43 protein-coding genes and 1 tRNA gene are annotated in these 55,578 nt (G+C 62.8%); 19 read left to right on the plus strand and 25 right to left on the minus strand.

Annotated elements, in window-relative coordinates:
• Positions 1–684: 684 nt before the first annotated feature.
• A tRNA-Ala gene (locus tag AAAX35_RS07865) sits at positions 685–760 on the minus strand.
• A gap of 532 nt (positions 761–1,292) precedes the next feature.
• Here AAAX35_RS07865 and AAAX35_RS07870 point away from each other — a divergent pair.
• The gene (locus tag AAAX35_RS07870) at positions 1,293–1,991 is read left to right on the plus strand and encodes a hypothetical protein (protein ID WP_349117262.1); all 699 of its coding nucleotides are present in this window, start codon (positions 1,293–1,295) and stop codon (positions 1,989–1,991) included.
• Between the two features lie 168 nt (positions 1,992–2,159).
• On the opposite strand, the gene AAAX35_RS07875 is transcribed toward AAAX35_RS07870, so the two are convergent.
• Positions 2,160–2,801, minus strand: coding sequence for a thiamine diphosphokinase (locus AAAX35_RS07875; RefSeq protein ID WP_349117263.1), 642 nt, complete (start codon positions 2,799–2,801; stop codon positions 2,160–2,162).
• 9 nt (positions 2,802–2,810) lie between these two features.
• Entirely contained in the window at positions 2,811–3,500 is a 690-nt protein-coding gene (locus AAAX35_RS07880) for an HAD family phosphatase (protein WP_349117264.1), read from the minus strand.
• Between the two features lie 331 nt (positions 3,501–3,831).
• Between AAAX35_RS07880 and glgB the strand changes: the two genes are divergently transcribed.
• From glgB to AAAX35_RS07915, 7 genes are all read left to right on the plus strand, one after another.
• Complete coding sequence (gene glgB / locus AAAX35_RS07885) at positions 3,832–6,093, plus strand: 1,4-alpha-glucan branching protein GlgB (RefSeq protein ID WP_349117265.1); 2,262 nt, start codon at positions 3,832–3,834, stop codon at positions 6,091–6,093.
• A 94-nt stretch (positions 6,094–6,187) separates the two neighbouring features.
• Entirely contained in the window at positions 6,188–8,614 is a 2,427-nt protein-coding gene (locus tag AAAX35_RS07890; protein ID WP_349117266.1) for a glycogen/starch/alpha-glucan phosphorylase, read from the plus strand.
• A 107-nt stretch (positions 8,615–8,721) separates the two neighbouring features.
• Positions 8,722–9,870: a glucose-1-phosphate adenylyltransferase gene (locus AAAX35_RS07895; RefSeq protein ID WP_006233920.1), complete on the plus strand. Its 1,149-nt coding sequence runs from the start codon at positions 8,722–8,724 to the stop codon at positions 9,868–9,870.
• 4 nt (positions 9,871–9,874) lie between these two features.
• Positions 9,875–11,002 carry a glucose-1-phosphate adenylyltransferase subunit GlgD gene (gene glgD, locus AAAX35_RS07900; RefSeq protein ID WP_055310615.1) on the plus strand — a complete coding sequence of 376 codons (1,128 nt, stop codon included), beginning with the start codon at positions 9,875–9,877 and terminating at the stop codon, positions 11,000–11,002.
• 90 nt (positions 11,003–11,092) lie between these two features.
• Positions 11,093–13,297, plus strand: a complete 2,205-nt coding sequence (gene glgA, locus AAAX35_RS07905) for a glycogen synthase GlgA (protein ID WP_349117267.1) — start codon at positions 11,093–11,095, stop codon at positions 13,295–13,297.
• Positions 13,298–13,514: 217 nt separating this feature from the next.
• Positions 13,515–16,811 carry a 4-alpha-glucanotransferase gene (locus AAAX35_RS07910; protein ID WP_349117268.1) on the plus strand — a complete coding sequence of 1,099 codons (3,297 nt, stop codon included), beginning with the start codon at positions 13,515–13,517 and terminating at the stop codon, positions 16,809–16,811.
• 89 nt (positions 16,812–16,900) lie between these two features.
• Positions 16,901–17,137, plus strand: coding sequence for an FmdB family zinc ribbon protein (locus AAAX35_RS07915; protein WP_055310612.1), 237 nt, complete (start codon positions 16,901–16,903; stop codon positions 17,135–17,137).
• Between the two features lie 140 nt (positions 17,138–17,277).
• Here AAAX35_RS07915 and AAAX35_RS07920 read toward each other — a convergent pair whose 3' ends face one another.
• From AAAX35_RS07920 to gltX, 5 genes are all read right to left on the minus strand, one after another.
• A complete protein-coding gene (locus tag AAAX35_RS07920) occupies positions 17,278–18,678 on the minus strand; it encodes a transcription antitermination factor NusB (protein WP_055310611.1) in 1,401 nt (466 codons plus the stop codon).
• Positions 18,675–19,595 carry a methionyl-tRNA formyltransferase gene (gene fmt, locus AAAX35_RS07925; RefSeq protein WP_349117269.1) on the minus strand — a complete coding sequence of 307 codons (921 nt, stop codon included), beginning with the start codon at positions 19,593–19,595 and terminating at the stop codon, positions 18,675–18,677. The genes AAAX35_RS07920 and fmt overlap by 4 nt, the downstream gene beginning before the upstream one ends.
• Before the next feature lie 321 nt (positions 19,596–19,916).
• Positions 19,917–20,453, minus strand: a complete 537-nt coding sequence (gene def, locus AAAX35_RS07930) for a peptide deformylase (RefSeq protein ID WP_022094969.1) — start codon at positions 20,451–20,453, stop codon at positions 19,917–19,919.
• A gap of 18 nt (positions 20,454–20,471) precedes the next feature.
• Complete coding sequence (gene priA, locus AAAX35_RS07935; RefSeq protein WP_349117270.1) at positions 20,472–22,925, minus strand: primosomal protein N'; 2,454 nt, start codon at positions 22,923–22,925, stop codon at positions 20,472–20,474.
• An 88-nt stretch (positions 22,926–23,013) separates the two neighbouring features.
• Positions 23,014–24,489 carry a glutamate--tRNA ligase gene (gene gltX / locus AAAX35_RS07940; protein WP_055310608.1) on the minus strand — a complete coding sequence of 492 codons (1,476 nt, stop codon included), beginning with the start codon at positions 24,487–24,489 and terminating at the stop codon, positions 23,014–23,016.
• Between the two features lie 283 nt (positions 24,490–24,772).
• Between gltX and metK the strand changes: the two genes are divergently transcribed.
• From metK to AAAX35_RS07970, 6 genes are all read left to right on the plus strand, one after another.
• Positions 24,773–26,053: a methionine adenosyltransferase gene (gene metK / locus AAAX35_RS07945; protein WP_349117271.1), complete on the plus strand. Its 1,281-nt coding sequence runs from the start codon at positions 24,773–24,775 to the stop codon at positions 26,051–26,053.
• 311 nt (positions 26,054–26,364) lie between these two features.
• Positions 26,365–27,972 (plus strand): L-serine ammonia-lyase, iron-sulfur-dependent, subunit alpha, encoded by a 1,608-nt coding sequence (sdaAA, locus tag AAAX35_RS07950; protein ID WP_343000813.1) that lies wholly within the window; start codon positions 26,365–26,367, stop codon positions 27,970–27,972.
• Positions 27,973–28,121: 149 nt separating this feature from the next.
• On the plus strand, positions 28,122–29,855 hold the full coding sequence (locus AAAX35_RS07955) for a L,D-transpeptidase (RefSeq protein WP_349117272.1): 1,734 nt from the start codon (positions 28,122–28,124) through the stop codon (positions 29,853–29,855).
• Positions 29,856–29,987: 132 nt separating this feature from the next.
• Entirely contained in the window at positions 29,988–31,424 is a 1,437-nt protein-coding gene (locus AAAX35_RS07960) for an efflux RND transporter periplasmic adaptor subunit (RefSeq protein ID WP_349117273.1), read from the plus strand.
• On the plus strand, positions 31,424–32,197 hold the full coding sequence (locus tag AAAX35_RS07965) for an ABC transporter ATP-binding protein (RefSeq protein ID WP_138340805.1): 774 nt from the start codon (positions 31,424–31,426) through the stop codon (positions 32,195–32,197). Before AAAX35_RS07960 ends, AAAX35_RS07965 begins: the two co-directional genes overlap by 1 nt.
• Positions 32,194–33,408, plus strand: coding sequence for an ABC transporter permease (locus AAAX35_RS07970; protein WP_196031305.1), 1,215 nt, complete (start codon positions 32,194–32,196; stop codon positions 33,406–33,408). The genes AAAX35_RS07965 and AAAX35_RS07970 overlap by 4 nt, the downstream gene beginning before the upstream one ends.
• 210 nt (positions 33,409–33,618) lie before the next feature.
• Here the strand turns inward: AAAX35_RS07970 and cobK are convergent, their stop codons facing one another.
• The 17 genes from cobK to cobM are packed head-to-tail and all read right to left on the minus strand — an operon-like array spanning position 33,619 to position 49,467.
• Positions 33,619–34,392 carry a precorrin-6A reductase gene (gene cobK / locus AAAX35_RS07975; protein ID WP_349117274.1) on the minus strand — a complete coding sequence of 258 codons (774 nt, stop codon included), beginning with the start codon at positions 34,390–34,392 and terminating at the stop codon, positions 33,619–33,621.
• Entirely contained in the window at positions 34,389–35,030 is a 642-nt protein-coding gene (locus tag AAAX35_RS07980) for a precorrin-8X methylmutase (RefSeq protein WP_015538672.1), read from the minus strand. The genes cobK and AAAX35_RS07980 overlap by 4 nt, the downstream gene beginning before the upstream one ends.
• The gene (locus AAAX35_RS07985) at positions 35,031–35,546 is read right to left on the minus strand and encodes a cob(I)yrinic acid a,c-diamide adenosyltransferase (protein WP_349117275.1); all 516 of its coding nucleotides are present in this window, start codon (positions 35,544–35,546) and stop codon (positions 35,031–35,033) included.
• Positions 35,543–37,042, minus strand: a complete 1,500-nt coding sequence (locus AAAX35_RS07990) for a cobyric acid synthase (RefSeq protein ID WP_349117276.1) — start codon at positions 37,040–37,042, stop codon at positions 35,543–35,545. Before AAAX35_RS07990 ends, AAAX35_RS07985 begins: the two co-directional genes overlap by 4 nt.
• A complete protein-coding gene (locus tag AAAX35_RS07995) occupies positions 37,035–38,258 on the minus strand; it encodes a histidinol-phosphate transaminase (RefSeq protein WP_349117277.1) in 1,224 nt (407 codons plus the stop codon). The genes AAAX35_RS07990 and AAAX35_RS07995 overlap by 8 nt, the downstream gene beginning before the upstream one ends.
• Positions 38,255–39,229 (minus strand): adenosylcobinamide-phosphate synthase CbiB, encoded by a 975-nt coding sequence (gene cbiB, locus AAAX35_RS08000; RefSeq protein ID WP_349117293.1) that lies wholly within the window; start codon positions 39,227–39,229, stop codon positions 38,255–38,257. The genes AAAX35_RS07995 and cbiB overlap by 4 nt, the downstream gene beginning before the upstream one ends.
• Positions 39,229–40,185 carry a histidine phosphatase family protein gene (locus AAAX35_RS08005; protein WP_349117278.1) on the minus strand — a complete coding sequence of 319 codons (957 nt, stop codon included), beginning with the start codon at positions 40,183–40,185 and terminating at the stop codon, positions 39,229–39,231. The genes cbiB and AAAX35_RS08005 overlap by 1 nt, the downstream gene beginning before the upstream one ends.
• 41 nt (positions 40,186–40,226) lie before the next feature.
• Positions 40,227–40,994 (minus strand): adenosylcobinamide-GDP ribazoletransferase, encoded by a 768-nt coding sequence (locus tag AAAX35_RS08010; RefSeq protein ID WP_349117279.1) that lies wholly within the window; start codon positions 40,992–40,994, stop codon positions 40,227–40,229.
• On the minus strand, positions 40,991–41,539 hold the full coding sequence (locus AAAX35_RS08015) for a bifunctional adenosylcobinamide kinase/adenosylcobinamide-phosphate guanylyltransferase (RefSeq protein WP_349117280.1): 549 nt from the start codon (positions 41,537–41,539) through the stop codon (positions 40,991–40,993). The genes AAAX35_RS08010 and AAAX35_RS08015 overlap by 4 nt, the downstream gene beginning before the upstream one ends.
• Positions 41,536–42,678: a nicotinate-nucleotide--dimethylbenzimidazole phosphoribosyltransferase gene (locus AAAX35_RS08020; protein ID WP_349117281.1), complete on the minus strand. Its 1,143-nt coding sequence runs from the start codon at positions 42,676–42,678 to the stop codon at positions 41,536–41,538. The genes AAAX35_RS08015 and AAAX35_RS08020 overlap by 4 nt, the downstream gene beginning before the upstream one ends.
• Positions 42,671–44,053 carry a cobyrinate a,c-diamide synthase gene (locus AAAX35_RS08025; protein ID WP_349117282.1) on the minus strand — a complete coding sequence of 461 codons (1,383 nt, stop codon included), beginning with the start codon at positions 44,051–44,053 and terminating at the stop codon, positions 42,671–42,673. Before AAAX35_RS08025 ends, AAAX35_RS08020 begins: the two co-directional genes overlap by 8 nt.
• Positions 44,050–45,399: a precorrin-6y C5,15-methyltransferase (decarboxylating) subunit CbiE gene (gene cbiE / locus AAAX35_RS08030; RefSeq protein ID WP_349117283.1), complete on the minus strand. Its 1,350-nt coding sequence runs from the start codon at positions 45,397–45,399 to the stop codon at positions 44,050–44,052. The genes AAAX35_RS08025 and cbiE overlap by 4 nt, the downstream gene beginning before the upstream one ends.
• On the minus strand, positions 45,387–46,130 hold the full coding sequence (gene cobJ / locus AAAX35_RS08035; RefSeq protein ID WP_349117284.1) for a precorrin-3B C(17)-methyltransferase: 744 nt from the start codon (positions 46,128–46,130) through the stop codon (positions 45,387–45,389). Before cobJ ends, cbiE begins: the two co-directional genes overlap by 13 nt.
• Positions 46,130–47,263, minus strand: coding sequence for a cobalamin biosynthesis protein (locus AAAX35_RS08040; RefSeq protein WP_349117285.1), 1,134 nt, complete (start codon positions 47,261–47,263; stop codon positions 46,130–46,132). The genes cobJ and AAAX35_RS08040 overlap by 1 nt, the downstream gene beginning before the upstream one ends.
• Positions 47,264–47,497: a hypothetical protein gene (locus tag AAAX35_RS08045; RefSeq protein WP_349117286.1), complete on the minus strand. Its 234-nt coding sequence runs from the start codon at positions 47,495–47,497 to the stop codon at positions 47,264–47,266.
• Positions 47,490–48,674 (minus strand): cobalt-precorrin-5B (C(1))-methyltransferase CbiD, encoded by a 1,185-nt coding sequence (gene cbiD, locus AAAX35_RS08050; protein ID WP_349117287.1) that lies wholly within the window; start codon positions 48,672–48,674, stop codon positions 47,490–47,492. The genes AAAX35_RS08045 and cbiD overlap by 8 nt, the downstream gene beginning before the upstream one ends.
• A 1-nt stretch (position 48,675) precedes the next feature.
• Entirely contained in the window at positions 48,676–49,467 is a 792-nt protein-coding gene (cobM, locus tag AAAX35_RS08055; RefSeq protein WP_349117288.1) for a precorrin-4 C(11)-methyltransferase, read from the minus strand.
• 458 nt (positions 49,468–49,925) lie between these two features.
• Between cobM and AAAX35_RS08060 the strand changes: the two genes are divergently transcribed.
• The 5 genes from AAAX35_RS08060 (at position 49,926) to AAAX35_RS08080 (ending at position 55,487) form a co-directional block, all read left to right on the plus strand.
• Positions 49,926–50,852, plus strand: coding sequence for a sirohydrochlorin cobaltochelatase (locus AAAX35_RS08060; RefSeq protein ID WP_349117289.1), 927 nt, complete (start codon positions 49,926–49,928; stop codon positions 50,850–50,852).
• Positions 50,853–50,997: 145 nt separating this feature from the next.
• On the plus strand, positions 50,998–51,531 hold the full coding sequence (locus tag AAAX35_RS08065; RefSeq protein ID WP_349117290.1) for a hypothetical protein: 534 nt from the start codon (positions 50,998–51,000) through the stop codon (positions 51,529–51,531).
• 4 nt (positions 51,532–51,535) lie between these two features.
• A complete protein-coding gene (locus AAAX35_RS08070) occupies positions 51,536–53,107 on the plus strand; it encodes an ABC transporter substrate-binding protein (protein ID WP_349117291.1) in 1,572 nt (523 codons plus the stop codon).
• Between the two features lie 22 nt (positions 53,108–53,129).
• Positions 53,130–54,152, plus strand: a complete 1,023-nt coding sequence (locus AAAX35_RS08075; protein ID WP_316365778.1) for an iron ABC transporter permease — start codon at positions 53,130–53,132, stop codon at positions 54,150–54,152.
• Entirely contained in the window at positions 54,153–55,487 is a 1,335-nt protein-coding gene (locus AAAX35_RS08080) for an ABC transporter ATP-binding protein (protein WP_349117292.1), read from the plus strand.
• Positions 55,488–55,578: the final 91 nt, after the last annotated feature.

A 55,578-nucleotide genomic window follows, 5' to 3' on the forward strand; every position in this document is an offset into this window, starting at 1 on the left:
CATTTCCCCGGACAGGACCACCTTTGCCGCCGAGACCTTGAACTGCCTGTCGTATCGCTTTCTTCTTTGGGTCATCTTGAACACCTTTCGCTCTTAACTAGGTGTCCAATTCATCATACCCACTCCACCAGTCAAGCGGGTACAAAACTGGACCGCACGCAAACAGCTGTAGGACTGCTACGCTTTGACACGCAACCTATTAAATGCATCTTGGAATTACATCAATGCAAATAAATAACGTCGCATGACATCTATATTGGAGCTCGTGGTGTATCTGGCACCGCCGTTACGGCCGGATGCTGATCGACCCTGCACCTTGCGACTTGCTGGAGCCGTAAGCACAGTTGAACCCATGTAACGGTAAGTATCCTAGCACAAGCTGGTAACGAAACTGATTAGGGCAGTACTGGACAACATTTCGTTCATTTAGCGTTTTCAAGGGGGCTGTTTTGCGATGTTGTTCACATTGATGCAGGTTATTAAGGTAGTGGCGGTGATTAGGGGCGTTCCTGAAGCCCAAATGGAACGGCGATCTACACTGATAATCGCGTTTGTGTAACAAACTATGTACAGACATATGAAATAAATTGTGCAACTTTTTGTTGGCGTAGGAGGGGTTTACGGCGCAAGGTATTTTGGCATGAAAAAAGGCCTTCGGAATACCGAAGGCCTTTGCATTCACGATGGTGGAGACGAGGGGAATCGAACCCCTGACCTCTTGACTGCCAGTCAAGCGCTCTCCCAGCTGAGCTACGCCCCCGTGACGAGGAGATACTATAGGGGAATGTTTTGCTTGATGCAAGGGGGAATTTTGATTGATTGTCTTATCTTACGGTTTTTCCTGGGATGGGACTGAATTAGCTATTTTTGGCGGGTATGAAAATAACTTGTTGGGTTTATTAGTTATCTGGTTGAAGAAAGTCTCCTACCATTTTATTAAGCCAATGGTTGGATTTAAAGCGGAGCAACTCATTGAAGTTGTAAAATCTCTGGTTGAAAACGTCTTTGCCAGGGAGGACCGACCACGGCCGAGAAGTTCGCGTTCGACTACGTGAACGAGATTTTGGGTATCGTCAACTACGTGCGCGAAGTGCTACGCCCCGCCTACACTACTGGGATTGCCGTGCCTCATCTCGATCGCATCATCGCGAGCACGGCCTGACGATTGGCCCGCGCATCGACGTCCCGGGGCCGCTCTTCGTGACCGAGCGCGACCGAAACGACGAGATGGTGGATGAGTTCATCGAACCGAGGACAGGTCTGAGAAACGACACAGAAACGGGCGATGTGTTATGAGCATGACAGCAATTGCCGATTGGGAGCCCATGCCCTCTACGTGTTTAAAATGCAGCGACAACGAATACGGGTTCCCTACCGTCGTCTGCCGTACGCCCAGCAGACTTGTTGAAGAGTGCGAAAAAGCCTTCGACGCAGGGCTGCTGCTCGCCGCTTTGACTCTCGTAGTGACCATCCCAGACGTATGCGCAAACATCGACGGGACGGATTACCGAAAATGGTGCAAGGAGTACCTGGGGCTCCCGAATGATGGGAGAAAAATGACCAATGCGCGCAAGGGCGAGAAGCGCCCAGATGAGATAAAAGAGGGGTTTGAGACGATAGAGAATCGAGGCATCTTTACGGCATCGGATCTCTATCAGCTTCGCTGCGCGGTGATCCATGCGGGGTCGTCGGTCATCGAGGGAAGGGGCGAAGCGTATAGCCCCTACAAAGCCATCGGGGTTTGCGTACAGGGCGATGCGCGCGGGATAATCGCGAGTTATGGGCATAAAGGAATCGGCCATGGAAGCCAACAGGACTGCGAGTTCGATTGCGTCGTCAAGCTTGAAGGGCTCATCTCTCTCATAGCAAAGGGTGTGTGGAAATTCGTCGAGGAAAACCCCGAGCGCGATCGAGAATACTCAACGGGGAAAGGACTTTCCCGCCAAGGCGTGGTGGACTTCAGGCCTTTAATCAAAAAGCAAAGTTGTTAAGCATGTGGTTAAATTTGTATACGAGCGGGTTGTTAGATAAGTGGTTGGATTAAACAGAATCCCGTTTGCGGAAACCAAACAATCGTTTAATAACTTCCACCCACTTATTTTCATACCCTTTTTTGCGTTCCCAAAATTAGCCATTTCAGCCCCGTCATGATAAAACCCTCACGCCAGCAAATAACCGATCGCAACACCTTGATGGACTTGGATCCTGGCCGTACCCCTAACGACATTGGAGATGCCGGTGTCAGCCAGTAGTCCCAGGGGGCTGTGATCTAGCTCCCACTCGAGGCCGTGCTCGCTTACCTCGGTGTTGGGGGCTATGGCGATGATGGAGAACGTCTTGCCCTCGGCGCCCTCGATGGTCCACGACTCACCCGCGTGAAGGACGCGGGCGACCACATTGTCCTCGGCAATCCAGACAGGGGCATCCTCATAGCCTGCAAGCAGCCCCAGTACGGAAAGCGCCATGTCCGGACGGCCGCCCGTAGCGCAGGTCGCAACCAATTCGGCACCCGGCCAGCGACGGCGAACGGAATCGAGCGCCAGCGCCAGATCGGTATAGTCCTTGTAGGGGTCGTGGCGCTCAACTTCAAAGTCGGTGGCGGCATCGACCATCGCACGACCCGCATCGCTCACCGTGTCGGCATCCCCCACATAAACGTCACAGCCCAGGCCGGCACCTAGAAGGGCATCCAGGCCGCGGTCCACGGCGACAACGTGGTCGCACTCCCCTGCAAGCCTACGCAACAGATCCGCACTCGCCACCACGGGCGAGCCGCAGACCACCAATACTTTGCAAGCCACGGTCCTCGCCTATCCCTCAAACGAAAGCACGCGGGCCAGGTCAAGCTCCTCGTAGCTGTCGATAAAGATATCGCAGTTGGCGCGCACCTCATCGCGCTTCATGCGACCGTGCGGGTCATAAATACCCACGCGCTTAAAGCCTGCAGTGCCAGAGCTCTTTAGGCCAAAGACGGCGTCCTCAAACACCCATGCGCGCTCAAACTTGTTCCCATGGCGCTCCTCCAGGCGACGCAACGCCAGCTCGTACACGTCGGGGAATTGCTTGGAGCGCCCCGCCTCGCCCGTCGTGGTAATAAATTCCATATAGCGATCAAGGCCAGCACCCGCAAGCGCGGACTGCACCAGCTCGGCCGGCGTGGACGTAGCCACGCACATTGCAATGCCCGCCGCCTTCGCCTGCTTTAAAAATGCCAAGAGTCCCTCGCGTGGCGGCACCTTGGAGTAGCCATCGATCAGAATCTCGCCCAGCTCGCGATACAGCTCCTCTCCATTCGTACCAATGCCCCACGTGTCGTGGTAGGCCTGGCACTCATCCTCCAGCGACAAATGCTCAAACTGGGCAAAATCGTCGACCGTCACGTCGACACCGTGCCGGTGCAATAACTCGGGCTGGGCATAAGCCCAAACGGGGGTGCTATTTACCAGCGTGCCGTCGCAATCGAAAATAAAAGCAACCTTGGGAGCGGCGGTATGGGACATATACGAACCTTTCGATATCAAATGGTAAACATCCTGCTAAAAACGTTTTACCAAACGTCAGCCAAACAATTTTGAAACCCAAATTGGTAAAACTGTCAAGAGTTTTACCACGTCAAATCTGCCAGTGGTATAAACATGTCGCTTACCGATTAAACGCCCCCGCAAATCTGCTTTCGTCCATAAAACTAACGCACAGGTGTTATCGTAGTTTCTGCCGAAAGTTCCACCGAGCACGCGAGGTGGAACGAATCACAGAAACTTCGCCGTCCCTTCGATTCGTGCAGCCTTGGACCTTTCGCATCTAGTCACCAAGGCAACACGCTGCCGCGTCATGATGGGATCAAACGTGAGCGATACAAAGCTAAAGCCAACGGCTAAAAAGCCCGCAACCCGCAAACCGGCTCCGCACGCACCGGAGCTCTCCAAGGACGATGTCTATCTGTTTGGCATTGGCACGTGGGAGCGCAGCTGGGAAAAGATGGGCGCGCATCCCGACACGCAGCAGCGCACGCGCGGCTGGCGTTTTTGCGTTTGGGCGCCCGACGTTAAGAGCGTCCACGTCATTGGCGAATTTAACGACTGGGATGAGCAAGCCAACCCGTTGGTGCCCGTGCATACGAGCGCTATCTGGGAAGGCTTTATTCCTGGCGCCGAGCAAGGCCAGCTCTATAAATATCTCATCGAGACCAACGAGGGCGAAAAGCTCTACAAGGCCGATCCGTACGCCTTTAAGGCCGAGTGCCCTCCGGGAACGGCGAGCGTGCTGTGGACCCTCGATGGCTACCAGTGGAACGACGCCGCGTGGCTCAAGCGCCGCGCCGGCCACAACCATATGTCGCAGCCGCTCAACATCTACGAGGTGCATATTGGCTCGTGGAAGCGCCACGGCGACGCGCCACAGGGCGAGCCGGACGAGTACGGCAACTACCCCGGTCCCATGGACCCCTTCCCCGCGCAACGCGGCGAGTTCTACACCTACGACGACCTGTCGGTGGAGCTCGTGGACTACGTGCGTGACATGGGCTACACGCATATCGAGGTCATGCCACTTATGGAGCACCCCTTCGATGGCTCCTGGGGCTACCAGACGACCGGTTACTATGCCGCCACGTCGCGTTACGGCAACCCGCAGCAGCTCATGCACTTTATCGATGCGTGCCACGAGGCGGGCATCGGCGTGATCATGGACTGGGTGCCCGGCGGTTTTTGCGCCGACTCCCATGGCCTTGCCACCTTTAACGGTCACATGCTGTTTGAGCACGAGATTCACCCCAACTGGGGCACACACAAGTTTGACTTTGCCCGCGGCGAGGTCCGCTCTTTCCTGGTCTCCAACGTGCTGTATTGGCTCGAGAACTTCCACGTGGACGGCATTCGCATGGACGGCGTGTCCAGTATGCTGTACCTCAACTTTGGCATCGATGATCCCGGCCAAAAGAAGTTCAACAAGTACGGTACCGAGGAGGACCTGGACGCCAGCGCGTTCATTCGCCAGGTCAACTGCGCCGTGGAGGCGCACTACCCCGACGTGATGATGATGGCCGAGGAGTCCACCGCGTGGCCGCTCGTGACCTATCCGCCGCAGGACGGCGGCCTGGGCTTCCACTACAAGTGGGACATGGGCTGGATGAACGACACCCTGCACTACATGCAGACCGATTTTCCGTGGCGCCCCGGCAACCACGGGCTGCTCACGTTCTCCATCATGTACGCCTTTACCGAGAACTTTATTTGCCCGCTGAGCCACGACGAGGTCGTGCACGGCAAATGCTCGCTGATCGGCCGCATGCCGGGCGACTGGTGGCGCCAGTTCGCCGGCCTGCGCACGCTGGCTTTCTACCAGATGACGCACCCCGGTGCCAAGCTCAACTTTATGGGCAACGAGATCGGCCAGTTTATTGAGTGGCGCTACTACGAGTCCATTCAGTGGTTCCTGACCGAGGAGTACGAGACCCACCGTCATCATCAGGCGTTCATTAAGGCGCTCAACCACTTGTACACCGCCGAGCCCGCCCTATACGAGCGCGGCTACACCGACGACGGCTTTACCTGGATCGACGCGGACAACTCCAAGCAGTCCATCGTGAGTTTTGTGCGTCAGGGCGAGGACGTCGATGACGATCTGGTGATTCTGATCAACTTTGACCCGGCGAGCTACGAGAGCTTCCGCGTGGGCGTGCCGCGCGAGGGTGATTGGGAGGTCATCTTCGATTCCGACCGTCCCGAGTTCGGTGGCAGCGGATACGCCGGTGAGGAGCCCTATACCTGCTCGAGCGAGCCCTATCCCTGGAACGGGCAGATGGACTCCATCGAAATGAAGGTGCCTGGCCTGGCAGGCGTGGTACTTAAGCGCCGCGGTCCCAGCAGCTATAAGCCGCCCGTGGTCGAGAAGCCCAAAAAGGCGACGCGCAAGCGCACGTCCTCGGTAAAGCCCAAGACAGCGGCTGCTAAGAAGGCTCCGGCTAAGGCGAAGGCTGCCAAGCCCGCTGCCAAGGCTTCGGCCAAGTCCACCACGACCAAGAAGGCAGCCACCAAAAAGGCTGCTCCCAAGGCTAAGGCAGCTGCTGTTAAGGCTCCTGCCAAGAAAGCGTAACAAAGGCGTTACCACTGTAATTTCCCGCCCCGTGGGGGCGTAGGATACATGTCATAACCGTTCCGGGAGAAACATCCCCGGGGGAAAGGAACGTATGAATAAGATCTTCGACAACAAGCAGGAGTTTACCGAGCTCTATCGCGATGCCGTCATGAGCATTAGCGGCAAGAGCATCGAGGCCGCCAGCGACCTCGACCGCTTTAACGCCCTGGCCAAGCTCGTGGCCGAGAAGGCCCGCACCGTTGCCACCAAGAGCGACGCCCGCGCCACCGCCGAGGGCAAGAAGCGCGTGTACTACTTCTCGATCGAGTTTTTGATCGGCCGCCTGCTCGACAACTACCTGCTTAACTTTGGCGTGCGCGACATGGTCGCCGAGGCGCTTGACGACATGGGCTTTGACCTGTCCGTTATCGAGAACCAGGAGCCCGATCCGGCACTGGGCAACGGTGGCCTGGGCCGTCTGGCCGCATGCTTCCTGGATTCCATGGCAGCCGAGGGCATTGCCGGCTACGGCAACGGCATGCGCTACCGCTACGGCCTGTTTAAGCAGGAGATCGTCAACGGCAGCCAGGTCGAGGCTACCGACGAGTGGCTCACCCACGGCTATCCCTGGGAGGTCCGTCGTCAGGACAAGGCCGTGACCATTAAATTTGGTGGTCACGTTGAGGGCTTTGAGGAGAACGGCCGCACGTTCTACCGCACGGTGGACACGCAGGATATCCTGGCCGTCCCTTATGACATCCCCGTCGTGGGCTATGCCGGCGAGACCGTCAACAAGCTGCGCGTATGGGCCGCCGAGCCGGTCGAAGAGCATTTCGATCTGGAGGCCTTCAACCGCGGCGACTACGCCCTGGCCGATGCCGAGCGCGCCGAGGCCGAGGCTATCAGCGCCATCCTCTACCCCAACGACGCCGGCGAGCACGGCCGTCTGCTGCGCCTAAAGCAGGAGTACCTGTTTGTTTCGGCCGGCATCTACAGCCTGCTCGACACCTTTGAGAAGGAACACGGCGCCAACTGGGAGCTGCTGCCGCAGTTTGTAGCCATCCATACCAACGATACCCACCCCGCCATGTGCGGCCCCGAGCTCATGCGTATCCTCATCGACGAGAAGAAGCTCGAGTGGGACGACGCCTGGAACATCGTGACGAAGGTCGTGAGCTACACCAACCACACCATCCTGCCCGAGGCTCTGGAGAAATGGCCCATCGGCACGTTCTCCAAGCTGCTCCCCCGCGTGTACCAGATCATCGACGAGATCAGCCGTCGTTGGCACGAGTCGTTCGACACCACGCAGGAGGGCTGGCAGGAGCGTCTGCGCCAGACCGCCATTCTGTGGGACGGCGAGATTCGCATGGCCAACCTGTCCGTGATCTGCAGCCACAGCGTCAACGGCGTGGCCAAGATCCACTCCGACATCATCAAGAACATCGTGCTCAAGGACTTCTATGCCCTGACGCCCGAGAAGTTCAACAACAAGACCAACGGCATCTCGCACCGTCGCTTCTTTGCCGAGGCCAACCCCACCTATGCCAAACTCGTGACCGAGGCCATTGGCGATGGCTGGCTCAAGGACGCCTTTGAGCTGGAGAAACTCAAGGAGTTTAAGGACGACACCGAGTTCCTGAAGGCCGTGGGTGCCTCCAAGCGCGCCAACAAGGAGCGCTTGGCCGCCTACGTTAAGGCCGAGACCGGTCTGGTTATTGACCCCAACACCGTCTTCGATGTTCAGGTGAAGCGCTTCCACGCCTACAAGCGCCAGCTCATGAACATCATGAAGGTGATGGACATCTACAACCGTCGCATCGCCGATCCCAACTTCCACGTAACGCCGACGACCTTCATCTTTAGCGGCAAGGCTGCCTCGAGCTACACCTTTGCCAAGGAGACCATCCGCCTCATTAACTCCGTGGCCGATGTCATCAACAACGACCCCCGCGTGAACGAGGTCATGAAGGTCTGCTTTATCCCCAACTTCCGTGTGAGCAACGCCCAGCTCATCTACCCCGCCGCCGAGATCTCGGAGCAGATCTCCACGGCCGGCAAGGAGGCCTCGGGCACGTCAAACATGAAGCTCATGATGAATGGCGCCATTACGCTGGGCACCCTCGACGGCGCCAACATCGAGATCGCCGACCTGGCCGGTCGCGAGAACGAGGCCATCTTTGGCCTGACCGCCCCCGAGGTCGAGCAGCTCTGGGCATCCAACAGCTACTTTGCGTGGGATACCCTCAACGGCGACCGCGAGCGTCTGGGCCGCGTGATGGACGAGCTCAAGGACAACACGTTTGCGGGTCTTTCGGGCAACTTCGAGAGCATCTACAACGAGCTCATGAACAACAACGACCCAGACCTGGTCATGGCCGATTTCCGCAGCTACGTGGATGCGTGGGAGAAGCTCACGAACAGCTACGGCGACCAGGAGACCTGGAACCGCAAGGCGCTGCTTAACACCGCCTCGAGCGGCTGGTTCTCGAGCGACCGCACCATTCGCGAGTACCGCGACGAGATCTGGCACGCTTAAAGGCCGCGAGCTCCCCTATGCCAGCACGGCATTACTCGACGGGCGCGACCGAGCGTCGCGTCCGTCGCTAATGGGTTTAGGAACATCGATGACAGAAGGAGAAATCGATGAGTAAGAAAGAATGCATCGCGATGCTCCTCGCAGGAGGACAGGGCAGCCGATTGGGGGCACTCACCCAAAAGATCGCTAAGCCGGCGGTTAGCTTTGGTGGCAAGTTCCGCATTATCGACTTTTCGCTCTCCAACTGCTCCAACTCGGGCATCGACACGGTGGGTGTTCTGACGCAGTATCGCCCCTACCTGCTGCATGCCTATGTGGGCTCCGGCGAGGCGTGGGATCTTGACAGCCGCGACGGCGGCGTGTCGATCCTGCCGCCGTACGAGACGCAGACCGGCGGCGCCTGGTATGCGGGCACGGCCGACGCCATTACGCAGAACCTCGACTACATCAAGGCCAACGACCCCAAGTACGTCCTGATTCTTTCGGGCGATCACCTGTATCGCATGGACTACCGCAAGATGCTCAAGACGCACATTGAGAACAACGCCGACCTCACGGTAAGCGTTATGCCCGTGCCGTGGGAGGAGGCCAGCCGCTTTGGCATCCTGACCACCGACCCCGAGGACGGCCGCATCACCAAGTTCACCGAGAAGCCCGATAAGCCCGATTCGAATCTCGCGTCCATGGGCATCTACATCTTCTCGGCCGACGTGCTGATCGAGGCGCTCGAGGAGGACGCTCTGGACCAGCGCTCGAGCCACGACTTTGGCAAGGACATCATCCCCAAGCTGCTCGGCGAGGGCAAGCGCCTGTACAGCTACGAGTTCCACGGCTTTTGGAAGGACGTCGGCACCATCGCCAGCTTCCACGAGACCTCGATGGACCTGCTTGGCAACAACCCCGAGTTCGATCTGTTTGACAAGCACTTCCCCATCATGTCCAACATCACCACGCGTCCGCCGCACTACATTGGCCCGGATGGTCGCCTGGACGACTGCCTGGTCTCCAACGGCTGCAAGATCTACGGTACCGCTCGCCACTCGATCCTTTCGACCGATGTCATCATCGAGGAGCGCGCCGTGGTCGAGGACTCCGTGCTGCTGCCGGGTGCGCACGTTAAGAGCGGCGCGCACATCTGCCGCGCTATTTTGGGCGAGAACTCCACGGTCGAAGAGGGCGTGAAGCTCGGCTCTGTCGATACCACCAAGGATACGGCCGTCGTTGGAAATGACGTCGTTATCGGGAAGGGGGAATGATCCGATGATCAATCGCAAGGCCATCGGTTATATCACCGCTAACTACTCTTCGACCTACGGCAGCGTGCTGCTCAAGGACCGCCCCATCGCGTCCGTTCCTTTTTTGGGCCGCTACCGCCTGATCGACTTCCCGCTGTCCAACATGATGAATGCCGGCATCAAGACCGTCGGCGTCGTCATGCCGGGAAACTACCGCTCGCTGATCGACCATGTGGGCTCGGGCAAGGACTGGGGCCTGGACCGCAAGAAGGGCGGCCTGTTCATGGTGCCCGGCAACGCGTATGGCACCACCAAGGGCGGCATGCGCTTCCTGCTGCGCGACATCATCTCCAACAAGACGCTGTTCCAGCGCTCGGACAAGCCCTATGTTGTGATGATGGGCACCAACATCATCTTCAATATGGACCTCAACACCATCATCGACGCGCACGAGAACTCCGGTGCCCAGATGACCGTGGTGTACTGCAAGGCCACGCGCAACGTCGATGACGAGACCAAGCTGCAGATCAACGAGAACGGCCGTCTGACGGGCGTGAGCGCCGGCGTCGTGTACGGCGACAACGCCTCTATGGACTGCTGCATCGTCAACCGCGAGACGCTGCTCGAGATCATCGACCACTACCAGGCCGCCGACTATCTGGACCTGCTCGAGGCGCTCCAGGGCGACTTTGGCAACATCGACGTGTGCAGCTACGAGTACAAGGGCGAGGTCGTGGGCGTGTTTAGCGAGAAGTCGCTGTATCGCCGCAGCATGGACCTGCTCGACCAGACCGTGGCCGACCAGCTCTTTGACCCCGAGCGCCCGATCCTGACCAAGGCCCACGACGTGCCGCCTTCGCGCTACGCGACCGGCAGCCACGCGTGCAACTCGATCATCTCGGCCGGCTGCATCATCAAGGGCACCGTGCGCAACTCGATCCTGTCGCGCGGCGTTGTGGTTGAGGAAGGCGCCTCGGTGACCAACTCGATTATCAACCAGAGCTGCATCATCAAGAGCGGCGCCCGCGTTGAGAACGCCATCCTGGACAAGAACAACGTGGTTCCCACCAACACCGAGCTTCGCGGCACGCCCGAGAACATCCTGGTGCTGGGCAAGGCTCCGTTAACTTCCGACACCACCATCGTACGTTAACGTTGGTACCGCAACATCGCTCGTAACATGTAGAATAGCCGCCCGGTTAGCGCCAGGCGGCTATTCTCGAATTACAACATGGGAGACAATATGGCTGATTCCAGCAAAAAGATGCAGATCGTGTTTGCCTCGGCCGAGTGCGCACCGTTTGTGAAGACCGGTGGCCTGGGCGACGTGGCGGGCTCGCTGCCTGCGGCGCTTGTGCGCGCCGGCGCTGAAGTCATCGTGATGGTGCCCAAGTACGCCACCATCAAGGACGAGTACAAGGCGCAGATGGAGCACTTCTCCGACTTTTACGTGAGCCTGGGCTGGCGCAATGAGTACTGCGGACTCGAGAAGCTCGAGCACGACGGCGTCACCTATATGTTCATAGACAACGAGCGCTACTTTGCGCGCGACTATCCGTACGGCTTCTTTGACGACGGCGAGCGTTTTGCGTTCTTCTCCAAGGCTATCACCGAGAGCCTGCAGCACCTGCCGGCCGGCTTTGAGTGCGACATCCTGCACTGCAACGACTGGCAGACGGCGCTGGCGCCCGTGTTTTTGCGCGAATTCTATCAGGGCCTGCCGCTGTATGACCGCGTTAAGACCGTGTTCTCGATCCACAACGTGGCGTTCCAGGGCCAGTTTAGCGACACCGTGATGGAGGACATCCTGGGTGTGGCGCACATTCCGGCAGCCGCCTCGCAGCTGCGTTGCGACGCTTGCAGCATCAACTACATGCTGGGCGCCCTGCGCTATGCCGACGCCATCACCACGGTGAGCCCCACCTATGCCAACGAGATCCAGACGCCCGAATTTGGCGAGGGCCTGGACGGCGTTCTGCGCGAACGTTCGTACGCGCTGCAGGGCATTTTGAACGGCATTGACGTGGCGGGCTTTGACCCGGCGACCGACAAGCGCATTGCCGCCAACTACACGGTTGAGGACCGTTCCGGCAAGGCTGTGTGCAAGGCCAAGCTGCAGGAAGAGCTGGGGCTCGAGGTTCGCGACGACCGTCCGCTTATGGTCATGGTCACGCGTCTGACGCGCCAGAAGGGCTTGGACCTGGTCATGTACGCGCTCGACCGCATCCTGGCCGGCGGCGTGCAGGTGGCGGTGCTGGGCACCGGCGACCGCGACTACGAGGACGGACTGCGTTACTTCCAGGACAAGTACCCCGGCACCATGGCCGCACGCATCGAGTTCGATCCTGCGCTGTCGCAGCGTATGTATGCCGCCGCCGATATGTTCCTGATGCCTTCGAAGTTTGAGCCCTGCGGCCTGTCGCAGATTATCGCCATGCGCTACGGCACCCTGCCGATTGTTCGCGAGACCGGTGGTCTGAAGGACACTGTGATCCCGTACAACGAGTTTACCGGCGAGGGCACGGGCTTCTCGTTTAGCAACTTTAACGGCGACGAGATGGGCGACGCGGTATTCCGTGCGGCGCGCCTGTTCTGGGATAACCGCGACGCCTGGAACCAGCTGGTCACGCAGGCCATGAGCCAGGACTTTAGCTGGACGCGCTCGGCCGATAAGTATCTGGACCTGTACTTCTTTATGCACCCGGAGATTGAGAGGCCAGCGGCTGTTGTCGACGAGCCTGAGGCTGCAGCTGAGCCGGTGGCCGCAGAGGAGCCCAAAGCCGAGCCTGAGGTGAAGGCTGTGGTTGCTCCTGAGGCAGAGGCCGAGGTTAAGCCCGCTGCAAAGCACGCAGCTAAGAAGACCGCGACCCGCAAGACGACCACTAAGAAGGTTACGACGACCAAGTCTGCCGCGACTAAAACAACGGCTGCCAAGACAACGACCACGCGCAAGCGCACGAACGCCGCTGCCAAGAAGGCCGCCGAAGCCGAGGCTGCTCCCGAGGTAAAGGCCGAGGTCGCTGAGGCCAAGCCGGCCGCCAAGGTTCCGACAAAGACCGCTGCCAAGAAGACGACCACGGCCGCCAAGAAGGCAACGGCAGCCAAGAAGACCACGGCAACGAAGTCGACGACCACGAAGGCCGCCACGACCAAGGCAGCCACAAAGCCGGCCGCCAAAGTCGAGGAGAAGCCCGCAGAGTCCAAGGCCGAGGCAACCGTCGAGGCCAAGCCGGCTGTCAAGACGACCACGCGCAAGCGCGCCACGACGACGGCCAAGAAGACCACGACCAAAGCTGCTGCTTCCAAAGAGGAGCCCAAGGCCAAGGTAAAGGCCAAGACCGAGCCCGCCAAGGAGACCCCGGTCTCCCCCGCCGCCGCAACCGAGAAAAAGGCGCCGACGAAGAAGACGTCCGTCCGCAAGGCAACGGCCACCCGTAAGCGCCGCTAGCCCACAGACGATTTAAAACCTTATCAAACCCTAAGTAAGGGGCGCTCCAACCGGGCGCCCCTTCTCTGTAGATAGTTGGTAAAACGATTTTCTAGGACAACCGTTCGCCGATGGTAAACGGATGTTGTTTATACAGCCTGTGTACAACAGATATACTTATATCCTGTGCGTAAAGCCATGGCCCGCAGGCCGTGATTCTATTGAACTGGACCGAATTATGAGATTGATTCACAACAGCCGTCTGCCGCAGTTTCGTGCTCCGTTTGGCGCTGTGACCACTGGAACTTCCGTTTCGCTCTCGGTGATTTTGGAGGATGCCGACCCCAACCAGGCAACGCTTACCCTGCGTACCTGGGTCGATGATATCGGTGAGTCTCTGTATCCCATGACGCACGAGGGCGACGGCATATTTAGCGTAGAACTCAAGTGCACTGAACCATGTCTTATCTGGTACAGCTTTATCTGCAATATCGAAGGCCAGCCTGAGGTTCGCCTGGGCGCACCACAGGGCCGCACCGGCGGCGAAGGCGTAACCTACGACTACGCTGAGGTGCCGTCATTCCAGGTCACCGTCTACAAACACCGTGAGAACCGTCCCACCTGGTACGAGCGCGGTATGGTCTACCAGATCTTCCCCGATCGCTATGCCCGCGACGAGCACTGGCGCGAGCGCACGCTGGCCGAGGTCGAAAAACCGCGTAAGGGCATTCAGCGCCGCATGGTCGAGGACTGGAACGAGCCGCCTGTGTACGAGCGCGCCGAGGACGGCTCCATCAAGACCTGGGACTTTTACGGCGGATCGCTCAAGGGCATTCAGGAAGACCTGCCCCGCATCGCCGAGCTGGGCTTTACGGCCATCTACCTCAACCCCATCTTTGAAGCCGCGAGCAACCACCGCTACGACACCGCCGATTACACCAAGATCGATCCGATTCTGGGCACCGAGCAGGACTTTACCGAGCTGTGCGAGGCGGCCGAGAAGCTGGGCATTTCCATCATTCTGGACGGTGTGTTCAACCACGCGGGCGACGATTCGATCTACTTCAACCGCTACGGCAACTACCCCGGCGTGGGCGCGTGGCAGAGCGAGGATTCGCCGTGGCGTGATGCGTTTTATTTCCACGAGGACGGCTCGTACGACTGCTGGTGGGGCGTGGGCAATATGCCCGCCATCAATGAGAGCTCCGAACTGGTACGCGAGAGGCTCCTGGGCAAGGACGGCGTGATCCGCAAATGGCTGCGCGCCGGCGCTCACGGTTGGCGCCTGGATGTGGCCGACGAGCTTTCCGACGATTTCCTAGCTGAGATCAAAAAAGCTGTGCTCGCCGAGAAGCCCGACGCGCTGCTGCTCGGCGAGGTCTGGGAAGATGCCTCCAACAAGATCAGCTACGGTCATCTGCGTCGCTATCTGCAAGGCTCTGAGCTCGACTCGGCCATGGATTACCCCTTCCGCGATATGGTCATCGGCTTTTTGATGGGCTACAAAAACGCCTACCAAGCTGCCGAGGATATCGAGACCTTGCGCGAGAACTATCCGCGTGAGGCCCTGTCTTGCGCGCTTAATCTGCTTTCGAGCCACGACCGTCCGCGCATTATCTCGGTGCTCGGCGGCGGCCCTGACGAGTCGCAGCTGCCCGAGAGTGAGCGCAGCAAATGGCGCCTGGACGAGAACTCCATGGGCCTGGCCAAGAGCCGCTTTTGGCTGGCGACGCTCATGCAGATGACGTTCCCGGGCGTTCCCTCAATCTATTACGGTGACGAGTACGGCTTGGAGGGACTCACCGATCCGGGTAATCGCCGCACCATGCCGACCAAGGAAGACCTGCACGACTTCGATACGTTCGCGATCGTCAAGAATGCATCTGCTGTGCGCCGCGCGCTGCCGTTTATGATCGACGGTGAAATCAAGGCCTTCGCGCTCAATGACGAGGTGCTGGCCTACAACCGTACCGGTAAAGACGGCGAGTCCGCGACCGTCATCATCAACCGCAGCCTGCGCAATTCACACCGCGTGACGATTCCGGCGCTCGGCGAATGCGCGAGCGATGTGATTAGCGGTCACGAGTGCGAGATCCACAACGGTACGGTCACGCTCGACCTGTACCCACTGGGTTCGTCGATCATCTATCACCACGCCGAGCAGCGCCTGCAGGAGCCGCTCGATCACGGTGCGGGTGTTGTGTGCCATATCACATCGGTGCCGACCGACGACGGCAAACCCGGTACGATCGGTGCGCCCACGCGTCGCTTTATCGACCATCTGGCCGCCATGGGCATGCGCTACTGGCAGGTTCTTCCCGTCAACCCCACGGACTTCTTCCGCTCCCCTTACGCCGGTCCTTCGGCCTTTGCAGGCAATATCGACCTCCTACCCGAGAGCCACGAGGAGCTGGCAGCCGACTTTGAGACCTGGAAGGCCCGCGGCGGCGAGGATGCTGACCCGCTGTACACCGCGTTTAAGCATCGCAATGCCGATTGGCTCGAGAAATACTGCGTCTATATGGCCGTCAAAAAGTACTTTGAGGGCGAGTCGCGCCACGATTGGCCGGCAGATGTCGCGCGCTACAACGAGCATCTGATCGACGACAAGCGCTTCCACAACGAGGCCGAGCTTCAGGCGTACATGCAGTACCGCTTTGACTTGGCTTGGTGCGAGCTCATGAACTATGCGCACAAGAAGGGCATCGAGGTTATCGGCGATATTCCTATGTACGTGTCGGACGATTCGGCAGACGCGTGGAGCGAACCTGAGAACTTCTGGCTGTCCGATACCGGCAAGGCAATCGAGATTTCCGGCGCGCCGCCCGACAACTTTGCGCCCGAGGGCCAGGTGTGGGGCAACCCGACGTTCCGCTGGGACCACATGAAGCAGAACGGCTATAGCTGGTGGATGGATCGCCTGCGTCGTGCGTTTTCGCTCTACGACCGCGTGCGCCTGGATCACTTCCTGGGATTCCACAGTTACTTTAGTATCCCCGCAGGCAAGGCTTGCGCCGAAGGTCGCTGGTTGGCGGGACCGGGCAAGGACCTGTTCCAGACCGCTTATGACGAGCTGGGTCCGCTCAACTTTATCGCTGAGGACTTGGGCTATCTGACGCCCGGTGTTCGCGCCATGGCATCGACCTGCGGTTTCCCCGGCATGGACGTGCTGGAGTTTAGCGACTACGACGTTCGTTGCGGTGTGCATCCCACGCCCGGCAAGATTCTGTACACCTCGACGCACGACACGTCGACGCTCGCCGGCTGGTGTACGCGTTCTTTTGCGGGCGGCGATGAACCGAGCGGTGTTGAGGTGGCGGCCAAGCTGATGAGCGACGCACTGGCAAGCGACGCTCCCCTGGTGATGATGCCGCTGCAGGACGTGCTGGGGCTGGGCGACGACGCACGCATGAACGTGCCGGGCGTGGCCACGGGCAACTGGACCTGGCAGGCTGACGAGGCGGACATTGCAGCCGCCGAGGGCAAAACCGCGCGGCTCCTGCGCAACAACCATAGATTCTGGGGCGAAGCGTGATAAAACCCCCGATATAGGGTACAGTTACAGACGTTTGAATTTTTGCGGGCAGAGTAATCTGCCCGCTTTGTGCTGAAAAGGAAGTATTTATGGCGCGCTACGATTACAAGTGCTCGAGCTGCGGCAACGTGTTTGAGGTTGAGCATCCCATGTCCGAGACCCCCGAGGTCGTGTGCCCCAGCTGCGGTGCCCCGGCGGCCAAGACGTTCTCAGCCAGCGGCATAAAATTTGAGGGCAGCGGTTTCTACAACACCGACCAGCGAAGCGGCGGCTCCAGCACCAGCGCCACGAGCGGCTGCTGCGCCAACTGCCCGCACAGCCACTAGAAACCAAACAGCCCCGCGACCGACATCGATCGCGGGGCTGATTCTTTGCGCTATAGGTGGCTCTATGAGTTGCGGTGAGATAAGGACTGTTTGGTGGGCAGAAGCCGCTATTCAATCCCTATTTCACCGCAACATATTAGTTACTTACGAATCAGGCGGGCGCAGAAGTGGCCGTCGTAGGAGTCGGCGTTTACTGGCACGCTTTGGAAAAGACCTCGGTCGTTTTGGCGTACGAAAACGAGCTTCTTGGCCTGCTCGAAATCAGGCAGTTGCAGAATCTGTGCCTCGGAGAGAGGCGCCACGGTAAAGCAGGCGCCCTCGGGAGAGGCCAGGAAGGCATCTACGACCTGCGTGTTCTCTTCATCAAATACCGAGCAGGTGGCATAGATAAGTTCACCGCCGGCAGCCACGCGTGCGGCTGCTTCCTTGAGCATCATCAACTGCAGTTTGGGCAACTCGGTCGTAACGTCATTCTCAGTTAGGCGCCACGGGATCTCGGGATGACGACGCATGGTGCCGGTGCCAGAGCACGGCGCATCGATAAAGACCGTATCGAACTTAACCGGCTTGCCAAGCATGGCATCAAACGACGTCAGTACTTCATCAAGCTCGCAGGCATCACCCGAAACCGTACGAACGCCCTGAATACCGGCCTTGTGCAGGCGAGCGAGATTCAGATCGCATTTGCGATCATGCAGATCGAGCGCCGTATGCTGACGCTCATAGCCCGCACGCTTGGCCTGGCACATCATCACATAGGTCTTGGTGCCACGACCGGCACCAATCTCAAGGCAGCTTCCAGGGCGCGTGGCAGCTGTGGCGATAAGCTGCGCATTGAGATCAGATGCCACCGCGGCAGCACGCTCAAACACACCCGATGCAACCGTGACCTGCGCATCTACCGGGGCATGGCAGCCCGGGAAAACGGGCGCGACGAGCTGCGAGACATACGGATCGGGCTTGGTCGCAAAGGCGTTCTCATGCAGGGCCAGCGGCGCGGGGGCCAGATTGCCGGCAAAGTTAAGCGCACCCTCAGGCGTGTCGAACGATGCCATAATGCGAGCGCACAGCCAACGCGGCAGACCCATCAGGCGCGACAGACGAACCAGGCGTCGCTCAGACTCATCTACATCGGACGCCGTGGCAAAGTCCTCAACATTGTCCGCAACCTTATGCAGCACGGCATTGGCCAAGCCAGCGGCGGACTTAGCGCCGCAGCGAACCAGCTCAACACCCTGACTTACAGCAACGCGCCCAGGCGTATGTAAATAGAGCATCTCGAAAGCCGAGATACGAAGCGCCATGCGAACACGCGGCGCAACCTTTTTAGGCTTATCGAGAAACTGGTCGAGCAGCTCGTCCAAAATACCCTGCGTGGCGGCCACACCAAGTGCCAAGCGGGCGGCAAAAGCGGAATCGCGCTGATCAATAGCCTTGGCCGATGCGCGAGAGGACAGCACGTCGCGCGCATACATGCCGCGGCGATCGGCCTCCATCAGCACATCGAGCGCAAGCTTGCGCGCGGGAGACAGCTTGCTCATGACAGAACACCCCACGAAAGATCGGCGCCTTGCAGCCCAGCAGCCCAAGCAGAAGCGGCCATACCACGCTTGCCATCGGGCTTAACCTCGAGCAGTTCAACCGCACCATCGGAAAGGCCAAGGAAAACACGCTTGGCCTTAATGAGAACCTGACCCTCGCCAAGCGACACATCAGCCGGCGCAGCATCGAGCACGCGCACGGTCTTGCCGGCAATCACGCAACGAGCAGGCGCAGTATCGGACGAAGCGAGCACATGACGCACGCAATCGAGCGCAGCCATCTGCGGATCCAGACGCATCTCCAGCTTGGAAATCTTGGCAGCATGGGTAACGAGCGCCTCATCCTGTTCAGTCCACACGGCGGTGCCATCGGCAAGAGAAGGAAGCGTATCGGCAAGCAGTTTGCCGCCCAGCTCGCCAAGCTCCATAGTCAGTGCCTCAGCATGCTTACCGGCAACCGACGTGGAAGCCTGAGCACAATAAGCACCAGTATCCACGCCATGCCCGATGCGCATGATAGAAACGCCAGCAACCTCATCACCAGCAAGAATGGCACGCTGAATGGGAGCGGCTCCACGCCATCGAGGCAGCAAGGACGCATGAACATTCACAATACCGAGCGGTGCCATATGCAGCACCTCATCGGGCAAAATGCAGCCATAAGCAGCCACACAGAAAATGTCAGCCTGGGCAGTCTGGAGCGCCTCAACAACCTCAGGCGTCATACGATTAGCCTCAACAACCGGCAGACCAAGCTCAAGCGCCTTGGCCTTAACAGGAGACGGCTCCAACTTTTTACCACGTCCGCGAACAGCATCGGGACGAGTAACAACAAGCGCAATCTCATTCCCAGCCTCGACGAGCGAAGTCAACGAAGGCACAGCAAAATCAGGCGTACCCATAAACACAATACGCATAAAGAACGTCTCCCCTCAACCAAAGCCGAGACGGCTACAAATAACAGCGGAAAGCCAAGTCACCAGCCCATCCGCAATAACATTTCAACAAGAACAAATATACCCAAAACCAAAGAAAGAGCCGCAATAAAAGCAGCTCTTCCAACAAAGCAATTATCAGCGAAGACGCCCCTCCCTGGCCCAACGGCACCCGGGCGAGACAAGCAGCGTCAACGTAGTCCCCGGGGCGCCCGCCTATATCGTCCCGCGCGCAGTTTCGCAGCGCAGCGAGAATGTTTGAGCACGGGATGATATAGGCGGGCGCCCCGGGGACGGACAAACCTACTCCGTCTCGCCCGGTCGAGCGCCGCGGGCCAGGGCGTCCTGGTACTCCTTGACAGCCTTGAGCCTCTGCATAGGCTTCAGTCGCTCGAACATGGTGTTGCCGTGTAGGTGGTCGATCTCGTGCTGCAGGCACACGCAGAACAGATCGCCCGTGGCCTCATAGCGAATCAGGTTGGCATCCAGGTCGTACGCCTCGACGACGACATGGTCGGGACGCTCGATCTCGCAGCTAATACCAGGAATGGAAAGGCAGCCCTCGCTAAACGGCACCAGATGGTCGCTCTGCTCCACAATCACGGGATTGATGAGCACGTACGGGTCGTAGTCGTTTTTGTCGCTGTAGTCGCAGTCGATGGTGACGAGCTGAATGAGCTCGCCGATCTGCGGGGCAGCCAGGCCGCAGCCGCCGTTCTCGAACATCATCTTCTTCATCTTCTCGGCAAGCGTCTCGATCGCCGGGGTGATCTCCTCGATGACGGCGCACTCCTGGCGCAGACGAGGGTCGGGCGACAGTACGATTCCGTTGGCTTCCATGGCCATCCTTTCGGGTTGTTACATCAAATCATAGGCGTCGACGTCAACGCTCACGCTCACGCCGCGCACAGAGCCCACCTCTTTGAGGCAGGCGTCGATATCATCAGAGACATGGTACCCCACGGGCGACTTCACAAGCAGATGGAAGCGGTAACGGTCCTTGGCTCTCTCGATTACACACGAAGCCGGGCCCAGCACCTGCGGCACGGCACTCCCCGCCTGCAAAAAGTCGGGCGCGGCAGCATGCCAACGGCGCTTGAGGAGCTTTGCAATGCGCCCGATGTAGTCCTGTGCTTCGTCTCGGTTCGCCGACCACACCAAGATGTTGACCAGGCGAACAAAAGGCGGGTACAGCGCGTCGCGGCGCTGGTCCAGGTCGTAGTCGGTAAAGATCGAACGGTCATGCTCAGCGACGGCGCGAATGACCGGGTCCTCGGGCAGGTAGGTCTGGATGATGACCTCGCCGGGGCGATCACCACGACCGGCACGGCCGGCGACTTGCTCCAGCAGATCGTAGGCGCGCTCCCCTGCGCGGAAGTCCGGCAGCTTGAGGGCGAAGTCGGCATTGACCACGCCCACGAGCGTGACCTCGGGAAAGTCGAGGCCCTTTGCGATCATTTGGGTGCCCAGCAGCACCGCGCAATCGGCGGCATCGAACTTCTCAAGCAGCTTTTTGTGCGCATCCTTGCCGCGCGTGGAATCGGCATCCATACGAATAATGGCGACGTCCTCGGGCAACATCTGGTGCAGTGCGTCCTCGATCTGCTGCGTACCCAAGCCCATTTTTGCCAGGTAGCGACTGCCACATTTGGGGCAACGGCTCGTGGGCGCGGGATACGGCTGCACGCGCCAAGACGAACCGCATGTGTGACACTGCAGCGTGTGCGTGCGCTCGTGATACGTAAGCGCGGTGGAGCAGTGGTTGCAGGTGGGGACGCAGCCGCACTCGCGGCACATAAGGAACGGCGCAAAGCCACGGCGGTTATGCAGCAACACGGCCTTCTCGCGGCGCTCGACCACACGCTCCAGGCCTTCCATCAGCGGTTTTGAGAACATAGAGCGGCTGCCGTGCGAGAACTCGCGGCGCAGGTCGGCAATGCGGACTGTCGGCAGCACGGCGTGTCCCGGGCGCTCGGGCATCTCGACGCGCGTCCAGGTGGCACCGTTATACGTGCCACGGCGGCAGCGGTCGAGGGCCTCAGCAGAAGGCGTGGCCGAGCCCAGCGCGAGCGGGCAGCGATAGCGACGCGCCATCTCGGCCGCCACTTCGCGCGCATGGTAGCGCGGGCTGGAACCCTGCTTGTAACTGGTCTCGTGCTCCTCGTCGATGATGATAAGGCCCAAGTCGCTGAGCGGGCAAAAGAGCGCCGAGCGGGCGCCCACGACCACGCGCGCGGCACCGCTGGCGACCATATCCCATTGGTCCAAGCGTTCACCGGCCGAAAGGCGCGAGTGGAAGACCGCAACCGTTTCGCCAAAGCGCGAGCGAAAACGGCCGACGGTCTGGGCCGTCAGCGAGATCTCGGGCACGAGCACGCAGGCCGAACGGCCGGCTGCCAGCACGCGCTCGATGGCGGAGAGGTAGACCTCGGTTTTGCCGGAACCGGTGACGCCATCGACGAGCACCACGTCGCCGTGTGCATCCAGGCGAGCTCGCTCAATCTGCGCGAGCGCCTGCTGCTGGCCGTTGGTGAGTGCCACCGGCGCCTTACCGCTCGCCGAGGACAGCGTGGTCTGCTCGCTGCAGCCACGCCACGCACGGCGCTCTTCCACCACCACGATACCGCGTTTTTCAAGCGCCTTGATGGTCGCCGACATGCTGTTATAGAGCAGGTTGAGGTCACGCGTCGTGACCGGGCCGCATTGGAGCGCCTCGATGAGCTGACGTTGGCGAACCGCTGTCTTGGGCGGCGTGTAGTCGAAACCCTCGGGCGTGAGCATGACCCAGCGGTTTTGGATAGGCTTGACGGCGGGGCGCTCAACCGTCCACACGCCGTCATCGCCCTTGACCACGCGCGGACTTCCACCCGGGGGCAAGAACAAACGCAGGCACTCGGAAAGCGTCGCGACATACTCGCGGCTCATCCAGCGTGCGATACGGGCAGCCTCGACAGTAAAGAGCGGTTTGCTGAGGATAGCCTCGATGGGCTTGATGCGTGCGGGGTCGAGGGCGATGTTGCCTTGTAGGTCGCCCAGCTCAGGCGCAATGTCGACAATATAGCCCGCGGCGGCACGGTTACCAAAGTGGACCAGGACCGTTGATCCGATCTGCGCTTCGCTAGCAAGAGGTTGAGGAATGCCATAGGCAAACGGCTCGGACAGCGCACGCGTTGGGATGTCGAGAACCACGCTCGCATAGGCGGCGATGGGCTCAGGTGCGGGCTCGGGCTGCGCCGGGGCGGCGGCAGGAGCCGCGGACTTCGGAGCTTCCTCCGGTTCCGGCGAACCAAACAGCGAAAGTTGCTCGACCATGGCCCCAGCACCTCCTATCCCATACGTCTACAGAAACAAGAGCCCCGCTCGGGTGAACGGGGCTCGGATACATACGTTTGCGCAGCGATTACAGCGCCATCGTGCGGGCGCGGTCGATGCGCGCCAAGCAATCGTCGCGGCCGACGAGTGCCATGGTCTCGCCCAACGGAGGGCTCACCATGTTGCCGCAAACGGCGACGCGCACGGCCTGGAACACCACGCGCTTCTTAAGGTCCATCTGCTCGGGCAACGGCTCAAGCGCAGCGTCGATGTTGGCAGCCGTCCACTCGTCCACGCCCTCGAGCGCGCCCTTGGCGGCATCCAGAATGGCACCCATGCCCTCCTTGGCCAGGCCCTTGTTGACGGACTTCTCGTCATACTCGAGCGTCTCGGCCGTAGCGAAGATGGGAGCGGCGACGGTCACGGCGTCGGCCGGCATCTTGGTGCGCGGCTTAACGATGGCGGCAAGCGCGTCGATCCAATCCTCGCCGTACTCGACATTACCCTCGATGAGACCCGCCTCGTGCAGCTCGGGAACCATGATCTCGTCGGCAAACTGAGCATCGGACATGCCATTGATGTACTCGGCGTTGACCCAGTCGAGCTTCTTGGGGTCGAAGGTCGCCGGGTTCTTGGAGATGCGGTCGAGCGAGAACTTGCTGGCCAGGACATCGCGCGGGATGATCGTGGTTTCGCCGTCGAGCGACCAGCCGAGCAGCGCCAGGTAGTTGACAAAGGCGTCGGACAGGTAGCCGGCGTCGCGGTACTCCTCCACCGAGGTGGCGCCGTGGCGCTTGGAGAGCTTTTTGCCGTCGGCGCCCAGGATCATGGAGATGTGAGCGAACGTGGGCACGGGAGCGCCGAGGGCCTCGTAGACCATGACCTGACGCGGGGTGTTGGACAGGTGGTCGTCGCCGCGGATGACGTGGGTGATCTTCATCATGGCGTCGTCGACGACGGTCGCGAAGTTATACGTGGGCGTACCGTCGGAGCGGAAGATGACAAAGTCGTCGAGCTCCTTGGCGTCGAAGGTCACCTCTCCGTGGACGGCGTCGTGGATGACGACGTCGCCGCGGTCCTCGGGCACCTTGATGCGCAGGACGTAGGACTCCCCGGCCTCGATGCGGCGGCGGGCCTCCTCGGGATCAAGATCGCGGCAACGGCGCTGATAGCCCTGGAAGGGGTCCTTGCGCTCCTGCGCGGCCTTGCGGTCGGCGTCGAGCTGCTCCTTGGTGCAGAAGCAGGGATAGGCCTTGCCCTCGTCCCAAAGCTTCTGGGCGGCCTGCTTGTACAGGTCCAAGCGCTCGGTCTGGGCGTAGGGGCCAAAATCGCCGCCCACCTCGGGACCCTCGTCCCAGTCCAGGCCCAGCCAACGCATGGCGCGCAGGATGATCTGCGTGTTCTCGTCGGTGGAGCGGGTGGGGTCGGTGTCGTCGATGCGCAGGATGAACGTGCCGCCGTTAGCACGGGCGAAAGCCCAGTTATAGATAGCGGTGCGGGCGCCGCCAATGTGCAGCTTGCCCGTCGGTGAGGGTGCAAAGCGGACGCGAACGTCTGATGCCATGGAAATCTCCTCGATTGCAGGATGGATGTCTAACCGCACCAGTATAAAGCATCAAAGCAACCTCCGCACAAAGGGCACCGACCTACTCATTGGGGACAGACTTAAATGACCATTCTTTGGGCAACCTGTCGGCACTTAGGCAAGGCTGGTCATTTATGTCTGTCCCCAATGAGTAGGTGCGGAAAGGGTGTGAATGTTTGATTTACGCGCTATGATGTGCCCTTGCATAGAGAGCCCGGCGGAATGGTAACGGTCGCCGGGACACGTTTTTGAAAGGACAATCATGTCAGAAGAACTTCGTTCCATCCCGCCCCAACACGGGTCCTTTGTTTTTACGTCGGAGTCGGTGACCGAAGGTCATCCCGATAAGATCGCTGACCAGATCAGCGACGCCGTCCTCGACGCAATCCTCGCCAAAGAAATAGAGCTCCAGGAGCAGGGCTACATCGCCCCCAACGGCGTGCCTGCCAACGTGGAGAACGTCCGCTGCGCCTGCGAGACCCTCGTGACCACCGGCACCGTCATCGTCGCCGGCGAGATTCGCACCCAGGCCTACGTAGACGTTCAGGAAATCGCCCGTGGCGTTATCCGCCGCATTGGCTACAACCGTGCCAAGTTCGGTTTTGACTGCGACACCTGCGGCGTCATGAGCCTCATCCACGAGCAGTCGCCCGATATCGCCCAAGGCGTTGACGAGTCCTTCGAGACCCAGACCGGCGCTACCACCGACCCGATCGACCTGATCGGTGCCGGCGACCAGGGCATGATGTTCGGATATGCCTCCAACGAGACCAAGACCCTCATGCCCATGCCGCACTACCTGGCAAGCCGCCTGGCCGAGCGCCTGGCCGCCGTGCGCCACGACGGTACCCTGCCCTATCTGCGTCCCGACGGCAAGACCCAGGTCACCGTGCGCTACGAGGAAGGCAAGCCCGTCGAGGTCACGACCATCGTCATCTCCACGCAGCACGCTGCCGAGATCGAGGACATGGGCAAGATCAAGGCCGACCTCATCGAGCACGTCATCACCCCGGTCATGGCCGCTGAGAACATGCCGTGGGATAACGCGGACATCTACGTGAACCCCACCGGTCGCTTTGTCGTGGGCGGCCCCATGGGCGACACGGGCCTCACCGGCCGCAAGATCATCGTCGACACCTACGGCGGCTACGGTCGTCACGGCGGCGGTGCCTTTAGCGGAAAGGACTGCACCAAGGTTGACCGCTCCGCCGCGTATGCCGCGCGCTGGGTCGCCAAGAACGTGGTCGCCGCCGGTCTGGCCGCCCGCTGCGAAGTCGAGCTTGCCTACGCCATCGGCGTTTCCAAGCCCCTCTCAATCATGGTCGACACCTTCGGTACCGCGCATGTTGCCGAGGACAAGATCGTCGAGGCCGTAGAGAAGACCTTCGACCTGCGCCCAGGTGCCATCATCCGCGACCTAGACCTGCGTCGCCCCATCTACGAAAAGACGGCAGCCTACGGTCACTTCGGCCGCGAAGACCCCGACTTCACCTGGGAGAAAACCGACCGAGTCAAAGAACTCAAAGCAGCCTGCGGCCTGTAATTAAGAACCGCCAAGGTTTCAACGACATAAGCGCTTAAAAAAGAAGTACCGCTCCCAACCGGTACTTCTTTTTATTTAAACGGTGGTGAAGATGCTTCGATATGAGCCCACGCTGCGTCACCAGCTAATGAATTTTGCAGCACACGCGCCTCTACCATGTATCCTTAGTTCCGAGGGCTTTGGTATTTGGTCGGTCGCGAGTTCCGCACGAGCCGGAGGCCACTTAATGTGGCCTCCGTGCGAGCCAGGACTGTAGAGCAGGCGACCAAATACCAAAGCCCTCGGAACGACGGGATAGAAAAGGAGCACCCATGGCAGGCAAGCCGCAAACACTAGCTACGACCTCGGCATTCGAGATCTTGGGCCCCGTCATGGTCGGCCCCAGCTCATCGCACACCGCCGGCGCCCTCCGCTGCGCCCAAGTTGCCGCCAGCCTGTTGGAAGGTCGCATCACCAAGGTCACCTTTGGCCTGTGGAACTCCTTCGCCCACACCTACCGCGGCCACGGCACAGACCGTGCGCTCGTCGCGGGCATACTGGGCCTCGACACCGATGACGAGAACATCAAGCAGGCCTTCGACCTCGCACGCGAGCAGGGCCTCGAATATCACTTTGACATCAAGGGCGACGACGCGTCCATCCACCCCAACACCGTCGACATTGACATGGTCGACGACACGGGCGCCACGGCACAGGTCCGCGGCGAGAGCCTGGGCGGCGGCAAGATGCGCATCAGCCGCATTAACGGCGTCGGCGTCGACATCTCGGGCATGTATTCCACGCTCTTCGTGGCGCACAAGGACGTCCCCGGTGTACTCGCCGCGCTCACCAACCTGCTCGCCTACGCCCATGTAAACATCGCCTTCTGCCGCACCTACCGCACCGAAGTGGGCGGCCAGGCCTACTCCGTCTTTGAGACCGACGGCGCGCCCGACGACACCGTCGTCCCCATGCTGCGCAAGCTCGACAATGTCGATTACGCAACGTTTATCGAACTCCCCGGTTCTGCCTCGTCGCTCTCCCCCGGCGTCTCGGCCAAGGAAATCTTCGACGACGGCGAGCAGTTGCTCGATGCGTGTGAGGAACTGGGGCTCAGCATCGGCGCCGTCATGGCCGTTCGCGAGGCGCGTCTGACCGGCGAGGCCCACGCCGTCGCTGCCATGCGCCGCGTGCTCGACGTCATGCGCGAGGAGACCACGGCCCCCATCGCCAATCCGCAGCGTTCGCTCGGCGGGCTTATCGGCGGCGAGGCCAAGCTTGTCGAAGCCACCGGCCGCAACGATTTGAGCGCAAGCCTGATGGGCCCCGTTCAGACCGATGCCGTGGCCCGCGCGATGGCCGTGCTCGAACGCTCCGCCACCATGGGCGTGATCGTCGCCGCCCCCACGGCAGGCTCAGCGGGTGTTGTGCCCGGCTGCGTGCTTGCACTCGCCGATCGCCTGCAGCTCGACGACGAGCAGGTCATGGACGCGCTCTACTGCGCAGCCGCCATCGGCCTCAACCTCACCACGAGCGCCTGCGTCGCCGGCGCCGAGGGCGGATGCCAGGCCGAGGTGGGAAGCGCCGCCGCCATGGCAGCCGCCGCGCTGGTGCAGATGCTCGGCGGCACGCCCGAGCAGGCGCTCGACGCCAGTTCCATCGCGCTGAGTAACCTGCTGGGCCTCGTTTGTGACCCCGTCGGTGGCCTCGTGGAGGTGCCCTGCCAAAACCGCAACGCCATCGGCGTAGCAGCGGCCTTTAGCTCGGCACAACTCGCCCTCGCAGGCATTAAGAGCTTGGTGCCGTTTGACCAGATGGCACATGTAATGCTCTCGGTGGGCCACGCGTTGCCAGCCACGCTGCGCGAGACGGCAAAGGGCGGCATCGCGCAGGCTCCGGCCGCACTTTCGGCCTGTGCAAAATGCGGTGTGTGCGGATAGCGACTAAGAACGACTCAAAGGTGGGACATTTGTCCCAGCTCTTTCGAATGCCACCGTTTCCGTACCACAAACAGCAGGGCAATCGCTATAATGCAAGCCCAGTAAAAACACGATGAACCGCAAGGCGAAAATCGAAGGATATGCATACGATGTCGCAAAACGATCGAACTCAACTGATTCCCGATCCGCAGCAGCCGAGCAGGCACACCGGCGGCGTTCAGTCACCGCGTCCTATCGCGCCGAGCCACGGTCAGCAGCGTGGTGCGGCAAACGCGCCCCAACGCCCGAACCAACAGCGACAGCAGCGTCAACAACGTCAGCAGCGCCAGGCAAACGGCAATGCGCCCAAGCAGCCCCCCACGCACGCCCGAGGCGATCGCGGCCCCGCGCGCAAGTCCGCCGGCAACAATAAGTCGGGCAAAAAGACGACACTCTTTGTCGTCTTGGGTCTTATCGTCATTGTCTATATCGTAGGAATCGTAGCGTTTTCGCAGCTAGCCTACCCCAACACCACCATTGCCGGCGTCGACGTCTCGTTCTCCAACGCTTCGTCTGCCGCTACCAAGGTCAATTCGGCATGGAAGCACTATAAGCTCACCGTGACAGGCGATGACTTTAGCTGGACCTATCAGCCCGAGTCCGATGAGCCCATCGTCGATGGCGAAGCTGCCGCAAAAGAGATTATCAGCCACAACGAAGCCTTTGTATGGCCGGTCCGCCTTGTGGAATCCTTAAGCGGCAAGGCCAAAACAACCGCTACCTCCAACGAAGTCGATCTTGATCAAGACGTCGACCTGTCCATGCTCTCCGATACCTTTGACCAAAAGAAGTTTGAGAAGGATCTGGGCGCCGCCATCGACGAGTTTAACGAGGGGCGTTCGGGCACGTTCGAGGCCAATAGCTCCTATGACGAGCAGGCCGGCAAGTTTACCGTCGAGAAGGCGCGCTCCAACGAAAAACTCAACCGCGAGCATGTCATTAAGTATGCCGAGCTCGAGCTTGCCTCGCTGGCCGAGACCGTAGATCTTTCCAAGCTCGGCAACGATGCCTATGAGCCGCTCAATGGAACGCTGACCGATGATCAGATTCAGGCCGCATGCGATGCCGCCAACAACTTCCTGGGCGTCAACGTGACCCTCAAGCTCAACGGCGAGGATGCCGGCAAGGTTGATGGCAGCTCCGTGTTGCAGTGGATCAGCTTTGCCGATCCGGCCAATCCCACGCTCGATACGTCGCAGATCAGCAGCTGGGCAGCCGAGCCCGCCAACGGCTTTAATACCGTGGGCTCCACTCGCTGGTGGACGCGCGCCGATGGCAAGCAGTGCGCCGTCGAAGGCGGCGACTTTGGTTGGTCCATCGACAGCAGCTCGCTCGCCAAGCAGGTCGAGGACGCCATTAACAACAAGCAGACCGGCGAAATCGAGATCAAGTACTCCCAGAAGGCCGACACCTTTACCGCAAAGGGAGAGCCCGACTGGAAGGCGTATATCGACGTCGACCTGTCCGAGCAGCACGCGCGCTACTATGACGAGAACGGTAATATCGTTTGGGAGGCCAACTTTATATCCGGCAAACCGGGCGAAGACGCCACCCCCGAGGGCGTGTGGCAGATCAACAGCAACGACGGCGGCAGCACCCTGATCGGAGCCAAGGACCCCGAGACCGGTAAGCCCAAATACGAAAGCCCGGTGAGCTACTGGATGCCGTTCGAGGGCAATATGATCGGCTTCCACGATGCCACCTGGCAAAACGACAAGAGCTTCGATAACGCCGAGTCGTACAAATGGTGCGGCAGCCACGGCTGCATCAACCTGCGTCTGGCAGACGCCAAGGCACTTCACGACTGCATCAAAGTCGGCCTGTGCGTGGTTGTCCACTCGTAGTGCAACGCGCGCATTCCTACAACGTGGAACCGCAGCGACCAATCTAACAGTTCCGAAAGAAACCGTCCTATGCGCCCGCCCCAACCGGTGGGCGCATATACTTATCGAGGTACTTTCTATAAAGGAGACGCTATGCCGAATGTCCCCACGACCACCCCGGGCCCGGATGATACCGAGCACACGCTCGAAGATGTCACCGAAACGATTCCTCTGATTACAAACGTACATGCCGATAAGCAGAGCGGACGCGCGAACGATGCGACCGAGATTTCCGATGAAGAGGCATATGCCAAGCTCAAGGTAAAACGTGCCGAACGTCGACGCAAAAAGCTCATCCGACGCGGCATTGCGGTCGGCGTCGTGGCCGCCATTGTGCTCATCGCCGTTGTCGTGACCTTAGCCATCAACGCACGGCCCGCAGGCAACAACGGGCCGGTGACCGACATGGTGACCGAGGGCACGTTTACCACAACGGTCGAGGCGAAAGGCCAGCTCAAACCCATTTCGTCCTCAGTGGTCTCCCCTTCTGTCGACGGTACGGTCGATTCGATCAACGTGCAGGCGGGCCAATCCGTCAACGAGGGCGACGTGCTTATGACCATTAAAAACGACGAGCTCGATCGCAACGTTGCCGAGGCGCAGCGTGCAGTTGCTGCCGCTCAAGAAGACCTCGCTAATGCGAAGAAAGCCGCAGCTGCCGCTCAGGCCACCCCAACGACGGACGTCGATGGAGCTTCCGCAGCGGCTGGCGTCTCCGCCGCATCGGCGGACACGAACGCCGTATCGGCCGCGCAGCGCAGCCTCGCATCGGCCCAGGCAAACCTCGATCAGGCGAACGCCAAGGCGGCCAGTCGTACGGTCACGGCCCCGAGCTCGGGCAGTATCGTGGAGCTCAACGCCAAGGTGGGCGCCACGGTAACAGGCGGCATGATCATGGGCGAAAGCGATACGAGCGGCGGCAAGCAGTGCATGCAGATCGCCGACCTATCTAAGATGAAGGTGACCGTGCAGGTGGGCGAAAAGGACATCGCCAAGATCGCCGTTGGGCAGAGTGCCAACGTCACGTATCCCGCGTTTCCCGATATCGTAAGCCAGGGAACGGTCACGGCCATCGCCTCGGTGGCAAACTCCGACGCCGCCAACGGTGGCGGCGGCAGCGTAACCTTTAACGTCGACATTCTCATAGAGGCGCCCGACGCGCGCCTGAAGCCGGGCATGACGGCCGAGGTATCGGTGGTGACCGAGCAGCTCGACGACGTGGTGATGGTGCCGACGATGGCGCTCATGACCGAAGACGGCGAACACTATTACGTCAACGTGGCAACCGATGACGAGGGCAAGCATACCCGTCGCGTGAAGGTGACCGACGTGACGCAAAACGACAACGAAGCCGTAGTCGGCAAGACACAGGTAAAGCGCGACGACCAGGGCAACGAGATCAACCCCAACGTGCCGGTTACCAAGCTGCGCGATGGCGACACCCTCGTCATGGACACCGGAGCGGACGCAACGGCTGACGGCGGCTACAGCACGGATTCGGGCAGCATGTCTGACGACGAGGGCATGTAATGCGTCCCGTTATCGACATCCGCAACGTGCACCGCATTTTTGAGAGCGAGGCGGGTTGCGCCCACATCCTGCACAACGTGAGCCTGGCGGTAGAACCCGGCGAGTTCGTCGCCATTACCGGCCCTTCGGGCTCGGGCAAGTCAACGCTCATGAACATCCTGGGCTGCCTGGACAAACCGACGGCGGGCGACTATTACCTGCAAGGGCTCAACGTGGCCGAGCTCGATGATGACGAGCTCACCGAAGTCCGCGCCCTGAGCATTGGCTTTGTCTTTCAGAGCTTCAACCTGCTGCCGCGCCTGTCGGTTATCGAAAACGTCATGCTGCCGCTGGCCTACACCAATGTGCCCCGTAGCCAGCGCGAAATGCGCGCCGTTCACGCGCTGCAGGCTGTCACGCTGCCCGTCGACCACTGGGACCACCGCATATCCGAGCTCTCGGGCGGCCAGATGCAGCGCGTCGCAATCGCGCGCGCCCTCGTCAATGACCCGCCCATCATCCTGGCCGATGAGCCGACGGGAAACCTGGACTCCGCTACCGGAGCGCTTGTGATGGAGACCTTCCATAAGCTCCAGAAGCGCGGCAAAACCATCGTGCTTATCACACACGACCCCGGCATCGCCGCCGAGGCCGACCGTGCCGTGACCATCCGCGACGGTCGCATTCACGATGGCGCGTATATTCCACATGCACCGCGGACCCTGCGCAGCGCCGTGGATAGCCTGCCCATGATTTCCGCCTCCGCCAACCCGCCGAAAGGAGAGATGGCATGAGCGCCCGCGATCTCATCCAGGAAGCCCTTCACTCGCTCGAGGCCAACAAGGGGCGTAGCCTGCTCACTATCCTGGGCATTGTCATCGGCATCGCCTCAGTCATTGCAATGACCTCGCTCATCGGCGGCATCCAAAACAGCCTGGTCAACAGTCTGGGCCTCAATGCGGCACGCATGGTGCAAATCTATTCGTCGCAAGAACTCACCGAGTCGGACATCGAGAAACTTCAAAAACTGGTGCCGCAGATTGAGCAGATCGGCATTGTCGACAGTGCCTATACCGAGTACAAGACCGGCGATAAAAGCTATACCGTCATGGCACAGGGTGTCGATAGCAACATGCTCGACGCCGTGGGGGCCAGCAAGCTCGTTGCGGGGCGCACCTATTCCCAGGCCGAGTCCCAATCAGGCTCGCGCGTGGCGCTCATCAGCCGCGGCGGCGCCGATCAGCTTTACGGCAACGAACAGGATGCGCTGGGGAAAACCATCAAGGTGTCCAACGGCGAGGTGCAGATTGTAGGCGTGATTGATGGCGGCAGCGACTCCATGGGCTCGCTCACGCTGTATATGCCACGCGAAACCATCTCCGGGCTGTTTGGCGACGAGAACCCTTCATTCCCCAGCGTGACGGCACTTGCCGCCGAGGGCACGGACATGGATGAGCTCTGCAAGACCATCGAGTCCAAGGTGCGCGCGATGAAGGGCATCGCGGAGGATGATGAGTACGACAGTGTATCGGCGACCTCCATGAAAAGCGCCATCGATGCACTCAACTCCTTTATGGGCGCGTTCTCGCTTATCATGGGTGCTGTCGCCAGCATCTCGCTGCTTGTCGGCGGTATCGGCATTATGAATATGATGCTCACCAACGTGACCGAGCGCATCCGCGAGATCGGTATTCGCCGTGCCCTGGGCGCCAGTCGTCGCGATATCACCGCGCAGTTTTTGGCCGAGTCCTCGGCACTGTGCGTCACCGGTGGCCTGCTGGGTGTCCTGATTGGCTATCTGCTGGCCTGGGGCCTCGCGATGTTTGCCGCAGGATCAGGGGTTCTCAGCGAGCTCGGTGCCAGCGGGCAAATCACGCCGAGCTTTTCAATCGCCACGGTACTGCTGGCCTTCGGCGTCTCCGTCGGCATCGGCGTAATCTTTGGCTTCTACCCCGCTCGCCGCGCGGCAAAGCTCGACCCGGTGGAGTGCCTTCGCTACCAGTAAGCCACCACCAAAAAGTTGCGGTGAATTAGGGACTGGATATGCTATCTAGCAGCAAAACAGACACTATTTCACCGCAACTTATTGAAGGGCTGCTTACGCCAGTTCCGGGCGTCGTCCTCGAGCTTTTGGCGGATGACGGTCTTGTACGGTTCGAGCTTGCTCGAGGCGCTCCTCCTCGCGGGCGGGAGTGCGCGCAGGCGCGGCGAGCGCCTAGCGCGCGAACTCCCGTAAGAGCGCGTCTTCCACTTCCCGCAGCGAAAGGGCCCCGCCTCCCTCGGCGGGACGGGTGACCACGATGCAGCGCGCTCCCACGTCACGCGCGGAGGCGATCTTCTCGGCCGTGCCGCCTACGGTTCCCGAGTCTTTGGTCACAAGCCACTGGGCGCCCACCTGCCGAAGCATCGCCTCGTTGAGCTCGCGGGTGAAGGGCCCCTGCATGCCGATGACGTGCGACGGCGAAAACCCCGCGTCGATGCACTTCGTTATAACACCGGGCAGCGGGAGCACACGCACGAAGAAGCGCTCCGCGAAATCGGCGACGCGTGTGTAGGGAGCAAGCTCCTTGCTCCCCGTCGTGAGAAGCGCGCGACCCGGGTTCTCGGAGAGAAAACGCGCCGCGCAGGCGATCGACGCGACCGACACGACGCCTTTGGGCAGCGCCTCGACCGGGCGCGCAAGGCGCAGGCATCGTGCACCCACGGCGAGCGAAGCGGCCCGGATGTTGCAGCTTGCGAGCGTAGCGAAGGGGTGCGTGGCGTCGACGACGATGCGCGCGCCGGAAAGCTCGCGCTCCATGTCGGCCTCGTCGAGCCTGCCCGCATGCACCTCGATGCCCGGAAGCTCGCCCAAAAGCTCGCCTCCGTACTCGGTTGCCGCGTAGGCACGGGCGGGGATGCCCGCCCCGCTCGCCCATTCGCACAGAAGGCGGCCCTCGGTGGTGCCGGCGAAGATGCGCAGCGCCGGCGCGGATGCGGGCGCCGTCACTTCGGGCCGCCTGGGCGCGTGATCTGGTAGAGCAGCGCGTTCATAATGGCAGCCGCCACGGTCGAGCCGCCCTTGCGACCCCTCGCGACGATGGCCGGCACGCGTCGCGCAAGTAGCTCCTCTTTCGCCTCGACCACGTTCACAAACCCGACCGGCACCCCAACGACGAGCGCGGGCGCGATCTTCCCCGCGTCCATGAGCTCGGCGAGGCGCAGAAGTGCCGTGGGGGCGTTACCGACGGCCACGATGAGCGGACCCTCGATGCCGCAAGCTTTGTCCATGCTCGCAACGGCGCGAGTCGTGCCCGCGGCACGCGCAGCCGCGGCGACATCCGGGTCGGCCATGTAGCACACGGCCTTGCAGCCGAGCTTCGCGAGCGCGGGCTTGCTTATGCCTGCGAGCGCCATGTTCGTGTCGGTGAGCACCGTGGCCCCTGCGCGCAGTGCGTCGAGCGCACAGTGCGCGGCGTCATGGGTGAATACGAGGGAATCGGCGTACGAGAAGTCGGCAGTGGTGTGGATGACGCGCTTCACGACGGGCTCTTCGAGCGGCGGGAACGTGCGGCCGCCGAGCTCTTCGGTGATGATCTCGAAGCTGCGCCGCTCGATGTCGCCGGGCGCCATCTCCTTGGAATCCATCTAGTACTCCACTCCTTCCCTTGCACATATCCCCTGAGTGTAGGGGTGTTTCTCGCACCGCATCTCGGTTATGTAGTCGGCCTTCTCCACGATCTTGCGGGAAGGCGCGCGCCCGGTGAGCGCTACTTCGACGCCGCGCGCGGACATATCGAGCGCGCGGTCCACGAGTGCCTCGTCGACAAGCCCCTTCGAAAGCGCGTCGAGCGCCTCGTCGAGCACGAGCAGCCCCTCCTGCGCGCCCTCGAGCTCGGCGAGCGCTGAAGCGAGGTTCCCATCGTGCAGCTCGCACGTCGCGGCAAGTTCTTCCGGCGTCATCGACCAGGTAAACTTGTCCGACGCCTTCCCCGCGAACACGGGCACGCCGAAATGCTCGGCGAGCAGGCGCACCTCCCCGCTTTCGCCGTCTTTCAGGAACTGCACGACGACGACGCGGCGGCCTGCGGCGAGCATGCGAAGGGCGAGGCCCATCGCCGCCGTGGTCTTGCCTTTGCCGTCGCCATGATACACGTGGATCATACGCCCTCCTCGATAATGCGGTAGACATACTCCATGTCGAGCGCCCCGCGCACGGAGTCGGCCAGGCGGTCGAACTCGCGCGCACGATGATCGGCCGCGGACACCGCGCCCTCAGCACCCACGACGCTCTCGGGCAGGCCGCGCATGCGCACGAGCGAGCGCGCGAGGGCGAGTGCCACCCCCGGTTCGTCGAACAGGCCGTGGAGATAGGTTCCGAACACGTTTCCGCAGGCCGCGCCTTCTGGTTTGCCGCCAATCGTGCCCGCAGGGGCGCAGGAGACGGTCGTTTCGCCGTCGTGAATCTCGTACCCGCGCGCCGTCATGCCGTTCCACACCGAGAACGCGCCTTGGGCGCCCGTGATGCGCAGCTCCGACTGGGCGAGGCGCTTTTCCTCCTTGAACACCGTACTTACAGGGATGAGCCCGAGCCCGCGCGCGGTGCCAGCGCCTTCCCTGCCGTGCGGATCGGAAAGCTCGTCTCCCAAAAGCTGGTAGCCTCCGCATATGCCGAGCACCGGCGTGCCCACGCCCGAAAGCGCGCGTACACAGGCTCCGATGCCGCTAGCCGCAAGCCAGCGCGCGTCGTCGAGCGTGGTCTTCGAGCCGGGGAGCACCACCAGGTCGGGTCGGCCCAGATCGGTCGTCGAGGAAACGTAGCGCACGCCCACGCCGGGCACGCGCGAAAGCGGGTCGAAGTCGGTGAAGTTCGACAGATGCGGAAGGCGCACGACGGCGACGTCGATGACGCCGCGCGCCTCGCGGGCAGATAGGCGCGGCGCAAGCGAGTCCTCGTCGTCCAGGTCGAGCGTAAGATACGGCACGACCCCCACGACGGGAACCCCGCACATCTTCTCGAGCGGGGCCAAACCCGGGCGCAGGATTTCCACATCGCCGCGGAACTTGTTCACCACAAGCCCCCGTAAAAGCGCGCGATCCTCGGGCGCAAGGAGCGCGACCGTGCCGTAGAGCTGGGCAAACACCCCGCCTGGGTCGATGTCGCCCGCGAGCAGCACGGGGGAGGACACGGCGCGCGCGAGCCCCATGTTGACGATGTCGTTTTCGGCAAGGTTGATTTCGACGGGGCTGCCGGCGCCTTCGATGACGATGACGTCGTTTTCCTCCGCGAGCGAATCGAACGCCTCCAAAATCTGCGGCATGAGCGCCTTCTTTCGCGCGAAGTAGTCCCTCGCAGCGAAGGCTCCCTGCGCCTTGCCGGCCACGATGAGCTGGCTTCGGTGGTCGCTTTCGGGCTTGAGCAGGATGGGGTTCATGCGCACGTCGGGCGCGATGCCGCACGCCTCGGCCTGCATGATCTGGGCGCGCCCCATCTCGAGCCCATCGGCCGTGACACCGCTGTTGAGCGCCATGTTTTGGCTCTTGAAGGGAGCCACGCGCAGGCCGTCCTGCGAAAGCACACGGCACAGCCCCGCCGCAAGCAGGCTCTTCCCCGCGTTCGACATGGTGCCCTGGATCATGATGGGCTTCGCCCTACCCACGGGTATCGACCTCCTTCGCCGAGCCTCGGCCATCCGCGCCCGCCATAGCGCTGCTGCAAGAAGCGCCGCCCCGTTCGTCGGGTTCGTCTTCACCCGATGCGCCTTCCGCCCGAAGCGCGCGGCTGAACGCCATCGCAAGCCGGGCGTTCTCCTTGCGCGTGCGCACCGCGACGCGGCACCAGAAACGGGACAGTACCGAAAACGAGTCGCACGTGCGGACCAAAACCCCCTGTTTATACAGGCGCTCGGGGATGTCTTTCGCCGGCGTGCGGACTAAAAGGAAGTTCGCATCCGACGGCACGACGGAAAGCCCGAGCGAGGTGAGCTCGTGGGAAAGCCACGCTCGCTCGCCCGCCAATACATCGCGCGTGCGCGAGACGTATTCGACGTCTTCCAGGGCGGCGATGCCCGCGGCCTCGGCGACCGAGGAGACGGGCCACGCCTGCCCCGCCCGGCGAATCCCCTCGATGAGTTGGGCGTTTCCGCTGATCAGATATCCCAACCGCAACCCCGCCATTCCGTAGAGCTTGGTGAACGCGGAGAGCACGGCCACATGGCGCGAACACGCGGCGCGTGCGTCCACGCTCCTTTCGCGGGCGTCGGGCGCAAATCCGAGGAAGCACTCGTCCACGACGAGCAGTGCGCCCACCTGCTCGCAGCGGCAAGCCGCGGCATCGATCACGCGGGGGTCGACGAGGCGCCCCGTCGGGTTGTTCGGATTGCAGATGTACGCCACGTCTCCCGGCCCCTCGATCGCGCGGGCGAAGGAGGCGGGCACGTCGAAGTCGTCCGCTTCGGAGAGCGGGAACTCCTGCACGCATGCGCCGTAGTACGATGCCGCCTCCGCATATTCAGAGAACGTCGGCGCGCACACGACGATGCGTTTCGGGCGCACCGCCGCGGCGAGCCGCCAAATGATGTCGGACGCGCCCGCGCCGCAGACGATAGTATCTTCGGGAATGCCCTGGGCACGCGCTAGGGCGCGAACGAGAGCGAGGCTTTCCCTATCGGGGTAGGCGTCGATTCGAGAAAGCGCCTTGCAAGCTGCGGCAACGGCGCGCGGCGAGGGGCCTGCCGGATTCACGTTCACCGAGAAGTCAATGAGGTCGGAGGCGCCCCCTTCGCAAGCGATGCCGAGCGATTGCGTGCTACCCCCATGCGCACGGGCGCGCAGGATTCCCCCGGCAGCCCGGGACGCGGCGTGGTCTTCCCTCATACAATCGCCCCCACGGCGAGCACGACCGCCGCGCGCGCGGCGCCGAAGACGACGAGCGCGCATACGGACGCGGCGAGCATGAGCCTTGTCGCCCGGGCGATATCGCCCCACTCGATTTCGCGGGACGCGTCGCCTATCGTCGGTTTCTCAACGAGCTTGCCGAAATACACCGCGGGTCCCGCCAGGCGCAGCCCGAGCGCGCCCGCGCACGCTGACTCGGTCTGCGCCGAGTTGGGGCTCGCATGGCGACGCCTGTCGCGGCGCCAGATGCGCGCCGCCCCGCGCGCGTCGAGCCCGACGATCGGGCACACGGCGATCATGAGCAGGGCCGATAAGCGCGAGGGAATCCAGTTCACCGCATCGTCGAGGCGCGCCGAGGCGCGACCGAAGTCGATGTAGCGCTCGTTTTTGTAGCCCACCATGCTGTCGAGCGTGTTCACCGCCTTGTACGCCATGCCCAAGGGCGCACCCCCGATCATAAGGTAGAAAAGTGGCGCGATGACGCCGTCGCTCGCGTTCTCCGCCACCGTTTCCACGGCGGCGCGCGTGACGCCCTGCTCGTCGAGAACAGACGTGTCGCGTCCCACGATGAGCCCGACGGCTTCGCGCGCCGCGACAAGGCCGCCCTTCGAGAACGCGCGGGCCACGGCCAGGCTCTGGCGGCGCAGCTCGCATGTCGCGAGAATCTGATAGCTCGCCCATGCCTCGGCCACAAAGCGCAAGCCGGGGTGAACCATGCCGCAAAGATGCAGGATTCCCCAGGTCAAAAGCCAACACGCAAGCGGAAGCGCCACGGCGAGCACAAGCCCTGCGGCGCGCGTGCCCGCGGACGTTTGCGGGAATGCGCCCCGCAGGCGGTCTTCGGCCCACGTGATCGCGCGCCCCATGGCGACGACGGGATGGGGAAGCCAACGCGGGTCGCCGAAGGCAAGGTCGGCCGCGAACCCGGCGGCGACGGCAAGAATCGTCATCACCGGGCATCGCCCCCCGAAGCGGGGCGAACGTCGCGAAGGCAGCGCCCATCCCAGGTGGCGGCCCATGCGCCGCCCGGCTCGGTATGCACGTCGAAGTATCCCATTTTCGGGACAGCTAGCTCGGAGAGCAGCGCTTTCACGGTACCCGCGTGAACGACGAAGACGGCGCGCCCACTCCCCTGGGCGCGCTCCGAATCGCACGCCTCCCGAAACGCCGCGACGACGCGGCGGGTGAAATCGCTCTTGCCCTCGCCATGCGGGCAGCGCGTCTCGCACCAGGAGTCTACCCAGGCGCGGTAACGCGCATCCTCTTTAAGTTCGGCGGCGCTTCGCCCCTCGAAGTCGCCGAAATCCATCTCGCGCAGACCGGGGCACGCCATAAGCTCCGCGTTCGGGAAGAGAATGCGTGCCGTCCGGTCGGTGCGGGCCATGCCGCTCGTGATAACACGGAACACGTCACGATCGCACGCGAGGTCGCGCAACGCGCGCTCGCCCGCGCTCGACAGGGGCTCGTCGGTGCCCGCCCCGCTGTAGCGATGGTCTTCCGTGCCCGCCGTGGCACCATGGCGCACGAAGATGACTTCCAAAGGCGCACCCGCGCCCAGCGTCCCTCGAGGCGCATCGGCAAGGTTTCCTTTGATGACCTGGGGAATCCCGCACGTCATGCGCACGACGACGTCGGCGCGCGCAGCGAGCGCGCATCCCAGGCGCCCCGCGCGCTCGCGCCATTGGGCGTCTTCCGCACGCATAGGGACGACCCCCGAGCCGACCAAGGTCAGAATCACTGCGTCGAAGCCGATCAGCCACTCGAGCGCCCGGTCAGCGTCGAGCGCGCGTACGAGTTCCTCAGCACGGTACGCGACGCGGCCGGCAAAAGCCGCGTGCACGCTGCCCGCCGCGAGCTGCGCCGTGTCGACGAAATCGTCCGCCGCGAACCCGAGCTTTTCGCGCACGAAGGTCCTCTTCCCCGAATGCGCACCACCTACCACGAGAATCATAGGAGCATGCCCCCCGCCACCAGCATGGCAAGCATCGCGAGCTCGGCCCATTGCAGAAACCATCCGGCCAAATCCCCCGTCACCCCGCCGAAGCGAGACAGGGCAACATGGCGGTACCACGCGAGCGTCAAAAGCCCCGCCACCGCCATAAGGGCGCCGACGGCCTGAGCGCACGCGACCATCCCTGCAGCCGAAGCCGCAGCGAAAGCGCAAAGCGGCACGACGATCGCCGCGCGCTTCTTCGCAGGCGAGAGCCCCGCGGCCATGCCGTCCGCCCGCGCGGCAGGCCAGCATTCTACGGCGAGCCCCGAAAGCGCGCGGGAGAACACGAGCGAGCACAGAAGCGCGAGGAACGCCCCCGCCGTAAGCGGCAGCGCGGTGAACAGGGAAAACTGCAGAATAAGGTACACAACAACACCGATGACCCCGAAGGCGCCCGCCCGCGGGTCGTGCATGATCTCGAGCTTTCGCTCGCGCGGGGCCCAACTTGCAAGCGCATCGGAGGTGTCGCAGAGCCCGTCTAGGTGGATGCCTCCCGTCACCGCCACAGGCAGCGCCGCGAGCACGGCCGCGACGATGGTCGCGGGTACGCCGAGCAGGTTCGCCACGTACCCCCACGCCGTCATGAGGAAGCCTTCCGCAAGGCCCACCAGGGGAAACGCGGCAAGCGCATGGGTTGATCCGAAATCGGTCCAGGCCGATTTCGGGACGGGGATGCGCGAGAACGTTCCGAACGCCGCGCCGATTGCCTCTGCTATCTTCACCTTGTAGGTCCTTCGCCTTTCATCCACACGGGAATCCCGCATACCACTTCGGCTGCGCGGTCGGCCAGCGCCACCACACCCGCGTTCACGCGCGCGAGCGCGCGTCTCCATGCCTCGGTCCCCTCATCGTAGCGCATCCCATCGGCGAACACGTCGACGGTGACCACCACCGTATACGCAGCGGCCTGAGCGAGCCGTTCGATGCCTCCGAGCACCTCGCGCGCCGCAGCGTCGGGGTCACGTGGGGACAAGCCGCCTTCCGCGAAAAGCTCGTTTGCAACCAGGTTGCCCACGTCCTCCAAAAGAAGCGTGCAGCCGTGCGGAAGCCCGGACACTGCGGCGCCCACGTCACGCGTGCGCTCGAGGGTGGAAAACCCCTTGCCCTCGCGCAACGCCCGATGGCGCGCGATGCGGCGGGCGCCCTCTTCCCCGAAGGGCTCCATCGTTGCCAGGTACACGCGAGGGCCGTCGTGCCCGAGGCACAGGGACTCGGCGTAGGCGCTCTTGCCGCTCGCGGCGGCGCCGATGACGAGCGTCACCGTCATTTCCCGGCCTCGAAATGCTCGTAAGCAGCCATGCCAGTCGCCGTGAACGTCTTCCCATCCCGGTACACGCGCAGCACCGAATCCAGAAGGGGCAGATACGCCATGGCGCCCGCGCCCTCGCCCAAGTGCATGCCTGCGTCGAGGGGTGCCTTTATGCCGAGCTCGCGAAGGAGCTCCTGGCTTGCGGGTTCGCTTGATGCGTGGGTGCCCACGAGGTAGCCCAAGGCGTTGGGGCACAGGCGCGCCGCACACAGGGCCGCCGTGCAGGATATGACCCCGTCGAGGAGCGCCGGCGCCTTCGAGGCCGCGGCCCCCAGGTAGAAGCCGCACATCGCCGCGATGTCGAAGCCGCCCACCTTCGAGAGCACGTCGATCGGGTCGGCGGGATCGGGCGAGTTCGCGTCGATAGCGCGCTCGACCACGTCGCGCTTGCGCGCGAGCGAGGCGTCCGAGAGCCCCGCGCCGCGCCCGACGAGGCTACGCGCGTCCGCCCGGATGAGCACTGCGGCCACCGCCGCCGAGGTGGTCGTGTTGCCGATGCCCATCTCGCCCGCGGCGAGAAGGCGTACGCCGGCGCGGGCAAGCCCGCACGCGACGGCGATTCCGACCTCGATCGCGCGAACGGCCCCATCGCGAGACATAGCGAACCTGTGCGCGATGTTGCCGCTCCCCCGCCGCACGTTCGCGCGCACCATGCGCGCGTCTTCTATGCCCCGGGCCATACCCACGTCGACGGGCACGACCTCGGCACCCGCGAACGCCGCCATGCGGCAGGCGCTCGTGGCCCCCTCGCACATGTTGCGCGCGACGGCTCGCGTCACGTCTTGCCCGCTTTGCGACACGCCTTCGGCAACGACCCCGTTGTCGGAGAAGAATACTGCGAGCGCACGGGGAAACTCGGCCACCTCGGCGCTCCCCTGAGCTGCGGCGATACGCGCGACGGCGTCTTCAAAGTCGCCCAATCCCCCCAAGGGGTGCGCGATGGAGTCCCACGTGGCGTACGCGGCGGCGCGGGCGCACTCGTCTGCGGGCGCGATCCGGGAGAGCGCGGCTTCGAGCACGGCGCCCGGCGCCGACGAGAACGCGAGATCGACTTCCTCGCGGATGCAGGCAAGCGCGGTTTCGGTTGCTTCAGCCATGCCGTCTCCTCTCTGCGAACGACGCTGCGGCAGACGCGAACGCGCGCGCAACGTCGGGGTTCGCAGGATAGTACACATGCGGGAAGCCCGCAACCAGGGACGGGGTAGTCGTCATGCACGGCCAGCCTTTGTCGCGCCGGGGCTTTTGCGCCCAGAAGTCGCCGCCCGGGCAGGTGGACTGCCAGTAGTGGAACTCGTGCGCGCGGATGCGTGTGCCGCGCGGCCCGTAGAGCCCGTCGCGTTGGGAAGTGAGCTCCACGTACCCGAAATGGGACAGCCTTCCCCCGTTCTCGCTTGCGCCCTCAAGGGCGCCCGCAACAGGCCAGCGCCGCCCCTCGCTATCGGCGATTTCGCGCTGCAGGTACAGAAACCCACCGCATTCGGCGACCGTCGGCATGCCGGATTCCACCGCACGCCGCACCGCCTCGCGCATCGGCGCGTTCTCGGAGAGCTGCCGCGCATGGAGCTCCGGGTAGCCGCCTCCCAGATAGAGGGCGCTTGTCCCCCGGGGCAACTCGCTATCACACAGGGGGCTGAAAAAGGCCAGCTCGCAACCCAGGTCCTCGAGCGCGCGCAGGTTCTCCTCGTAGTAGAACGAAAACGCCTCGTCACGCGCGACGGCGATGATGGGCCGCGCTCCCGCGATCGGCTCCAACCGGTAAGGTTCCTCGCGGATATCGGGTGCCGTCGCCGCTATTTCGAGCAAGCGGTCGACGTCGACGCTCTTTTCCACCAGCTCGGCCATCTTATCGATGCGCGCGGAGAGCTGCTCCACCTCGTCGGCGGTCACAAGCCCCAGATGCCGGCTTTCGAGCGAGAACGCCTCGTCGGCGGGGATATTCCCCAAAACCGCGACGCCCGTGTGCTTCTCGATCGCAGGCGCCGCATAGGCGCAGGCAGCGGCGCTCGTCTTGTTCAGCACGACGCCGCGCACGTTCGCACAAGGCAGGAACTCGGCGATGCCGCGGATTACGGCGGCGAGCGATAAAGACGCGCCGCGCCCGTTCACCACTAAAACGACCGGCGTTTCCGTGTCGCGCGCAACCTGGTAGCTGCTCGCGTCGGCCACGCCGGGCGCCATGCCGTCGTAGAAGCCCATGACCCCCTCGAGCACCGCGACATCCGCGCCCGCGGCGCCGCGTGCGAGCAGGGCGCGCAGCGCCGGGGCGTCGGTGAAGAAGCCGTCTAAGTTGCCCGAGCGCGCACCCACGACGCGGCGATGAAAGAGCGGGTCAATGTAGTCGGGGCCGCATTTGAAGGCCGCGCATGCAAGGCCGCGGCGCGCGAGCGCGCGCAGGAGCGCGCACGTTACGACCGTCTTGCCGCTCCCGCTCGAGGGCGCAGCGACCATGAAGCGCGGAATGGACGTGCTCACCGGGCACCGCCTTCCCCACCTGCACCACGCGCGCTGACGAGGAACACGGGGTTTTGAGCCTTCATAAGATGGTGCGAGCCTACAGCCTCGGCGCGGGCGGCCGACACCTGGCACGCCTCGAACCCCTTAAAGCGCGAACCCGAGAGGAGCGCGCACGCCTCGGTGAGAGTCTCAACGGTGACGCATGGCACGCACAGGCGAACCTGCGAGTTCTTCTCGAGCGCCGCCTCCAAGATGGAGGGAAGCTCGCCCGCGCTCCCGCCGACGAACACGGCGTCGGGGACGGGCAGTTTCGCGAGCGCTTCGGGGGCGACGCCGGGGACCGCATGCACGTTGCCGCACCCGAATGCATCCGCGTTCTCTCGGATGAGCCGCACGCCGGTCGCGTTGCGCTCGACCGCCCATACCGACCCCGCTCGCGCGACGAGCGCCGCCTCGATCGATACGCTCCCCGTGCCGGCGCCGACGTCCCACACGGTGTCGGTCGCGGTAAGGCGCAGCTTCGCGAGCGCGACGGCGCGCACCTCCTGCTTGGTCATGGGAACGTCGCCGCGGATGAAGAGCTCGTCGGGAATGCCCGAGGAAGCGTACGGCCAGCGGGAGCTCGCGGCGCGGGATGCGCCCGCAAAGTCCGCCGCGGAAGAAGCCGCCGCGGGCGCAGACGCGCCGGCCGGCGCCTCGGAGGCTGCGCTAGAGCCCGCAGGCGACCCGGCGCCGCCTGCGAAATCGATAAGCATCACGTTCAAGTCGTCGAACGTCTGACCTGCGATTTCACTTGCGGTCGCGCAGGTGATGCGCTCGTCGGGGTACGACAGGCGCTCGGCCACCGTCACACGCGCGTCCCCGAAGCCCGCCTGCACAAGCTCGCCCGAAAGCCTCGAGGGGTCTTCCCCGCCCGACGTGACGAGGAAGAGCTCGCCTGCGCGCTCGGCCTCGGCCACGATATCGCACGCCACGCCGTGAGCGCTCGCGAAGCGCCAATCCTGCCATGGACGCGCGAGGCGCGCGGCGAGATACGACGCTGAGCTTATGCCGGGAACAACGCGCACGTCCACCTGCGCGTCGCCGGAGAGCGCCTCCACCAGGCGGCGCGCGCCGCTGAACAGCCCCACATCGCCCGTCATCACGACCACGGCGCGCCGCCACGACGCCGCATCGGTGAGCGCGGCGACGATGTCCGCCGTCTTCACGAGCTCGCATCTCACCACGTCGGGCGGCACGTCGATGCCGGCAAGCGCGCGATGAGCGCCGATGACCACGTCGGCGATGTCAATCGCGTCGAGCGCCGCGCGCGAGAGCAAGTCGGGGTTTCCGGGCCCCGCCCCGATGATCGTTACCTTTCGCATGGAATCTCCCGATACCCGCGCGGCGTGACCATACGGCCGCCTACGAGCTTCGTGTCAGCGTTGCCGACGAACACGGTGGTGAACATGTCGGCGTCGATCTCCCACAGCTCGGAGAGCCTGCACATGCCCGACTGCTGCCCCTCGCGCCCGATGTTGCGTACCCAGCCGCAGAGCGTGTCGGGGGCCTTCCATTCGAGCATAATCTTCGCCGCGCGCGAGAGCCTGTCGGCGCGCTTTCTGCTGCGCGGGTTGTACAAACAGATGCAGAAGTCGGCGCTCGCCACGGCGGCGAGCCTGCGCTCGATGACCTCCCACGGCGTGAGCAGGTCGGAGAGCGACACGACCGCGAAGTCGTGGGCAAGCGGGGCGCCGAGCACCGCCGACCCGCTCTGAGCCGCGGTGGCCCCGGCGATAACTTCCACGTCTACATCGGGGTAGTCCTCCGCAAGCTCCAGCACGGGGCTCGCCATGCCGTACACGCCCGCGTCACCGCTGCACACGAGCGCCACGGCTTCTCCGCTCTGCGCGCGCGAAAGCGCCAGGCGGCACCGTTCGACCTCGTGCATCATCGGCGTCGCGAGATGCGCCGCGTCGGGCACGGCGGCGAGCGCGAGCTCCACGTATTTCGTGTACCCCACAACGATGTCCGCCGCCTCGAGCGCGCGCCGGGCCGCAATCGTCATGCCGTCGGGGCCGCCCGGGCCGATCCCCACCACGAAGAGCTTTCCCATCACCGCTCCTTAAACGAAAGTTCGATAGTTACCTTGGAAAACGCGACGGTCACGCCGCTGTGAGCGAGCTTCGGGAAGATAAGTTTGCCCCCGTCCGCGAGCGCCGCGCGCTCGCACACGTTGTCGACCCCCACCGTCGCGCGCACGAAATCAGATGGCGAAACGCTGCCATCGACTTGCGACAACTCATCTGCGGAATACGTCACAAGCGGAATATTGCGCGCGCGGCAGAAGGTGAGCAGACCCTCCTCGTGCGCCTTCACGTCGATCGTCGCCGCCTCGCGCACGGCCGAAGGCGAGATGCCCGCCTGCCCGCACGCGAGAAGAAACGCCTCCCCGATCACTTCGGCGCACGCACCGCGTCGGCACCCTATGCCCGCAACGATGCAGGGCACGACAAGGCGAAGCGGCTCGGGCGCAGGCGCTTGCGCCCGCACGCCCGCGGGCTTACCCGTCTCACCGGCGGGCACGACCTCGTCCGTTGTCTCCGCCGCGAGAACGGACGCGCCTGCATTCGCGCCAGCGAACGGCGACACGACGATATCGGCCCGAGCGCGGTCGGACGCAATGTCAACCCCCTCAGGCGGCTGTCCCGAAATAGGCATGTCGGGATAGAGCGCCACGCGCCCGCCCGAAAGCAGCCGCGCCGACACTCGCTTGATGGCCTCGGGATTCGAAACGGCGAGCCCCGCACGGCGCGCCCACGTATCCACCACCCACACGCCGCGGACGTCAGTCGCCGTGGTGATGACGGGGATTGCCCCTGCCGCGCGTGCCACAGTTTGCGCAAGCTCGTTCGCACCGCCCAAATGCCCCGATAAAAGCGGGACGGCAAAGCGCCCCGCCTCGTCGATCACCACAACCGCGGGATCGTTTGCCTTCGAGGCGACATGCGGCGCGATCGCCCGCACGGCGATGCCCGCCGCGCCCACGAACAGAAGCGCGTCCGACGCTTCCCACGTGAGCGCCGTCCATGCGCGCAGGTCGGCCTTCCCCTCGCCGAACCCGCGCGAAACGGAAACGTCCCAGCCAGGGTCGACTTCACTTGTCTGCGCGCAATCGGAAAGCGCGTGTGCGGTGCGCTCCGCCAACGCATAACCCCTCTCAGTGAACGCTATGCAGGAAACCCTCATCTAGCGCACCACAATCGTCGAGAAGTAGCTGCCCCGATCGGGCACATCGTCGAGCGAGCGGTACACGCGCTCGCCCGGAAGCCCACAGTCCTCTACAAGCTCGGCACCGTCGAAGGCGCCCTCCTCGCAAAGGAAGCGCTTCGTGTCCGCAAGCGAGCGGCGCGCCTTCATGACCACCTTCGTCCCCGGCCAGCCGATTGCGCGGCCCACCCCGTACAGCACGCCTTTACTCATACGTCGCCCCCAATTCCCCGATAACTGCATCGGCGCCCGACGTACGGAAAAGCTCGCGGCGCTCGGCGTCGAACACGACCGCGGCGATGTCGCATGCGCCCGCCGCGCGGCGGCGCAACCTGTCCTCGATTGCCGCAGCGAGCGAGGCGCGCGCAGCGTCCCCCACGCCGGCGGCCTCGATTACCTCGAGCGCCGCCGTGGTCGTGACCGACGACATGATCTCGCGAACGGTCTTCGCGCCCGCGCCGGCCAAGGCCGCGTGGGCGGCCAGAATCTCCGCGCGGCAGTCGGCGGTACGCGAATGGGTGTCCATGATGCCGCCCGCGACCTTCACCAGCTTGCCGATGTGTCCCACAAGAAGGACATTGGTAAATCCCTCGCGAACGCAGCAATCAATCGCATCGCCCACAAAGTTGGAGATGAAGACCACCGGCGCACCGTTTAGGTGGAAATGCCCCGAGATGAACTGCGCGCCGTAGTTGCCGGGCGTGAGCACGACTCCGCGCCGCCCCATAGCCGCATGCTGCCGGATCTCGAGCTCGATGCTGTCGCGCAAGGCAGCGAGGCTGCGCGGCTCGACGATGCCCGTCGTGCCCAGGATGGAGATGCCGCCCTCTATCCCCAGGCGCGGGTTGAAGGTCTTTTCGGCAAGGGAAACGCCCTCGGGTACCGAAATCGTCACAGCAATATTTCCAGAAAAGCCGTGCGCGGCGCACACCTCGCGCACCGCCGAAGTGATCATCGCGCGCGGCGTCGCGTTGATGGCGGCCGCCCCCACCGGCTGCTCGAGCCCGGGCAACGTCACGCGCCCCACGCCCACGCCGCCATCGACGGAAACTTCCGATTCGTGCGCGGGCACGTCCTTGCTGTCCGCAGCACCCGTGCCCGACCCCGAATGTTCCACGCGCGCGTACACGAGCACGCCGTCGGTCACATCGGCATCGTCGCCTGCGTCCTTACGCACGGCGCACTGGGCGCACCCCTCGCCGATGCATGCGTCGACCACGTCCGTCTCGACGGGCAGCCCGCCGGGGGTGACGATCGACACGAGGCCGACGGGCTTTCGTGACAAGAGCATCTCGCAGGCTGCCTTCGCCGCGAGCGCGGCGCAGCTCCCCGTGGTGTAGCCGCAGCGCAGGCGGGTCGTCCCGGTATATATGTAGTGCTCGAAGGCCACGCTAGCTGCTCGCCTTCCGATACCCCGTGGCAAACGAAGGGTCGTAAAGCTTGCTGCGCTCGTACGACTCCGCTTGCGCGCCGTCGTGCGCAAGCCCGCCGCGAGCCCCGAGCACGCGGCCCACCACCACGAGCGCCGTGCGGTCGATGCCCTCTCGCGCGCCCGCATCGGCGAGCGTGCCCACTGTGCATCGCACCACGCGCTCCTCAGGCCAGGTCGCCTTGTACACGAGCGCCGCCGGCTCGTCGGAGCTGCGGCCCGCGGCCAAAAGCTCGGCGGAAAGCTCGGCGAGCATACCCGAGCTCAGGAAGATGACCATAGTCGAGCCGCTTTCCGCCATGGTGCGCATGCCCTCGCCCGCGGGCATGGGGGTACGTCCGGAAAGCCGCGTGATCACGACCGACTGGCTGATTCCCGGCAGCGTGTATTCCTGGCGAAGCGCCGCCGCGGCACCGCAAAAGCTCGACACGCCGGGCACCACCTCGTAGTCCACGCCGCGCGCGTCGAGCGCGTCCATCTGCTCCTGGATGGCGCCGTACAGGCACGGGTCGCCCGTGTGCAGGCGCACCACGTCCTCGCCCCGCGCATCTGCCGCGCACATCACGTCGAGCACTTCCTCCAAGGTCATGTGCGCGCTGTCGTAGACGATGCAGGATTCCTTGCACTCGGCGAGCAGCTCAGGGTTCACAAGGCTTCCCGCCCAAACGACCACGTCGGCTGCGCGTAGAAGGCGCGCCCCGCGCAGCGTGATAAGGTCGGCGGCGCCCGAGCCTGCGCCAACGATATGAATCATCCGAGCCTTCCCTTCCCGTTTCTCATCGCAACCGTTTACGCCGCCATTCGCGCAGCGGGCAAAACACGGCGCCTGCGGCGGCAATCGGCGCAAATACGCAGGCAGGAGGCGCAATGCCGCCCGCCCTGGCTTTGACACGTTCACAAGTGCCCACTATCATAGTAAAAGATTCGGCAACGAGCATATGACAATCGGATAAAAGGAAATGACCGGCGCGGCGCCCGCACAGCCCGCGCTGGCTTGCGGAGGGAACCAGGTGGGAATCCTGGGCAAGGGACATTACTGTATAGGACGCGCGGGCGAACCGCCTCGCGCCCCAAGCCAGACTGCTTCGCCTTTTCCTCACGGCATCGCCGTGGCGTTAGCTCCTTGTGAACCCCGAGGGGTGCGCTTTTCTTTCGCTTGTGCCGACAAGCAACTGTCGCCGGGGGACCGGCAAACCGAGGAAAGGAAAAACCATGTCCGACCAGATGTCACGCCGCGGCTTCATGGGCGCCGCAGCAACCGGAGCCGTCGCGCTCGCCGGAATCGCGCTCGCGGGCTGCTCCAACACCTCCGCGAGTTCCGAGAAATCGAGTGAAAAGGAGAAGGCCGTGAAGCCGGCCATCCTCGTCACGAGCTTCGGCACGAGCTACAACGACTCGCGCCACATCACCATCGGCGCCATCGAAGACGCTATCCGCGAGAAGTACTGGCAGGACTACGACATCCGCCGCGCCTTCACCGCGCAGATCATCATCGACAAGCTGAAGAAGCGCGACGGCATCACGATCGACAACATGACCGAGGCGCTCGACCGCTGCGTGGAAGACGGCGTGAAGGAAATCGTCGTGCAGCCGACGCATCTCATGGGTGGCCTGGAATACACCGACGTGAAAGACGAGCTCGACAAGTACGCCGACAAGTTCGACAAGATCTCGCTCGGCGACCCGCTGCTCACCTCCGACGACGACTACAAGAAGGTGGCCGCAGCCATTAAGGAGAACATGGCGTCCTTCGACGACGGCAAGACGGCGCTGTGCCTCATGGGTCACGGCACCGAAGCCGATTCCAACGCCGACTATGCCAAGATGCAGGAAGTGTTTAAGAACGAGGGCTTGACGCAGTTCTTCGTCGGCACCGTCGAGGCTGAACCGACCTGCGAGGATGTTATCGCCGCCGCGAGCGCCGCAGGCTACAAGAAGGCCGTGCTCGCGCCGTTCATGGTGGTCGCGGGCGACCACGCGAACAACGACATGGCAGACGAGACCGACCCCGACAGCTGGGCTGCGAAGTTCGTGGCCGCCGGCTTCGAAGTGACGTGCCTGCTCCAGGGTCTGGGACAGAACGTCGCGGTCGACGAAATCTACGTCTCGCACGTGGACGACGCCATCGCCAAGCTGTAAACTCGCCGCGCACGGGGGCGCCGGTCGCGTCCCCGTGCAACGGGCATGCGCCTTCCCCGACTGACGGCGCATGCCCGTTGCATTCGCATCCCGTCAGCCCACCGCACGGCGCGGGCGGTCGAAGCGATTGAAAGGAACCCCCTCCATGTTGAAGAAAACCCTCGCCTTCGCCCTGTCAGCGGCGCTTTTCGCGTTCTCGCTCGCCGGCTGCGGCGGAAATTCAATCGACAGCGCAAAGGCAAGCGATGCCGATTCCCAGGAAAAGACCGAACAGGCGGCCGATGCGCCCGAGGGCGCAAGCGCTGCCCCCATCACCGCCGACAAGGTGCCCGACGGCACCTATCCGATCACCGTAGATTCCAGCTCGAACATGTTCAGGATTGTGGACGCCCAGCTCATCGTGGAAAACGGCTCCATGCACTGCGTGATGACGCTTTCCGGCACGGGCTACGGCAAGCTCTTCATGGGCACGGGCGACGAGGCTGCCGCCGCGAGCGAGGCCGACTTCATCCCCTATGTGGAAAACGCGGAAGGCAAGTACACCTACGACGTGCCCGTTGAAGCGCTCGACGAGGACACCGCCTGCGCCGCGTGGAGTATTAGAAAAGAGCAGTGGTACGACCGCACGCTCGTGTTCGAATCCGCCGGCGTCGATCTACGCGCCGACGCACTGAAGTAACGCCATGCGGTCGATTCTTCCCAAGGGGGAAAGCAGGAAGCGTCGCAGCATCGCGGTGCGCGCGATCGCCTGCGTTCTCGTCGCCCTGCTCGCGCTTCCCTTCGCGGGGTGCAGTGCGAGCCCGAACGCGACCGGTGGCACGGCAGGCTCTCAGGAATACACTGTGAGCGTCTCGCTCTCCGGCGGGTCAGGGCGCGCAAGCATCGCCTCACCCACCACAATTGTGAAGGATGGCGACACCTACACCGCGACCATCACCTGGTCGAGTTCGAACTACGACAAAATGACCGTCAACGGCGTGGACTACGCGCCCGTAAACGACGGCGGCAACTCCACGTTCGAGATACCCGTCACGCTCGACGAGGACATCGCCGTGTCGGCCGAGACCGTCGCCATGTCAACGCCGCACACCATCGACTACACGCTCCACTTCGATTCATCCACCATGAAGGAGAAATCGGGCGACGAAGCAAGCGGCGGCTCCCCTGCGGGAACGGCTTCAAACGCCGCGGCCGACTTCCACAACGCCGATTTGGGCTGCGGCTGGAAGCCGACGGGGACGCTTCAGCTTGAATACGCCGAGCACTTCACTGTCGACGAGTACGAAGGCGGCCTGCGGCTTATCTGCATTTCGAACGGGGAGCGCTTCCTCGTGGTGCCGCAAAATGCAAAGGTACCTGATGGGTTGAGCTCCGACATCGCGGTCATAAGGCGCCCCGCCGACAAGGTGTACCTCGTGTCGTCGGCGACGATGTGCCTGGTCGACGCGCTCGATGCGAACGACAATATCCTCATGTCGGGCACGAAGGCCGACGATTGCTCGGTCGCGGGCTTCAAAAGCGCGCTCGAAAGTGGGGCGATCGCCTACGGCGGCAAGTACAGCGCGCCCGACTACGAGCGAATATCGGCCTCGGGCTGCACGCTCGCCATCGAGAACACCATGATCAACCACACGCCCGATGTGAAGGAAAAGCTGCAGAAACTCGGGCTCGTCGTGCTCACCGAACAGTCGTCGAGCGAGCCCGAAGCACTCGGGCGCGTCGAGTGGATTAAGCTTTTCGGCGTCCTGTTCGACAAGGAAGACGAGGCCGCGCACCTGTTCAACGAGCAGAAGGCCCGCGTCGAGCAAACGTCGGGGCTCGCGTCGTCAGGTAAAACCGTGGCGTATTTCTACATTAACTCGAACGGGGCCGCCGTCACGCGGCGGGCGGGCGACTACGTGGCGCAGATGATCGAGCTTGCAGGCGGCAGCTACGCGCTCGATGACGCGCAGACGGCGTCGACGTCAGGTTCGTCAGTAACGCTTGAAATGGAGCGCTTCTACGCGACGGCGAAGGATGCCGACATCATCGTCTACAACGGCGCCATCGACAAATCGATTGTCACCTTGAACGACTTTGTAGGCAAAAACGCGCTATTGTCGCAGTTCAAAGCCGTGAAGAATGGCAATGTCTGGGTCACAAGCGCCGACATGTACCAGCAGATGACTTCTACCGCCGACATTATCGACGAGCTGCACGGGGCGTTCACCGGCGATGACGCGAGCGACTTCCATTATCTGAGGAAGCTTGGCTAGCGTCATGAGAAGCCGGCTTTCCATGACATACGACGAATCGGGGCGCGCCGCGCGGTGTCGCGTCGTGACGGCGCTGCTCGCTGTTGCCCTCATCGTGCTCGTCGGGGCCAACCTGTGCATCGGGAGCGTGCTCGTGCCCGCAGACCACATCCCCGGCATCCTTTCGGGCGGCGCGGCCAATTCCATGGAAAGCCAAGTCATCTGGGAGATTCGCCTGCCGCGTGTGCTTTCAGCCGTGCTTCTCGGCGGGGCGCTTTCCCTCTCCGGGTTCCTGCTGCAGACGTTTTTCAACAACCCCATCGCCGACCCGTTCATCTTGGGCGTCTCCTCGGGCGCAAAGTTCGTCGTCGCGCTTACGATGATCGTACTTCTGGGCGCGAACCAGGCCATGTCCTCGCCGGCCATGGTGGCCGCAGCGTTTCTGGGCTCGCTTATCACCATCGGCTTCGTGCTCCTCATCGCACGGCGCATAAGTTCCATGGCCATGCTCATCGTGGCTGGCGTCATGGTGGGATACATCTGCTCGGCGGCGACGAACTTCCTTATCGCCTTCGCCGACGACCAGTCCATCGTGAACCTGCACAACTGGTCTTTGGGTAGCTTCTCGGGTTCGAGCTGGGACGACATCGCGGTCATCGCGGTCGTGGTGATCACCGTGAGCGCATGCGTATTCGCGATATCGAAGCCCCTTTCCGCCTTCCAGCTGGGAGAAGCCTACGCGAAAAGCGTCGGCGTGAACGTCGCACGCTTCCGCGTGGTGCTCGTCCTTCTAGCGAGCATGCTCTCCGCCTGCGTGACCGCGTTCGCTGGTCCGGTGTCGTTCGTAGGCATCGCGGTTCCGCATCTCGTTAAGTCGGCGCTGAAGTCGTCGAAGCCCATCCGCGTGATTCCTGCATGCTTCTTGGGAGGCGCCATCTTCTGCGCGGGCTGCGATTTGATCGCGCGCACGCTGTTCTCTCCCGTCGAGCTTTCCATCAGCGCCGTCACCGCCATCTTCGGCGCGCCGGTGGTTATCGCGCTCATGTTGAAGAAGCGGGTGAGGTAGATGGGGGAATTCGTGCCACGGTCTAAAACGCTCGGAGGGGACATTCCATGCTTAGACAGTCCTGAGCTCGCACGAAAGCGCCAGAAGGCACTTTCGGCTCGTGCGGAACTGCGCGCGGAACGCCTCCTCCGAGCGGAGTCGAACCTCGAAACCCCGGTCGAAACGCAGGCTGACGGAGCACCGCTTTTCCGCATAAGCGACCTGTCGGCGGGCTACGACAAGAAGGTCGTAGTCGAAGGCGTCGATCTGGAGGTTCGCGCGGGCGACGTCGTGGCGCTCATCGGGCCGAACGGCTCGGGCAAGTCGACCATCTTGAAAACCATCACACGCCATCTGGCACCGCTTGCCGGCGCGGTCGAGCTCGACGGGCGGGAGATTTCCCGATGGAAGACGGCGGAGTTCGCAAGGAACCTTGCCGTTATGCTGACAGATCGCCCCCGGACCGAACTCCTCACCTGCCGCGATATCGTAGAGGCGGGAAGGCACCCCTACACCGGGCGAATGGGAACACTCACGCCCGATGACCATAATCGGGTCGACGAGGCCATGAAAACCGCACATGTGGAAGAGCTCGCCGAGCGCGACTTCATGCAGATAAGCGACGGGCAACGCCAGCGCGTCATGCTCGCACGCGCCATCGCGCAGGATCCGCGTGTGCTCGTGCTCGACGAGCCCACGTCGTATCTCGATATCCGCTACCAGATCGACCTGCTGCGAATACTTCGCCACCTTTCGAAATCGCGGAATGTGGCTGTCATCATGTCCATCCACGAACTCGAGCTCGCGCAGAAAAGCGCCGACAAGGTGATTTGCGTGAAGGACGGCCGGGTCTTCCGCGCCGGCGCACCCGAGGACATATTCACGCGCGAGACGATTGGCGAGCTCTACGGCCTTCAACATGGCACCTTCAACGAGCGCTTCGGCAGCGTGGAAATTGGGCGCCCACACGGCGATGCGCACACGTTCGTCATCGCCGGCGCAGGTACGGGATCGGCTGTGTTTCGCCAGCTCATCCGGCAGGGCAAGGCGTTCTACGCGGGCGTTCTGCACGAAGGGGACATCGACTGCGAGCTCGCGCGCGACCTGGCGACGGAATGCGTAGCCGAGCGCGCCTTCGAGCCGATCGGGGATAAAACCATAGCCCGCGCCAAAGAGCTCCTCGTCCACTGCGCGCGCCTTATCGTGTGCCCCGCCGCCTTCGGCACCATAAACGCCCGCAACGCAGAGCTCGTCGAGTTCGCACGCTCGCATGGTATCGAGGTCATGCGAGCGTGCGAAGGCGCATCGGAGGATTCCAATGGTGGAGTGGGAAGGATAAACTGGACTTTCTTTTAAGGATCCTCAAGCGTATTGCCGCTCGTATTCCACTGGAGACATGTAGCCCAGGGTGGAATGCATGCGCACCCTATTGTAATAGAGCTCTATG

Origin of the sequence: Collinsella sp. CLA-ER-H11 (assembly GCF_040092445.1) — a bacterium.
Classification (GTDB): domain Bacteria; phylum Actinomycetota; class Coriobacteriia; order Coriobacteriales; family Coriobacteriaceae; genus Collinsella.

What these genes read in the sequence shown, in the direction of transcription:
- AAAX35_RS07870 (WP_349117262.1), top strand. Translation starts at nt 1,293, where the DNA reads ATGAGCATGACAGCAATTGCCGATTGGGAGCCCATGCCCTCTACGTGT.
- AAAX35_RS07880 (WP_349117264.1), bottom strand. Translation starts at nt 3,500, where the DNA reads ATGTCCCATACCGCCGCTCCCAAGGTTGCTTTTATTTTCGATTGCGAC.
- glgB (WP_349117265.1), top strand. Translation starts at nt 3,832, where the DNA reads ATGATGGGATCAAACGTGAGCGATACAAAGCTAAAGCCAACGGCTAAA.
- AAAX35_RS07890 (WP_349117266.1), top strand. Translation starts at nt 6,188, where the DNA reads ATGAATAAGATCTTCGACAACAAGCAGGAGTTTACCGAGCTCTATCGC.
- AAAX35_RS07895 (WP_006233920.1), top strand. Translation starts at nt 8,722, where the DNA reads ATGAGTAAGAAAGAATGCATCGCGATGCTCCTCGCAGGAGGACAGGGC.
- glgD (WP_055310615.1), top strand. Translation starts at nt 9,875, where the DNA reads ATGATCAATCGCAAGGCCATCGGTTATATCACCGCTAACTACTCTTCG.
- glgA (WP_349117267.1), top strand. Translation starts at nt 11,093, where the DNA reads ATGGCTGATTCCAGCAAAAAGATGCAGATCGTGTTTGCCTCGGCCGAG.
- AAAX35_RS07910 (WP_349117268.1), top strand. Translation starts at nt 13,515, where the DNA reads ATGAGATTGATTCACAACAGCCGTCTGCCGCAGTTTCGTGCTCCGTTT.
- AAAX35_RS07915 (WP_055310612.1), top strand. Translation starts at nt 16,901, where the DNA reads ATGGCGCGCTACGATTACAAGTGCTCGAGCTGCGGCAACGTGTTTGAG.
- AAAX35_RS07920 (WP_055310611.1), bottom strand. Translation starts at nt 18,678, where the DNA reads ATGAGCAAGCTGTCTCCCGCGCGCAAGCTTGCGCTCGATGTGCTGATG.
- fmt (WP_349117269.1), bottom strand. Translation starts at nt 19,595, where the DNA reads ATGCGTATTGTGTTTATGGGTACGCCTGATTTTGCTGTGCCTTCGTTG.
- def (WP_022094969.1), bottom strand. Translation starts at nt 20,453, where the DNA reads ATGGAAGCCAACGGAATCGTACTGTCGCCCGACCCTCGTCTGCGCCAG.
- priA (WP_349117270.1), bottom strand. Translation starts at nt 22,925, where the DNA reads ATGGTCGAGCAACTTTCGCTGTTTGGTTCGCCGGAACCGGAGGAAGCT.
- gltX (WP_055310608.1), bottom strand. Translation starts at nt 24,489, where the DNA reads ATGGCATCAGACGTTCGCGTCCGCTTTGCACCCTCACCGACGGGCAAG.
- metK (WP_349117271.1), top strand. Translation starts at nt 24,773, where the DNA reads ATGTCAGAAGAACTTCGTTCCATCCCGCCCCAACACGGGTCCTTTGTT.
- sdaAA (WP_343000813.1), top strand. Translation starts at nt 26,365, where the DNA reads ATGGCAGGCAAGCCGCAAACACTAGCTACGACCTCGGCATTCGAGATC.
- AAAX35_RS07955 (WP_349117272.1), top strand. Translation starts at nt 28,122, where the DNA reads ATGTCGCAAAACGATCGAACTCAACTGATTCCCGATCCGCAGCAGCCG.
- AAAX35_RS07960 (WP_349117273.1), top strand. Translation starts at nt 29,988, where the DNA reads ATGCCGAATGTCCCCACGACCACCCCGGGCCCGGATGATACCGAGCAC.
- AAAX35_RS07965 (WP_138340805.1), top strand. Translation starts at nt 31,424, where the DNA reads ATGCGTCCCGTTATCGACATCCGCAACGTGCACCGCATTTTTGAGAGC.
- AAAX35_RS07970 (WP_196031305.1), top strand. Translation starts at nt 32,194, where the DNA reads ATGAGCGCCCGCGATCTCATCCAGGAAGCCCTTCACTCGCTCGAGGCC.
- AAAX35_RS07980 (WP_015538672.1), bottom strand. Translation starts at nt 35,030, where the DNA reads ATGGATTCCAAGGAGATGGCGCCCGGCGACATCGAGCGGCGCAGCTTC.
- AAAX35_RS07985 (WP_349117275.1), bottom strand. Translation starts at nt 35,546, where the DNA reads ATGATCCACGTGTATCATGGCGACGGCAAAGGCAAGACCACGGCGGCG.
- AAAX35_RS07995 (WP_349117277.1), bottom strand. Translation starts at nt 38,258, where the DNA reads ATGAGGGAAGACCACGCCGCGTCCCGGGCTGCCGGGGGAATCCTGCGC.
- cbiB (WP_349117293.1), bottom strand. Translation starts at nt 39,229, where the DNA reads ATGACGATTCTTGCCGTCGCCGCCGGGTTCGCGGCCGACCTTGCCTTC.
- AAAX35_RS08015 (WP_349117280.1), bottom strand. Translation starts at nt 41,539, where the DNA reads ATGACGGTGACGCTCGTCATCGGCGCCGCCGCGAGCGGCAAGAGCGCC.
- AAAX35_RS08020 (WP_349117281.1), bottom strand. Translation starts at nt 42,678, where the DNA reads ATGGCTGAAGCAACCGAAACCGCGCTTGCCTGCATCCGCGAGGAAGTC.
- cbiE (WP_349117283.1), bottom strand. Translation starts at nt 45,399, where the DNA reads ATGCGAAAGGTAACGATCATCGGGGCGGGGCCCGGAAACCCCGACTTG.
- cobJ (WP_349117284.1), bottom strand. Translation starts at nt 46,130, where the DNA reads ATGGGAAAGCTCTTCGTGGTGGGGATCGGCCCGGGCGGCCCCGACGGC.
- AAAX35_RS08040 (WP_349117285.1), bottom strand. Translation starts at nt 47,263, where the DNA reads ATGAGGGTTTCCTGCATAGCGTTCACTGAGAGGGGTTATGCGTTGGCG.
- AAAX35_RS08045 (WP_349117286.1), bottom strand. Translation starts at nt 47,497, where the DNA reads ATGAGTAAAGGCGTGCTGTACGGGGTGGGCCGCGCAATCGGCTGGCCG.
- cobM (WP_349117288.1), bottom strand. Translation starts at nt 49,467, where the DNA reads ATGATTCATATCGTTGGCGCAGGCTCGGGCGCCGCCGACCTTATCACG.
- AAAX35_RS08060 (WP_349117289.1), top strand. Translation starts at nt 49,926, where the DNA reads ATGTCCGACCAGATGTCACGCCGCGGCTTCATGGGCGCCGCAGCAACC.
- AAAX35_RS08065 (WP_349117290.1), top strand. Translation starts at nt 50,998, where the DNA reads ATGTTGAAGAAAACCCTCGCCTTCGCCCTGTCAGCGGCGCTTTTCGCG.
- AAAX35_RS08070 (WP_349117291.1), top strand. Translation starts at nt 51,536, where the DNA reads ATGCGGTCGATTCTTCCCAAGGGGGAAAGCAGGAAGCGTCGCAGCATC.
- AAAX35_RS08075 (WP_316365778.1), top strand. Translation starts at nt 53,130, where the DNA reads ATGACATACGACGAATCGGGGCGCGCCGCGCGGTGTCGCGTCGTGACG.
- AAAX35_RS08080 (WP_349117292.1), top strand. Translation starts at nt 54,153, where the DNA reads ATGGGGGAATTCGTGCCACGGTCTAAAACGCTCGGAGGGGACATTCCA.